The organism is Bradyrhizobium sp. GW821-FHT12B03 (assembly GCF_058807535.1).
Genome location: NZ_JBXAQU010000012.1, coordinates 69,223 through 124,116, shown reverse-complemented (window position 1 = coordinate 124,116; position 54,894 = coordinate 69,223). Strand labels below are relative to the sequence as shown.

The 54,894-nt window shown below is 64.8% G+C and carries 59 protein-coding genes (1 of these 59 only partly in view); 19 read left to right on the top strand and 40 right to left on the bottom strand.

Features of this window, described 5'->3' with window-relative positions; all coding sequences use genetic code 11:
* Positions 1-407 carry the 5' end (the start) of an outer membrane beta-barrel protein gene (locus AC1RUR_RS22935; protein ID WP_492848118.1) on the bottom strand. It extends 1,351 nt beyond the left edge of the window, so the window shows 407 of its 1,758 coding nt (coding positions 1-407); its start codon is at positions 405-407; its stop codon lies beyond the left edge, outside the window.
* 191 nt (positions 408-598) lie between these two features.
* Between AC1RUR_RS22935 and AC1RUR_RS22930 the strand changes: the two genes are divergently transcribed.
* A complete protein-coding gene (locus AC1RUR_RS22930) occupies positions 599-1,609 on the top strand; it encodes a KpsF/GutQ family sugar-phosphate isomerase (protein ID WP_492848117.1) in 1,011 nt (336 codons plus the stop codon).
* A gap of 114 nt (positions 1,610-1,723) precedes the next feature.
* Here AC1RUR_RS22930 and AC1RUR_RS22925 read toward each other — a convergent pair whose 3' ends face one another.
* Entirely contained in the window at positions 1,724-2,281 is a 558-nt protein-coding gene (locus AC1RUR_RS22925; protein WP_492848115.1) for a carboxymuconolactone decarboxylase family protein, read from the bottom strand.
* Positions 2,282-2,353: 72 nt separating this feature from the next.
* Here AC1RUR_RS22925 and AC1RUR_RS22920 point away from each other — a divergent pair, with 72 nt between their 5' ends.
* Positions 2,354-2,683 (top strand): winged helix-turn-helix transcriptional regulator, encoded by a 330-nt coding sequence (locus tag AC1RUR_RS22920; RefSeq protein ID WP_492848113.1) that lies wholly within the window; start codon positions 2,354-2,356, stop codon positions 2,681-2,683.
* A gap of 172 nt (positions 2,684-2,855) precedes the next feature.
* Here AC1RUR_RS22920 and AC1RUR_RS22915 read toward each other — a convergent pair whose 3' ends face one another.
* The 4 genes from AC1RUR_RS22915 to hemH form a co-directional block, all read right to left on the bottom strand.
* Positions 2,856-3,299, bottom strand: coding sequence for an NfeD family protein (locus AC1RUR_RS22915; RefSeq protein WP_492848111.1), 444 nt, complete (start codon positions 3,297-3,299; stop codon positions 2,856-2,858).
* A gap of 78 nt (positions 3,300-3,377) precedes the next feature.
* Positions 3,378-4,370, bottom strand: a complete 993-nt coding sequence (locus AC1RUR_RS22910) for an SPFH domain-containing protein (protein WP_492848109.1) — start codon at positions 4,368-4,370, stop codon at positions 3,378-3,380.
* Positions 4,371-4,599: 229 nt separating this feature from the next.
* Positions 4,600-5,577, bottom strand: a complete 978-nt coding sequence (locus tag AC1RUR_RS22905; protein WP_492848107.1) for an ABC transporter substrate-binding protein — start codon at positions 5,575-5,577, stop codon at positions 4,600-4,602.
* 11 nt (positions 5,578-5,588) lie between these two features.
* Positions 5,589-6,626, bottom strand: coding sequence for a ferrochelatase (hemH, locus tag AC1RUR_RS22900; RefSeq protein WP_492848105.1), 1,038 nt, complete (start codon positions 6,624-6,626; stop codon positions 5,589-5,591).
* A gap of 81 nt (positions 6,627-6,707) precedes the next feature.
* Here hemH and AC1RUR_RS22895 point away from each other — a divergent pair, with 81 nt between their 5' ends.
* Complete coding sequence (locus AC1RUR_RS22895; protein ID WP_492848103.1) at positions 6,708-7,106, top strand: MAPEG family protein; 399 nt, start codon at positions 6,708-6,710, stop codon at positions 7,104-7,106.
* Positions 7,107-7,148: 42 nt separating this feature from the next.
* Here AC1RUR_RS22895 and AC1RUR_RS22890 read toward each other — a convergent pair whose 3' ends face one another.
* From AC1RUR_RS22890 to AC1RUR_RS22880, 3 genes are read right to left on the bottom strand one after another with little or no spacing between them, the layout of a single operon-like run.
* The gene (locus tag AC1RUR_RS22890) at positions 7,149-8,252 is read right to left on the bottom strand and encodes a nickel/cobalt transporter (RefSeq protein ID WP_492848101.1); all 1,104 of its coding nucleotides are present in this window, start codon (positions 8,250-8,252) and stop codon (positions 7,149-7,151) included.
* Positions 8,243-8,881, bottom strand: coding sequence for a DUF1007 family protein (locus tag AC1RUR_RS22885; protein WP_492848099.1), 639 nt, complete (start codon positions 8,879-8,881; stop codon positions 8,243-8,245). Before AC1RUR_RS22885 ends, AC1RUR_RS22890 begins: the two co-directional genes overlap by 10 nt.
* The gene (locus tag AC1RUR_RS22880; RefSeq protein ID WP_492848097.1) at positions 8,881-10,962 is read right to left on the bottom strand and encodes a M3 family metallopeptidase; all 2,082 of its coding nucleotides are present in this window, start codon (positions 10,960-10,962) and stop codon (positions 8,881-8,883) included. The genes AC1RUR_RS22885 and AC1RUR_RS22880 overlap by 1 nt, the downstream gene beginning before the upstream one ends.
* A gap of 138 nt (positions 10,963-11,100) precedes the next feature.
* On the opposite strand from AC1RUR_RS22880, the gene AC1RUR_RS22875 reads away from it, so the two are divergent.
* The 5 genes from AC1RUR_RS22875 to AC1RUR_RS22855 all read left to right on the top strand — a co-directional run bounded on the left by AC1RUR_RS22875 (position 11,101) and on the right by AC1RUR_RS22855 (position 15,922).
* A complete protein-coding gene (locus tag AC1RUR_RS22875) occupies positions 11,101-11,352 on the top strand; it encodes a hypothetical protein (RefSeq protein WP_492848095.1) in 252 nt (83 codons plus the stop codon).
* Between the two features lie 660 nt (positions 11,353-12,012).
* Positions 12,013-13,155 carry a type III PLP-dependent enzyme gene (locus AC1RUR_RS22870; protein ID WP_492848093.1) on the top strand — a complete coding sequence of 381 codons (1,143 nt, stop codon included), beginning with the start codon at positions 12,013-12,015 and terminating at the stop codon, positions 13,153-13,155.
* 133 nt (positions 13,156-13,288) lie between these two features.
* Positions 13,289-13,876, top strand: a complete 588-nt coding sequence (locus AC1RUR_RS22865; RefSeq protein ID WP_492848091.1) for a GNAT family N-acetyltransferase — start codon at positions 13,289-13,291, stop codon at positions 13,874-13,876.
* Positions 13,877-14,024: 148 nt separating this feature from the next.
* A complete protein-coding gene (locus AC1RUR_RS22860; protein WP_492848089.1) occupies positions 14,025-14,414 on the top strand; it encodes a RidA family protein in 390 nt (129 codons plus the stop codon).
* A 65-nt stretch (positions 14,415-14,479) separates the two neighbouring features.
* Complete coding sequence (locus tag AC1RUR_RS22855) at positions 14,480-15,922, top strand: homospermidine synthase (protein WP_492848087.1); 1,443 nt, start codon at positions 14,480-14,482, stop codon at positions 15,920-15,922.
* Between the two features lie 116 nt (positions 15,923-16,038).
* Here AC1RUR_RS22855 and AC1RUR_RS22850 read toward each other — a convergent pair whose 3' ends face one another.
* From AC1RUR_RS22850 to AC1RUR_RS22800, 11 genes are all read right to left on the bottom strand, one after another.
* Positions 16,039-16,371, bottom strand: coding sequence for a hypothetical protein (locus AC1RUR_RS22850; RefSeq protein WP_492848085.1), 333 nt, complete (start codon positions 16,369-16,371; stop codon positions 16,039-16,041).
* Between the two features lie 101 nt (positions 16,372-16,472).
* Positions 16,473-17,189, bottom strand: a complete 717-nt coding sequence (locus AC1RUR_RS22845) for an MgtC/SapB family protein (protein ID WP_492848083.1) — start codon at positions 17,187-17,189, stop codon at positions 16,473-16,475.
* A 113-nt stretch (positions 17,190-17,302) separates the two neighbouring features.
* Entirely contained in the window at positions 17,303-18,322 is a 1,020-nt protein-coding gene (locus AC1RUR_RS22840; protein WP_492848081.1) for a WD40 repeat domain-containing protein, read from the bottom strand.
* A complete protein-coding gene (locus AC1RUR_RS22835; protein WP_492848079.1) occupies positions 18,322-19,365 on the bottom strand; it encodes a CobW family GTP-binding protein in 1,044 nt (347 codons plus the stop codon). The genes AC1RUR_RS22840 and AC1RUR_RS22835 overlap by 1 nt, the downstream gene beginning before the upstream one ends.
* Positions 19,366-19,420: 55 nt before the next feature.
* Positions 19,421-20,284 carry a metal ABC transporter solute-binding protein, Zn/Mn family gene (locus tag AC1RUR_RS22830; protein ID WP_492848077.1) on the bottom strand — a complete coding sequence of 288 codons (864 nt, stop codon included), beginning with the start codon at positions 20,282-20,284 and terminating at the stop codon, positions 19,421-19,423.
* A gap of 5 nt (positions 20,285-20,289) precedes the next feature.
* Complete coding sequence (locus tag AC1RUR_RS22825) at positions 20,290-21,159, bottom strand: metal ABC transporter permease (protein WP_492848075.1); 870 nt, start codon at positions 21,157-21,159, stop codon at positions 20,290-20,292.
* Positions 21,160-21,165: 6 nt separating this feature from the next.
* On the bottom strand, positions 21,166-21,921 hold the full coding sequence (locus AC1RUR_RS22820) for a metal ABC transporter ATP-binding protein (protein WP_492848073.1): 756 nt from the start codon (positions 21,919-21,921) through the stop codon (positions 21,166-21,168).
* A 2-nt stretch (positions 21,922-21,923) separates the two neighbouring features.
* Positions 21,924-22,160 carry a hypothetical protein gene (locus AC1RUR_RS22815; protein ID WP_492848071.1) on the bottom strand — a complete coding sequence of 79 codons (237 nt, stop codon included), beginning with the start codon at positions 22,158-22,160 and terminating at the stop codon, positions 21,924-21,926.
* Positions 22,161-22,203: 43 nt separating this feature from the next.
* Positions 22,204-22,704 (bottom strand): hypothetical protein, encoded by a 501-nt coding sequence (locus AC1RUR_RS22810; protein WP_441233684.1) that lies wholly within the window; start codon positions 22,702-22,704, stop codon positions 22,204-22,206.
* Positions 22,701-23,312, bottom strand: coding sequence for a permease (locus AC1RUR_RS22805; RefSeq protein WP_492848068.1), 612 nt, complete (start codon positions 23,310-23,312; stop codon positions 22,701-22,703). Before AC1RUR_RS22805 ends, AC1RUR_RS22810 begins: the two co-directional genes overlap by 4 nt.
* Before the next feature lie 173 nt (positions 23,313-23,485).
* Positions 23,486-24,082 (bottom strand): superoxide dismutase, encoded by a 597-nt coding sequence (locus tag AC1RUR_RS22800; RefSeq protein ID WP_211381291.1) that lies wholly within the window; start codon positions 24,080-24,082, stop codon positions 23,486-23,488.
* Between the two features lie 232 nt (positions 24,083-24,314).
* Between AC1RUR_RS22800 and AC1RUR_RS22795 the strand changes: the two genes are divergently transcribed.
* The 3 genes from AC1RUR_RS22795 to AC1RUR_RS22785 all read left to right on the top strand — a co-directional run bounded on the left by AC1RUR_RS22795 (position 24,315) and on the right by AC1RUR_RS22785 (position 26,837).
* The gene (locus AC1RUR_RS22795; protein ID WP_492848066.1) at positions 24,315-24,842 is read left to right on the top strand and encodes a GNAT family N-acetyltransferase; all 528 of its coding nucleotides are present in this window, start codon (positions 24,315-24,317) and stop codon (positions 24,840-24,842) included.
* 82 nt (positions 24,843-24,924) lie between these two features.
* The gene (locus tag AC1RUR_RS22790) at positions 24,925-26,310 is read left to right on the top strand and encodes an MATE family efflux transporter (protein WP_492848064.1); all 1,386 of its coding nucleotides are present in this window, start codon (positions 24,925-24,927) and stop codon (positions 26,308-26,310) included.
* Positions 26,311-26,402: 92 nt separating this feature from the next.
* A complete protein-coding gene (locus AC1RUR_RS22785; protein WP_492848062.1) occupies positions 26,403-26,837 on the top strand; it encodes a DUF2147 domain-containing protein in 435 nt (144 codons plus the stop codon).
* Between the two features lie 151 nt (positions 26,838-26,988).
* On the opposite strand, the gene AC1RUR_RS22780 is transcribed toward AC1RUR_RS22785, so the two are convergent.
* Positions 26,989-28,134 (bottom strand): DUF3095 domain-containing protein, encoded by a 1,146-nt coding sequence (locus tag AC1RUR_RS22780; protein WP_492848060.1) that lies wholly within the window; start codon positions 28,132-28,134, stop codon positions 26,989-26,991.
* 229 nt (positions 28,135-28,363) lie between these two features.
* Between AC1RUR_RS22780 and AC1RUR_RS22775 the strand changes: the two genes are divergently transcribed.
* Positions 28,364-28,750, top strand: a complete 387-nt coding sequence (locus AC1RUR_RS22775; RefSeq protein ID WP_492848275.1) for a hypothetical protein — start codon at positions 28,364-28,366, stop codon at positions 28,748-28,750.
* Between the two features lie 4 nt (positions 28,751-28,754).
* Here the strand turns inward: AC1RUR_RS22775 and AC1RUR_RS22770 are convergent, their stop codons facing one another.
* From AC1RUR_RS22770 to AC1RUR_RS22750, 5 genes are all read right to left on the bottom strand, one after another.
* Entirely contained in the window at positions 28,755-28,964 is a 210-nt protein-coding gene (locus AC1RUR_RS22770; RefSeq protein WP_492848058.1) for a hypothetical protein, read from the bottom strand.
* Positions 28,965-29,090: 126 nt separating this feature from the next.
* Positions 29,091-29,813, bottom strand: a complete 723-nt coding sequence (locus tag AC1RUR_RS22765; protein ID WP_492848056.1) for an SDR family NAD(P)-dependent oxidoreductase — start codon at positions 29,811-29,813, stop codon at positions 29,091-29,093.
* The gene (locus AC1RUR_RS22760) at positions 29,806-31,188 is read right to left on the bottom strand and encodes a class I adenylate-forming enzyme family protein (protein ID WP_492848054.1); all 1,383 of its coding nucleotides are present in this window, start codon (positions 31,186-31,188) and stop codon (positions 29,806-29,808) included. The genes AC1RUR_RS22765 and AC1RUR_RS22760 overlap by 8 nt, the downstream gene beginning before the upstream one ends.
* Positions 31,175-31,420 (bottom strand): acyl carrier protein, encoded by a 246-nt coding sequence (locus tag AC1RUR_RS22755; protein ID WP_008135396.1) that lies wholly within the window; start codon positions 31,418-31,420, stop codon positions 31,175-31,177. The genes AC1RUR_RS22760 and AC1RUR_RS22755 overlap by 14 nt, the downstream gene beginning before the upstream one ends.
* Positions 31,421-31,572: 152 nt before the next feature.
* Entirely contained in the window at positions 31,573-33,387 is a 1,815-nt protein-coding gene (locus AC1RUR_RS22750; protein ID WP_492848052.1) for a long-chain-acyl-CoA synthetase, read from the bottom strand.
* 232 nt (positions 33,388-33,619) lie between these two features.
* On the opposite strand from AC1RUR_RS22750, the gene AC1RUR_RS22745 reads away from it, so the two are divergent.
* Positions 33,620-34,600, top strand: a complete 981-nt coding sequence (locus AC1RUR_RS22745) for a Bug family tripartite tricarboxylate transporter substrate binding protein (RefSeq protein WP_492848273.1) — start codon at positions 33,620-33,622, stop codon at positions 34,598-34,600.
* A 58-nt stretch (positions 34,601-34,658) separates the two neighbouring features.
* Here the strand turns inward: AC1RUR_RS22745 and AC1RUR_RS22740 are convergent, their stop codons facing one another.
* The 5 genes from AC1RUR_RS22740 to AC1RUR_RS22720 all read right to left on the bottom strand — a co-directional run bounded on the left by AC1RUR_RS22740 (position 34,659) and on the right by AC1RUR_RS22720 (position 39,636).
* Positions 34,659-34,949, bottom strand: a complete 291-nt coding sequence (locus tag AC1RUR_RS22740; protein WP_492848050.1) for a DUF3551 domain-containing protein — start codon at positions 34,947-34,949, stop codon at positions 34,659-34,661.
* A 9-nt stretch (positions 34,950-34,958) separates the two neighbouring features.
* Positions 34,959-35,237, bottom strand: coding sequence for a DUF3551 domain-containing protein (locus AC1RUR_RS22735; RefSeq protein WP_492848048.1), 279 nt, complete (start codon positions 35,235-35,237; stop codon positions 34,959-34,961).
* Positions 35,238-35,412: 175 nt separating this feature from the next.
* Entirely contained in the window at positions 35,413-37,287 is a 1,875-nt protein-coding gene (gene htpG, locus AC1RUR_RS22730) for a molecular chaperone HtpG (protein WP_492848046.1), read from the bottom strand.
* A gap of 132 nt (positions 37,288-37,419) precedes the next feature.
* Positions 37,420-37,815, bottom strand: coding sequence for a hypothetical protein (locus tag AC1RUR_RS22725; RefSeq protein ID WP_492848044.1), 396 nt, complete (start codon positions 37,813-37,815; stop codon positions 37,420-37,422).
* A 324-nt stretch (positions 37,816-38,139) separates the two neighbouring features.
* On the bottom strand, positions 38,140-39,636 hold the full coding sequence (locus tag AC1RUR_RS22720; RefSeq protein WP_492848042.1) for a tetratricopeptide repeat-containing protein: 1,497 nt from the start codon (positions 39,634-39,636) through the stop codon (positions 38,140-38,142).
* Here AC1RUR_RS22720 and AC1RUR_RS22715 point away from each other — a divergent pair.
* Together AC1RUR_RS22715 and AC1RUR_RS22710 are read left to right on the top strand one after the other, a co-directional pair.
* The gene (locus AC1RUR_RS22715; RefSeq protein ID WP_492848040.1) at positions 39,613-39,843 is read left to right on the top strand and encodes a hypothetical protein; all 231 of its coding nucleotides are present in this window, start codon (positions 39,613-39,615) and stop codon (positions 39,841-39,843) included. The two genes, AC1RUR_RS22720 and AC1RUR_RS22715, sit on opposite strands and share 24 nt — an antisense overlap.
* A gap of 45 nt (positions 39,844-39,888) precedes the next feature.
* Positions 39,889-40,236, top strand: coding sequence for a hypothetical protein (locus AC1RUR_RS22710; RefSeq protein ID WP_492848038.1), 348 nt, complete (start codon positions 39,889-39,891; stop codon positions 40,234-40,236).
* Between the two features lie 53 nt (positions 40,237-40,289).
* On the opposite strand, the gene AC1RUR_RS22705 is transcribed toward AC1RUR_RS22710, so the two are convergent.
* A complete protein-coding gene (locus AC1RUR_RS22705) occupies positions 40,290-41,477 on the bottom strand; it encodes a patatin-like phospholipase family protein (protein WP_492848036.1) in 1,188 nt (395 codons plus the stop codon).
* A gap of 304 nt (positions 41,478-41,781) precedes the next feature.
* On the opposite strand from AC1RUR_RS22705, the gene AC1RUR_RS22700 reads away from it, so the two are divergent.
* Both AC1RUR_RS22700 and AC1RUR_RS22695 read left to right on the top strand, forming a co-directional pair.
* Positions 41,782-43,200 (top strand): TIR domain-containing protein, encoded by a 1,419-nt coding sequence (locus AC1RUR_RS22700; protein ID WP_492848034.1) that lies wholly within the window; start codon positions 41,782-41,784, stop codon positions 43,198-43,200.
* 37 nt (positions 43,201-43,237) lie between these two features.
* Positions 43,238-44,395: a DNA/RNA non-specific endonuclease gene (locus AC1RUR_RS22695; RefSeq protein WP_492848032.1), complete on the top strand. Its 1,158-nt coding sequence runs from the start codon at positions 43,238-43,240 to the stop codon at positions 44,393-44,395.
* Positions 44,396-44,444: 49 nt separating this feature from the next.
* Here AC1RUR_RS22695 and AC1RUR_RS22690 read toward each other — a convergent pair whose 3' ends face one another.
* A complete protein-coding gene (locus tag AC1RUR_RS22690; protein ID WP_492848030.1) occupies positions 44,445-45,059 on the bottom strand; it encodes a nuclear transport factor 2 family protein in 615 nt (204 codons plus the stop codon).
* 179 nt (positions 45,060-45,238) lie between these two features.
* Entirely contained in the window at positions 45,239-46,045 is an 807-nt protein-coding gene (locus AC1RUR_RS22685) for a response regulator (protein ID WP_492848028.1), read from the bottom strand.
* Between the two features lie 233 nt (positions 46,046-46,278).
* Here AC1RUR_RS22685 and AC1RUR_RS22680 point away from each other — a divergent pair, with 233 nt between their 5' ends.
* Both AC1RUR_RS22680 and AC1RUR_RS22675 read left to right on the top strand, forming a co-directional pair.
* Complete coding sequence (locus AC1RUR_RS22680; protein WP_492848026.1) at positions 46,279-46,512, top strand: NepR family anti-sigma factor; 234 nt, start codon at positions 46,279-46,281, stop codon at positions 46,510-46,512.
* The gene (locus AC1RUR_RS22675) at positions 46,512-47,060 is read left to right on the top strand and encodes a sigma-70 family RNA polymerase sigma factor (protein ID WP_011090521.1); all 549 of its coding nucleotides are present in this window, start codon (positions 46,512-46,514) and stop codon (positions 47,058-47,060) included. The genes AC1RUR_RS22680 and AC1RUR_RS22675 overlap by 1 nt, the downstream gene beginning before the upstream one ends.
* A 97-nt stretch (positions 47,061-47,157) precedes the next feature.
* Here AC1RUR_RS22675 and AC1RUR_RS22670 read toward each other — a convergent pair whose 3' ends face one another.
* From AC1RUR_RS22670 to AC1RUR_RS22645, 6 genes are all read right to left on the bottom strand, one after another.
* Entirely contained in the window at positions 47,158-47,856 is a 699-nt protein-coding gene (locus AC1RUR_RS22670; RefSeq protein WP_492848024.1) for a nitroreductase, read from the bottom strand.
* A gap of 140 nt (positions 47,857-47,996) precedes the next feature.
* Positions 47,997-49,241 (bottom strand): acyl-CoA dehydrogenase, encoded by a 1,245-nt coding sequence (locus AC1RUR_RS22665; RefSeq protein WP_492848022.1) that lies wholly within the window; start codon positions 49,239-49,241, stop codon positions 47,997-47,999.
* 136 nt (positions 49,242-49,377) lie between these two features.
* Positions 49,378-50,622, bottom strand: coding sequence for an acyl-CoA dehydrogenase (locus AC1RUR_RS22660; protein ID WP_492848020.1), 1,245 nt, complete (start codon positions 50,620-50,622; stop codon positions 49,378-49,380).
* 143 nt (positions 50,623-50,765) lie between these two features.
* Positions 50,766-51,893, bottom strand: a complete 1,128-nt coding sequence (locus tag AC1RUR_RS22655; protein WP_492848018.1) for an acyl-CoA dehydrogenase family protein — start codon at positions 51,891-51,893, stop codon at positions 50,766-50,768.
* Positions 51,894-52,006: 113 nt separating this feature from the next.
* Entirely contained in the window at positions 52,007-53,878 is a 1,872-nt protein-coding gene (locus AC1RUR_RS22650; RefSeq protein ID WP_492848016.1) for an AMP-binding protein, read from the bottom strand.
* 43 nt (positions 53,879-53,921) lie between these two features.
* A complete protein-coding gene (locus AC1RUR_RS22645; protein WP_492848014.1) occupies positions 53,922-54,728 on the bottom strand; it encodes an enoyl-CoA hydratase/isomerase family protein in 807 nt (268 codons plus the stop codon).
* Positions 54,729-54,894: the final 166 nt, after the last annotated feature.

Below are 54,894 nucleotides of genomic sequence, written 5' to 3'. Positions count from 1 at the left end.
TTCGGCTGGCCGGGATAGAGTTTTGGCTGCTGCCGCTTGCGGTTGAGCGAGTCGTAGCCCGAACCGCTGGCGCCGTTGGCGGCCGGCAGGCCGTAGGTCGGGACCTGAAAGGTTGGGGCTTGGCCGACGCGCGAGGTCGCCGGCGTCTGCTGGCGCCTGCGCGGGTCGGCATTGGGATCTGGCAGCGCCGGCAGCGCATCCGAAGGCGCCTGCGGTACGCCCGCGGTGCGGCGCGTCGGCAGCGTGTCGGGCGCGGCGAAGCCGCCGCGGTTGGGATTGAACAGGTCGGGCGTGAGGCTCTGGGCGGCCAAAGGGCTGCTTTGCAAGGCGGTCAGCGCCAGACACGGCAAAGCCGCGCGCAGGAAATGCGCGCGTTTGCTCCGGCCGGTGCCTGGAGACGACCCCACGATGGAATTACCCCAACGAAATCAAATACTTTCGCGATTGCCTCCGCCGGCTGGCGGAAACCATCGTTAATGGAGTTAAAACAATTATGGTTAATGACCCGTTGAGGGTCCGGGCGGCCGCGTCGCCTGATCTGCCGAGCCGTGCTAAGCAGGCGCCAACAGGCCATTGCCCCTCCTCCCTGGACCAAGACATGCCGAGTTCGAAACCGCTGATGACCCAATCATCCGGCCCTACCCCCTCAAGCGTCGAATCCGCGCTCCGCACGCTGGAGACCGAGAGCGGCGGCATCAACGCGCTCGCCGCCGCCCTGCGCGGCCCGCTGGGTGCGACCTTCGCCGCGGCGGTCGACCTGATCCGTCAGGCCAAAGGCCGCGTCATCGTCACCGGGCTTGGCAAGTCGGGCCATATGGGGCGCAAGATCGCAGCGACGCTGGCCTCAACCGGCACGCCCGCCTTCTTCGTACACACCGCTGAAGCCGCCCATGGCGACCTCGGCATGATCACCGCTGATGACGTCATCATGGCGCTGTCCTGGTCCGGCGAGCAGCCGGAGATGAAGACCCTCGTGAATTATTCGGCGCGCTTTGCGATTCCCATGATCGCGGTGACGTCGAATGCGGCCTCCTCGCTGGGCCAGGCCGCCGACCTCGTGATCGAGTTGCCGAAGGCGCGCGAGGCCTGCCCGCACAATCTGGCACCGACCACCTCGACCCTGATGCAGGCCGCGATCGGCGATGCGCTCGCGATCGCGCTGCTCGAAGGCCGCGGCTTCACCGCGCTCGAGTTCGCGCATTTCCACCCCGGCGGCAAGCTGGGCGCGATGCTGAAATTCGTCCGCGACTACATGCGCACCGGCGCGGAGATCCCGCTCAAACCGCTTGGCACCAAAATGTCGGACGCGGTGATGGAGATGTCGGCCAAGGGCTTGGGCTGCGTCTGCATCGTCGACGATGCCGGCGGGATCGCGGGCATCATCACCGACGGCGATTTGCGCCGTCACATGCAGCGGCCGGACTTGCTCGCGGTATCGGTCGACGACGTCATGACGAAGCAGCCGAAGACCGTTCCACCCTCGATGATGGCGACCGAGATGATCGAGGTGCTGAACACGCGGAAGATCACCACGCTTGTCGTGACCGAGGCGAACAAGGTGGTCGGCATCGTGCATTTACACGATCTGTTGCGGGCGGGCGTGGCTTAAGGCGCGCTCTCCGTGTGAACCGCAGCTCTCTCCTCCGTCATTGCGAGCGAAGCGAAGCAATCCAGAATCCCTCCGCGGAAGCACTCTGGATCGCTTCGCTCGCAATGACCGCAGTTAGAGCGGCGCCGGAAACCGCGCCGCCTTCTCCTCCGGCGGCAGCCGCAGCCCGTTCGCCAGATACGACACCGTGCGATAGAAGCCGCACAGCAGCATGATCTCCAGAATCTGCGCCTCGTCGTAATGCGCCGAGAGCGCGGCGAATTCCGCGTCGGTGAACGTCGCGCGGTGATGCAGCGCGTCGACGGCTGCGATCAACGCCTGTTCGGCTGGGGACCAGCAGGCTGACATTGCGTCGCCTTGCACGGTCGCGAGGACCTCCGCCTCGGTGAGTTTCGCCGGACCAGCAAATACCGCGACATGCACGCCCCATTCATATTCGCAATGGTTCAGCGCACAGGTGCGGTCGATGACGATCTCGCGTTGGCGCAGGGACAGCGGCCCGGGATCGAGCAGGCCGCCGGCGCGGAACTTGTCCCAGGCGCGGCTGTGGCCGGCCATCACCCGGAACAGCACCAGCGGCGGCGCGCCGCGCATGATGCGGTCGAATTGCGCCTGGATCTCCGGGGGATAAGGCGGCGCGAGCGGCGCAATGCGCGGTGTGGCCTGGGACATTGGCCGTCTCCATTGCTACAATTACCGTAGCAATACGCTACACTATCTGTAGCGATACGCAAGAGGGCGACGATGGCGAAACAGGCCGGCTCGACACCACGCAACGTCCGCGGCTCGCGCACCGGACGGCCGATCATGGCGCTGCTCGACCTGCTCGGCCGGCGCTGGACCTTGCGGATCCTGTGGGAGTTGCGCGACGCCCCCCTCACCTCCCGCGCATTGCGCACCGCCTGCGACGAGGCCTCGCCGACAGTGCTGCAAGCACGCCTGGACGATTTGCGCGAGGCGGGGTTCGTGGAGCTGGGCGAAGGTGGCGGCTATGGGCTGACGGCGCTCGGGCGGGAATTGTGCGAGACCTTCATGCCGCTACACCGGTTTGCGGAGAGGTGGAAGAGGTCGTAACGTCTCTTACCCTCCCCTGGAGGGGGAGGGTCGCTACACATGCAGCGAAGCGAAATGCGTAGCGGGGTGGGGTGACGGTCTCTCCACCGAAGCAGTGCCCGAGTGGAGAGATCACCCCACCCCGCTCGCGCTGCGCGCGATCGACCCTCCCCCTCCAGGGGAGGGTAAGAAATCACGCCGCCGCGACCGTCAGATTCGCGCCGTCCACCTGCACCACCTTGACGCGCGTCCCGGCCGGCGTATCCGGCCCGGCGACACGCCACACCGTGTCGCCGATGCGCATGGTGCCGTTGCCGTCGACGATCGGCTTCTCCAGTGTAAACTCGCGGCCCAGCATCGCTTCGGTGCGCTTGTTGAGGAAGGGGCTGGCGCTCGCATCCAGTTTCGGCCGGGCAAGGCGGCGCCACACCGGCACGGCGGCGGCGGCAAACACCGCGAACATCACGAGTTGAATCTGCCAGGACACCGCCACGGCGAAGGAGATCAGGCCGACCAGCAGCGCGGCGAGCCCGAGCCAGAACAGGAACACGCCCGGCGCCAGCACCTCCAGCGCCATCAGGACGAAGCCGAAGATCAGCCAGTTCCAGGTGCCGAGCGATACGAACATGTCGGTCATGACACGACCTCTTCGAAATGGCGCATGCCCTTATCGGAAAACCGGTGCCCACTTTTCCGGGGCATGCGCATGATCCGGTTACGGCACCGCCGGCGGCGTCGGGCCTGACGACGGCACCGAACCGCCACGGCGGGCGGCAGCGGCGGCCGACGCCGCGCTCTCGCCGAACGTTGCCTTGGCAATCTCGCCGATGCCGGCGAGCGAGCCCAGCATGCTCATCGCCTCGACCGGAAGCATGATGACCTTCTGGTTCGGCGAGTCGGCCAGCTGTCCGAACGCCTTGATATATTTGTCCGCGATGAAATAGTTCAGCGCGGCGACGTCGCCCTTGGCGATGGCTTCGCTGACCATCTGCGTCGCCTTGGCCTCGGCCTCGGCGGAGCGCTCGCGCGCCTCGGCGTCGCGGAACGCAGCTTCCTTGCGGCCTTCGGCCTGGAGGATCTGCCCCTGCTTGGCACCTTCGGCGCGCAGGATCTCGGACTGGCGCTGGCCTTCGGCGGCGAGGATGTCGGCGCGCTTGACGCGCTCGGCCTTCATCTGCCGGCCCATCGCCTCGACGAGATCGGCGGGCGGCACGATGTCCTTGATCTCGATCCGGTTGACCTTCAGGCCCCACGGCGAGACCGCGGCATCGACGACGCGCAGGAGGCGCTCGTTGATCTCGTCGCGATGCGACAGCACCTGGTCGAGATCCATCGCGCCCATCACCGAGCGGATGTTGGTCATGGTCAGGACGGTGATGGCCTGGGTCAGGTTGGAAACCTCGTAGCTCGCCTTGGCGGCGTCGAACACCTGGTAGAAGGCGACCCCGTCCACCGTCACGGTGGCGTTGTCCTTGGTGATCACCTCCTGCTCGGGAATGTCGATCACCTGCTCCATCATGTTGATCTTACGTCCGACGCGATCGAAATAGGGCACGATCAGGTTGAGCCCGGGGCTCAGCGTCTGGGTGTACTTGCCGAACCGCTCGATGGTCCAGTCAAAGCCCTGCGGCACCGTCTTCACACCGGCGACCAGCGTGACGATGACGAGCAAAACCAGAACAATCGCGAAAATGTCGAAACCGCTCATATCTCCTCCAAGGCGGGAAAAAGCCCTTTCCCGCGCTGTCATTGGTCGGGAACGCGACCTTACCGGTTCAGCGGTTACGATTCACGTCGGTATCAGCACGATTCTGCACAAGACGCGTCAGGAGGGAACGGTCACGATATGTATTTGCGAAAGGCTCTTGAAAGCGTGCAGGCGCAGACCTAGCGGCGAAAATTAACGAATCCGGCCATGTCGCCGGTCGCGAAAGACTTCATTCGATGACGTCGTTCGCTGTTGCGAGCAGGCTTGGCGGAAGCGTGATGCCAAGCGCCTTGGCCGTCTTGAGGTTGACCGCGAGCTCGAATTTGGTGGGGTTCTGCACGGGCAGGTCGGCAGGTCGTGCGCCCTTCAGAATGCGATCGATATAGCCGGCGGCGCGGCGGAGCTGCTCGGTGCTGTCGGTGCTGTAGGACATCAGGCCGCCCTCGTCGACGAAGGTGCGGCTCCAGAACACCGCGGGCATGTGCGCCTCGGCAATCGCCCCGAGCAGATGCGCGCGGTTGGCCATGGTGAAGAAGTCCGGCAGGATCAGCAGGCCGCCGTCTTTCCGCGTGGCCAGCGCCGCGATCGAGGCTGCGTCGTGGACCTGGGCCGGCTCGACCGTCACGTGAAGCGTCCGTGCGGCGTCCTCGATCGTGCGCAGCATGAGGGGCGCGAACGGCGCGGTGGCGGGATTGTAGACGACGACAACGCGGGACGGTTTCGGCGTCACTTGCGTCAGCATCTCCAGCCATTTGCCGGCCAGCGGACCGTCGTAATCGGTGAAGCCGGTGATATTGCCGCCGGGATGGGCGAGGTTTTCGACAAAGCCCTGGTTGACGGGATCGGTCACCACGGCGAACACGATCGGGATCGTCGCGGTGCGCCGGCGCAACTCTTCGACCGAGGGGGTGCCGACCGCGAGCAGGATGTCGGGCTTGAGCGCGATCAGCTCATCGGCGAGCCCTGAGATCCGCGCCCGGTCGCCGGCGCCGCTGCGCCAGTCGATCCTGAGGTTGCCGTGCTCCTTCCAGCCATGGACCGCAAGCGCCTCGACCAGGACGGCGCTGCGCGTCTGCCCGATCGCATCGTCGGCGGCCGTGACCGAGAGCACGCCGAGCCGGCGCGTTGCGTTTGGCTGCTGCGCCTGTCCAGAAGCCGGCAGAGCCGCGATCGTCCCAAGAAGCGCCAGAAGCTCGCGGCGGTTCATGGGAGACACCATCAGATCCAGCCCTGAAGCTCGCGCAGCACCAGGGTGCGGATCACGTCCATGCCGGGTTCACTGTCGTTGAGACAGGGGATCGCGGAAAACTGCTCGCCGCCATTGTGCTTGAAGATCTCGGCATTCTCCTGCGCAATCTCCTCCAGCGTCTCCAGGCAATCGGCCGAGAAGCCCGGCGTCACCACCGCGATACGGCGGACGCCCTCTTTCGCGAGCCGCTCCATCGTCTTGTCGGTGTAGGGCTGGAGCCACTCGTCATTGCCGAAGCGGGACTGGAACGTCAGCAGCAGCTTTGTCGCGTCCATGCCGAGCCGGCGGCGCAGCGCCTCGGTCGTGGCGATGCAATGCTCCTGATAGGGATCGCCCTTGTCGACATAGGATTTCGGCATGCCGTGGAAGGACGCCACGATCAGCTCCGGCTTGAACGGCAGGGTTGCCAGATGCGTCTCGATCGAGATGGCGAGCGCCTCGATATAGGCATCGTCCTCATAATAGGGCGGCGTCACCCGCAGCGTCGGCTGGTTGCGCAAGCGGGCGAGCACGCGGAACACCTCGTCGCAGACGGTCGCCGAGGTCGGGGCGGAATATTGCGGATAAAGCGGGACGGCGAGGATGCGGTCGCATCCCCCAGCGATCAGCGCGTCGATGCCCGCCTTGATCGAGGGATTGCCATAGCGCATCGCCCAGTCCACCACGACGTGGTCGCGATCCGACAGCGCGGCGGCGAGCTTGTCGGCCTGCGACCGCGTGATGGTCTTCAGCGGCGACTCGTTCCGCTCGTTGTTCCATATCTTCTGGTAGTCGAGCGCCTTGGTGCGGGGACGGCTGCGCAGGATGATGCCGTTCAGCACCAGCTGCCAGATCAGGCCCTGGTCCTCGATGACCCGGGCGTCCGAGAGGAATTCCTTGAGATAGACCCGCACGCCCGGCGCATCGGCCGTATCGGGCGTGCCGAGATTGACCAGGAGCACGCCGACGCGCGGCTGGCCGGACCGGACGGTCGGCTGCGTGGTCTCGATGGGGGCGACGGTCGTCATGACCAGTTGCGTCGCGCGTTGCACCGAACTTGTCAAGATGAGCCCGGTTTCGCTAGGGTCTCCCCAAGCGGGGAGGGGCTGATGACACTCGCGGAATGGTGCGTATTCGGCGCGCTGCTGCTCTATCTCTTGACGATCGCCTCGATCAAATGGATCCGGTTTCGCGGCTTCGACAATTCCCGGCCGCGCGATCCCGCCTTCTATGAAGACGCCATCGCGCAGCGCGCGCTCGGCGCTCACCAGAACGGCATCGAGACTTTTCCGTTCTTCGCCTTCGCCGTGCTGCTGGCCGAATTCAGGGACTCGCCGCAGCGGCTGATCGATGAGCTCGCGGTGCTGTTCCTGATCGTGCGGATCGCCTACGTGCTGACCTATCTCGGCAACCGCCCGACGCTGCGCTCGATCCTCTGGAGCATCGGCTTTGCGATCAATCTCGGGATCTTCTTCATGCCGATGCTGAAGCGATTTCTGCCGGTGTGAGGTCTTACCCTCCCTGGAGGGGGAGGGTAAGCGGGAGCTCACTCAAAAACACGTGGTCCGTTCGGCCGCGATATAGCCGAACAACAGGCCAGCGCCGAACAGCAGCACGAGGCCGGCGGCGCCGAATTCGATGCCGCGCATGAACAGCGCGCCGCCGCCGTCGCGACCTGCGCTCAGGCGGGCGGCGATGTCCTTGGCGGAGACGGCGACGACCGCAATGGTCGCGACCGTGATCGCGGTGCCCAATCCCATCAGGAAGGTCGCGGCAATGCCGGCCCAGAACAGGCCCTGGGCCAGCGCGAACACCAGCACCAGGATCGCACCCGAGCAGGGACGGATGCCGACGGTGAGGATCGCGGCGAATCCGCGCCGCCAGCCGCCGGGGCCGGCGAGCTCGCTCGGCGTCGGGCCGTGGGAATGGCCGCAATGCTCGTCATGGACGTGGTCGTGCCCGTGATCGTGATGGGCGTGGGCGTGATCATGATGATGGGCATCATGCTGATGGTGGTGGCCGTGATCATGATGGTCATGCGGCACGCCCGCGATCGCCGGCACCGGCTGAACCGCCTGGAGCGCGCGGATAAAGGCGCCGCCCTTGACCCAGACCAGGCGCAGGCCGAACAGCGCAATCAGCGCGTAGCTCGCGATCTCGATCACGCCTTCCGCCTTGCACATGGTCTTGGCCGTCGCATTCAGCACCCAGGCCGAGATGCCGACGATCAGGATTGCGACCAGCGACTGCATCAGCGCCGAGGCAAACGACAGTGCGATGCCGCGCCGCGCGGTTTCGCGGTTGGCGACGAGATAGGAGGCGATCACCGCCTTGCCGTGGCCCGGGCCGGCCGCGTGGAAGATGCCATACGCGAACGAGATGAAGAGCAGCGTCCACACCGCCGAACCGTCGGATTTGGCGGCGCGGATCGTCGCCGACATCTGCCGGTAGAATTCCGACTGTTTGGCCAGCAGCCAGCCGATGAGACCGCCGGCCTCTGGCTCGGCCGCCTGCGCGGGCTTCGGTGCGCCGAACGGGTTCTGCGCGAGGAGATCGTGCAGCGCGGCATCTGCCACACCCAGCACGACGATGACCGCGGCACAGGCGAGAAGCCCGCGGGCAAGCGGGGAATGAAGACGACCGATCAAGGGCAATCCACCGTGATCTTGTTGGCGAACATCATGCCGAAATTGGTGTTCTCGCCGCTCATGAAGGTCTGCTCGTTGAGCTTCTGCGCGGTCGCGGTGCCGTCGCTCGGACGATCGAGCTTCATCTGGCAGCCGGCGGGCGCACCGACCAGCTTGACCGGGTTGTCCTTGGCCATCTGGAAGTCGATGAAGAAGGAGCGGTCGAACACTTCGAGCACCAGCTGCTTGGGCTTGACCGGGTTCTTCAGCGGCAGCGTGAAGTGCAGGGTCAGCACCGTATCCTTGTAGTCGAGGAAGTAGTCGACCGGCTCCTGGAATCGCTCCTTCTTGCCGTCGGCTCGCGCGAAGGTGAAGTAGGCGTATTCCTTCAGCGACTCGACATTGGTCTGCGCCAGCGGCCCGAGCTCCTCGCGCGTATAGGCGCCCTTCGTCTTGCTCTCGAGCCCCTGCACCGCATAGGCCGAGAACATGTCGTCGAAGGTCCAGGCATGGCGCACGCCGGTAATGCTGCCGTCCGCGGCATAGAGCAGCTCGCTGGTCGCGGTGATCCAGACATGCGGATGGGCGTGCGCGGCGCCCGCCGCGAGCGACAGGCCCACGGCGAGCAGCAAGCCGAACAGAGCGCGCATGCCCATCAGGCCGCCTTGGGGGCGTCGAGCAGGCCGCGGCGGCGGAGCAGTGCGTCGGGCTCCGGCGGGCGGCCGCGGAAGGCCTCATAGGCGGCCTCCGGATCGACCGATCCGCCCGAGGCGTAGATGTCGTCGTGCAGGCGCTTGGCGACGGCCGGATCGAAGATGTTGCCGGCCTCCTCGAACGCGCCGAACGCGTCGGCGTCCATCACCTCCGACCACATGTAGCTGTAATAGCCGGCGGCATAATGGTCGCCGGTGAAGATGTGGCCGAACTGCGTCGGGCGGTGACGCAGCGCGATCTCCTCGGGCATGCCGATCTTCTCCAGCTCCTTCTTCTCGAAGGCGCGCACGTCGCTGGCCGCCGCGGCCGGCTGGGTGTGGAATTCGAGGTCGACCAGCGCCGAGGACACGAACTCGACCGTGGCAAAGCCCTGGTTGAATTTTCGCGCGGCCAGGAAGCGCTGGAGCAAATCGTCCGGCAGCGGCTCGCCGGTCTGGTGGTGGCGGGCGAATTGCTGGAGCACCTCGGGCCGCTCCTGCCAGTGCTCGTAGAGCTGCGACGGCAGCTCGACGAAGTCGGTGAACACGGATGTGCCCGACAGCGACGGATAGGTCACGTTGGACAGCATGCCGTGCAGGCCGTGGCCGAACTCGTGGAACAGGGTGCGGGCATCGTCAGGCGACAGCAGCGAAGGCTCGCCGCCAGCCCCCTTGGAGAAGTTGCAGATGTTGAGAACGAGCGGCGCGACGTCGCCGTCGAGCTTCTGCTGGTCGCGCAGCGAGGTCATCCAGGCGCCGGAGCGCTTCGACGGCCGGGCGAAGTAGTCGCCATAGAACAGCGCCTTGTGCTTGCCGTCGGCCCCCTTCACCTCCCAGACCCGGACGTCCGGGTGCCAGACCGGCACGTCCTTGCGCTCCTCGAAGGTGATGCCGAACAGGCGCGTGGCGCAGTCGAAGGCGGCGGCGATCATGTGGTCGAGCGCGAGGTAGGGCTTGATCGCGGTGTCGTCGAAATTGGCCCGCTGAAGGCGCAGCTTTTCGGCGTAGAAGCGCCAGTCCCAGGGCGCCAGCTTGAAATTGCCGCCCTCTTGCGTGATCAGCGTCTGCATCTCGTCGCGGTCGGCCAGCGCCCGGGCCCGTGCCGGCTTCCAGACCCGCTCCAGAAGGCTCCGCACCGCCTCCGGCGTCTTGGCCATGGAGTCCTCGAGCCGGTAGGCGGCGTAGGTCGGATAGCCCAGCAGGTTCGCGCTCTCCTCGCGCAGCTTCAGGATCTCGACGATGGTCGTATTGTTGTCGTTGGCGTTGCCGTTGTCGCCGCGCGCGATGAACGCCTTGTAGACCTTCTCGCGGAGGTCACGCCGCGCCGAGCTCTTGAGGAACGATTCGACCGAGGAGCGCGACAGCGTGATGATGGCCTTGCCGGCCATGCCGCGCTCTTCCGCCGCAGCCTTGGCGGCAGCGACGAAGCTCTCCGGCAGGCCCTGACGGTCGGCCTCCCCCAGCTCCATGAACCATTCCTGCTCGTCGCCGAGCAGATGATGGCTGAAGCCGGTGCCGAGCTGGGCGAGCCTCTCGTTGATCTCGGCCATCCGCGTCTTGGCTTCCTCCGAGAGGCCGGCGCCGGCGCGGTGGAAGCGGGTATAGGTGCGCTCCAGGAGGCGGAGCTGCTCGGGCGCAAGATCGAGCGCGGCCCGGCTCTCGTGCAGCTGGGCGATGCGACCAAACAGCACGGCGTTCATCATGATCGGATTCCAGTGCCGCGCCATCCGAAGCGAGACATCCTTGTCGATCTCCAGGATGGCCGGATTGGAATGCGCCGAGACGAGGTCGTAGAACACCGCCGCGACCTTGCTCAGCAGCTTGCCGGAGCGCTCCAGCGCCGTGATGGTGTTGGCGAAGTCGGGCGCGGCCGGGTCGTTGGTGATCGCCGCGATCTCGGCGGAATGGTCGGCGAAGGCCTGCTCGAAGGCCGGGAGGAAGTGCTCCGGCTTGATCTCGTCGAAGGGCGGGGTCGCGAACGGCGTCACCCAGGCCTTCAGCAGCGGGTTGGTCTCGGAGTCCGTAGTTTGGCGGGGGTCTGACATCGCAAGTCCCGGTTTTCGAGCTGATTTGTTGCGGCCAGCTATAGCATGCGATGGGGCTTTTTTGGGCCATTTGGCCTTGCTCCCGCCCGCCTTTTCGGAGAGATTGCGGCCCTCGAAGACCAGGGATCACTGAGCCCCATGAACGCGCCTTCCTCCTCCCGCCAGATCGTCTGGCCCAGCGTCATCACCGTCATCAGCGCCGCCATCCTGATCGGCGCCGAGGTGTTCGGCGCGGCCTTTGCCGGCGGCTGGGCGCTCGCGATCCTGTTCGGACTCGGCGATCAGGGCGCGCACATCCTTCAGGCCGTGCTGTTCGCACTCGGCGTGCTGGTGATGACCGCGTTCATCCGCGCTGCGCAGCGCGTCGAGCCGTTCACCAGGCGCGGCTGACGCTTCGCGCGCGCGAGCAACGCGCGCACGACACAGAAAACTTAACGCGCGTTCATCTTCCGCGTCGCGGGCACCACACTGCGCAAGCAGATGTTAGGCAAATCTGTTCTCAGCCTAAAAAAATTCTTGCGAAGCAGAGTCAAAACGCTTATGTGCGCTCTTGCCCAATTTCGCACGTGCCTGTGGTCGTGTGTCAGTCGGTAGGTATCCGGACAAGAGGCCGGACAGCCGCCAAGGGGTGAAGAAGCCGAGGGGCTCTTCGGAAGCGCGGAAGTCGAGAAGACGAAGCGAACCCGAAGCGTCCAGCATCTCTCTCAAAGAGATGCCTTGTCGAAGGCGACTTCGCTCTTTGCAACCGTGACTGGCAGCCGGAGGCGAACCGGCGCACCCCGCTCTCAACGGGGGACGCGACTTAAAGCAACGACGGATCGGGCTTTTTTGGTCTCTACCGGCAGTCCAACGCCGGCGCGGGCTACTGAAAAGGCTTGTCCTTCATTGCCAGGTGTGCGGGCGGGAAATTCCCAACCAATCCACGGCAGCACAGTCTGGTTTGAGTCTTTTGGCTTCGTTGCGCCTCCATCGCGCAATCCGGCCAGAGCGCTCTTATCCGACGTCATTTTTTGAACGGATCCCCGTCGCTGGGCCGTTTGGGAGAGTGCTATGACCGAACGTATTCAGGAATTCCTGCGCAACCGCCGCAGCGAGGGCCGGGACACCGAGCCTTGCCTCGTCGTCGACCTCGAGGTCGTGCGCGACAATTACCAGACCTTTGCCAAGGCGCTGCCCGACAGCCGCGTGTTCTACGCCGTCAAGGCGAACCCGGCACCGGAAGTGCTGGCCCTGCTCGCCTCCATGGGCTCCTGCTTCGACACCGCGACCGTCGCCGAGATCGAGATGGCGCTGGCCGCCGGCGCGACGCCCGACCGCATCTCCTTCGGCAACACGATCAAGAAGGAGCGCGACATCGCGCGCGCCTTCGCGCTCGGCATCCGGCTGTTCGCGGTCGATTGCACCGCCGAGGTCGAGAAGATCGCCCGTGCCGCTCCCGGCGCGAAGGTGTTCTGCCGCATTCTCTACGACTGCGCCGGCGCCGAATGGCCGCTGTCGCGCAAGTTCGGCTGCGACCCGGAGATGGCCGTCGACGTGCTCGACGTCGCCAAGCGCCTGGGCCTGGAGCCGTGCGGCATCTCCTTCCATGTCGGCTCGCAGCAGCGCAAGGTGAAGGCGTGGGACCGTGCGCTGGCGATGGCCTCGCAGGTGTTCCGCGACTGCGCCGAGCGCGGCATCAACCTGTCCATGGTCAACATGGGCGGCGGCTTTCCGACCAAGTACCTGAAGGACGTGCCGCCGGTGGTGACCTACGGCCGGTCGATCTTCCGCGCTCTGCGCAAGCACTTCGGCAACCAGATCCCGGAGACCATCATCGAGCCGGGCCGCGGTATGGTGGGCAACGCCGGCATCATCGAATCCGAGGTCGTGCTCATCTCGAAGAAGAGCGACGAGGACGAGGTGCGCTGGGTCTATCTCGACATCGGCAAGTTCGGCGGTCTCGCCGAGACCATGGACGAGTCGATCCGCTACGCCATCCGCACCGCCCATGACGGCGCGGACATGACGCCGTGCGTGCTCGCAGGTCCGACCTGCGACAGCGCCGACGTGCTGTACGAGAAGAGCCCGTATCCGCTCCCGGTCACGCTCGAGATCGGCGACAAGGTGCTGATCGAAGGCACCGGGGCCTATACGTCGACCTACTCGTCGGTGGCGTTCAACGGCATCCCGCCGCTGAAGACCTACCACATCTAAGCAGCCTCACTTGTCCGAGGCCTGACGAACCCGGGAGCCGGCTTGCCGGCTCCTCCCTGACATCTCGATTTCTGACGACGCCTTGGACCGGCGTGCCTTTGGCACGCAGGTCTCAAGCGAGGACTGACGCGCCATGACTGCTTTTCGGAAGCCACAAGTCGCCCTCACTTCGAAAGCCGCTCCGTTCGCGATCCGTGCGGAGCGTGCGATCGACGTCGCCGCCCGTGAAGTGCTGCTGGATGCCTCCTTTGGCGAGAACCGCCATGACCGCACCTGCCAGCGCCTGCGCGACGGACGTGCACCTGCCGCAGGCCTTGCCCTGTCGGCTGTGCGCGAGGGGACACTCGTGGGAACCGTGCGGCTGTGGCACGTCAGCGCCGGAGGCAGGCCCGCTCTGGTCCTCGGACCGCTGGCGGTGGACCCTGCCTGCCGCGAGCTCGGGATCGGCGCCGCGCTGATGCAGCAAGCGCTGGCCGCCGCCCGGGCGCGCGGGCATGAAGCCGTGATCCTGCTTGGCGATGCGCCTTACTACGCCCGCTTCGGCTTCTCGGCGGAGAAGACCGGCGCACTGATGTTGCCGGGCCCGTTCGAGCGCGACCGCCTGCTGGCGATCGAATTCCAGGCCGGTGCGCTGGATGGCGTCGAGGGGATGATCGTCCCGACCGGCGCGGTCCTGACCAAACGGAGGGTAGTTCGTCCCCTCCAGGCGCACGCGGCCTAAGACATCGCCGTAACGGCGACGACCTCAGCCGCGTTGAGCGGCAACGCCCGGACGCGCCTGCGCCAAGCTCCATCCCTTTGGGGTTGCGCAGGCCCAGGAAACGCCCTTTAACCCCCGCCAAACACCCCTTTCAGTCGAGGTCCAAACCATGCCCCGTCGCCTGATCTCCACCGGCTCTCCCCTCGAGAAGACCGTCGGCTACAGCCGCGCCGTCATCGACGGCGATTTCGCCTTTGTCGCGGGAACCACCGGCTACGACTACACCACGATGACAATGCCGGCCGATGTCACGAGCCAGTCACGCAACTGCTTCAAGACCATCGAAGCCGCCCTGAAGGAGGGCGGATTCGAGATGGCCGATATCGTCCGTGCGACCTATTACGTCACCGACGCCAGCTTCATCGATGCCCATTTCGCGGTCTGCGGCGAGGTGCTCGGCGATATCAGGCCGGCTGCGACCTTGCTGGTCGTCAGCGCTCTCGCGAAGCCCGAGATGAAAGTCGAGATCGAAGTCACCGCCAAGCGCCGCAGCATCTGAAAAGCGCCGCAACGCCTGATCCACCCCACCCTTTGCCCGCCAGCACGTTCCGGAGAAACCATCCCATGAGCCACCCCTCGCAGATCTACGCGAAGATCACTGGTCCCATCGTCATGGTCGGCTTCGGCTCCATCGGCAAAGGCACGCTGCCGCTGATCGAGCGGCATCTCGACTACGACAAGTCGCGCGTCACCGTGATCGATCCCAAGGACGAGGGCCGCAAGGCCCATTGCAAGAAGCACAATGTCCGCTTCATCCAGAAGGCTGTGACCAGGGACAATTACCGGGAGTTGCTGACCCCGCTGCTCACGGAGGGCGGCGGCCAGGGCTTTTGCGTCAATCTCTCGGTCGATACCGGCTCGACCGACATCATGGAGCTCTGCAACGAGCTCGGCGCGCTCTATATCGACACTGTCAACGAGCCCTGGCTCGGCTTCTATTTCGATGCGTCGAAGGGCCCGGAAGCGCGCTCCAACTACGCGCTGCGCGAAGTGACGCTGGCCGCCAAGAAGGCGCGGCCTAAGGGCTCGACGACGGCCGTCTCCTGCTGCGGCGCCAATCCCGGTATGGTCTCCTTCTTCGTTAAGCAGGCGCTGCTCAATGTCGCCGCCGATCTCAAGCTCAATGCGCCCAAGCCCAAGACCAAGGCCGAATGGGCGGATTTGATGCGGCAGGCCGGTATCAAGGGCATCCACATCGCCGAACGCGACACCCAGCGCTCCAAGACGCCGAAAGAGCCTGACGTCTTCGTCAACACCTGGTCGGTGGAAGGTTTCCTGTCGGAAGGCGTGCAGCCGTCCGAGCTCGGCTGGGGCACCCACGAAAAATGGATGCCCGAGAATGCGCGCACCCACGAAGCCGGCTGCGGCGCTGCCATCTATCTGATGCAGCCCGGCGCCAACACGCGCGTGCGCACCTGGTGCCCGACCCGCGGCGCGCAATATGGTTTCCTCGTCACCCACAACGAGTCGATCTCGATCGCCGATTACTTCACGGTGCGTGACGCATCGGGCACGGCGGTCTATCGGCCGACCTGCCACTATGCCTATCATCCGGCCGACGACGCCGTGCTGTCGCTGCATGAAATGTTCGGCCGCGCCGCGAAGATGCAGGAGAAGCACCACATCCTCGACGAGAACGAGATCGTCGACGGCATCGACGAGCTCGGCGTGCTGCTGTTCGGCCATGACAACAATGCCTATTGGTACGGCTCGCAGCTCTCCATCGAAGAAACCCGCGCCCTCGCGCCCTATCAGAACGCCACCGGCCTGCAGGTGACCTCCGCCGTGCTCGGCGGCATGGTGTGGGCACTGGAAAACCCGAACGAAGGCATCGTCGAAGCCGACGAGATGGATTTCGACCGCCTCTTGGAAATCCAGCTGCCCTATCTCGGCCCGGTGAAGGGTTTTTATACCGACTGGACCCCTTTGACGGATCGTCCGGGACTGTTTCCGGAAGACATCGACACCAGCGATCCCTGGCAGTTCCGGAATATTCTGGTGCGGTGACGACTCAGCCGTCATGCCCGGGGCTTGTGCCGGGCATCCACGACCTTTCTTTCTGCAGCTCCAAGAACGTGGATGGCCGGGACAAGCCCGGCCATGACGCGGCAACGACGAGTGGGCTACTTCTCCCTGATCGGCGGCGCGATCTTCTCGGCGGGCGCCTGCGGCAGCACCGGCTTGGTGGCCGCGCCCTGCGTCTGCGGATCGGGGCGCGCCGGCTCGGGAGCCGGCGTGGTCGGCCGGTCGCCGCCCGGTTTTGATTCAGCCGGAGTCTTGCTCTGATCGTCGGACGGCGTGCCCTGGAGCGGTCCCGTGGCCTGCGCCAGCTCCATCCGGCTCTGTGCCCGGATCTGCGCCACCGACAGGCCTGACACCACGACGCCGGCAGCGAACAGCGAGCAGGCAATCATCAGGTCGAATTTCAGTCTGCGCTTGTCATTTTGGCCGGGCATGTCGATCACCGCCTTTGTCCGGGGGATCAACGAAGTTGCGCGACCGCGGTTCCGTGCCAGACAAGGCCGGAACCACACGCTCGCGCGCCAAAACGCCGCGCTCAGTCCGAGGTGCTGACTTCCCAGGTGGCGTGGCGCACGCCCGGCAGGTGCTGGAGATCGGTCGCCACCGCATTCAACTCGTTCGGATCGACCGCGGTCGAAACCAGCTTTGCGACGATCTCCAGAATGTCCTCGCCGATCTCGACCACTTCGATATCGGCCACCGGATACTTCGCGGCCTCCAGCTTTTCGACGAGCCGGTCGCGCATGTCGGGCAAGGCGTCAACCGCCACCGCGAGCTTGAAGTAGTAGGTCGCCTCCGAGGTCTTCTCGTTCAGCGGGATGCGGTTGATGGCATTGACCAGCGGCCGCAGCATGGTGTTGCCGGCGATGACGAACACGGTCAGCGCTGCCGCCTGTGCGACCATGTCGGCGCCGGCGCAGGAGCCGACCGCGGCGGAGGCCCACAGCGTCGCCGCGGTGTTGAGCCCGCGCACGTCCATGCCCTGCTTCATGATGACGCCGGCGCCCAAGAAGCCGATGCCGGAGACGACGTAGGAGATCACCCGGACCGCGCCGTCCGCACCGGTCAGATGCATGGCGAGATCGACGAAGGCGGCAGCGCCGACCGCGACCAGCACGTTGGTGCGCAGGCCCGCGGTGCGCTGGCGATACTGCCGCTCGGCGCCGATCAGCGTGCCCAGCACGAAGGCCGTGAACAGGCTGACCAGCGTGTCGGCGAAATCAGCAAGCTGGAAAGTCGTCAGAAACCGCATGGATGTAAGCTGCCGTAGGGTGGGCAAAGCGAAGCGTGCCCACGGCTCTCGTCAACGCAGAAGGATCGTGGGCACGGCGCAAGAGCCCACCCTACGGCCGGAACCATGACAGTTTAAAGCTCCAGCAGGCCGCCGTCCCCATTCTCGTCGGCGAACGCCAGCAGCGTGCCCTTGGCGTTCCAGGCGATCGCGGCCACGGGCGGGGTGCCGTTGCGGCGGACCAGGATCTCGGCGCCGTCTTCCAGACGCACCATCAGCACGGTGCCGTCGCTGTAGCCGGCGGCGAGGATGTCGTTCTTCGGATGGCAGGCGACCACCGATACGCGCGCCTGCAGCGGCGCCAGCATCGCGGGCTCCTTGCCCATCGGGCCGTCCTTGCTGCCGAACGGCCAGACGATGACGGTGTCGGCGCCCGAGGTCGCCAGCCCCTTGCCGCCCGCGCTCCACGACATCGAGCGAACGCGGCCGGGATAGCCGGTCATGCGCATGTGCCTGTTGTCGGCGAGACGCCAGCCGTGCAGCGCCGCCTCGTGCATCGTAGTGACCAGGAACTTGTTGTCGGGGCTGAAGGTGACGCCGAGATGCGAGCCGGCCCAGGGCAGGAATTCGGCCGATCCTTCCATGTTGGGAAACCACAGCGTCGCGCCGTTGTAATGGGCGATCGCGAGCCGCAGGCCCTTCGGCGCGAACGCAAGCCCGCCGACGGTCGAGGGCACCTCGAGCGATTTCTCCTCGGTCTTGCCGCTCTTGACGGTCGCCGTCTTGCCGGCTGACCACGCGTAGGCGCCATCGGCGTGCACCGCCACGGCGTCGATCCAGCGCCGCTTCGGATCGGTGGCGAGCAGCGTCACCTCCCCCTTGGCATCGAGCGAGACGACCTTGCCGTCGTCGCCGCCCATGACGAGACGCTTGCCGTCGGAGGCGTACGAGAGAATGCCGCCGCTGTGCACGGCGACGGTACTGATCTCGCCTTGGGCATCCACGAACGCGACATTCTCCTCGCCGCCGACGAAGGCGACGCGATCCCTGAGGAAATGCACCGAGGTCACGCCCATGCCGAGCGCAACAGGCTTGACGCGGTCGGTGACGGAGACGATCGAGGCGGAATCGGGGGCCGGCGTAAACTCTTTCATCACGAGACGATGCAGCTCTCAAAACCCTCGCGAATGGCCTTTTCCGGCAATTCGCGGCCGATGAAGACGAGGCGGCTTTGGCGCGGCTCGCCATCCTTCCATTTCCGCTGGTGGTTGCCCTCCAGCATCATGTGGACGCCCTGGAAGACGTAACGGTCGTCGTCGTCGTGGAAGGCGAGGATGCCCTTGGAGCGCAGGATCTTGCCGCCCTCGACCTGCACCAGGTTCTGGAGCCAGGGCATGAACATGTTCGGATCGAGCGGCTTGTCGGTCTTGAGCGAGAGCGACTGCATGTCCTCGTCGTGATAATGCTTCAGGCCGTGGCCGTGATCATGGTGGTGATGGTCGTGGCCATGATGGTGATGATCATGGTCGTGGTCATGATCGTCGGCCTGCAGGAAGTCAGGCTCGATGTCGAGGATGCGGTCGAGGTCGAACGCACCGCGATCGAGTACGTCGGCCAGCGCCACCGAGCAGCGCTCGGTGCGATGCAGCTTCGCATAGGGGTTGATGGCGCGGATGCGGGCCTCGACCTCGGCAAGCTCCGCCTTGGAAACGAGGTCGGTCTTGTTCAGCACGATGACGTCGGCAAAGGCGATCTGGTTCTTGGCCTCGGGGGCGTCCTTCAGCCGGTCGGACAGCCATTTGGCGTCGGCAACCGTGACCACCGCATCGAGCCGGGCGTTCTTCTGCACGTCCTCGTCGACAAAGAAGGTCTGGGCGACCGGCGCCGGATCGGCAAGGCCGGTGGTCTCGACGATGATGGCGTCGAACTTGCCCTTGCGCTTCATCAAGCCGTCCATGATGCGCACGAGGTCGCCGCGCACGGTGCAGCAGATGCAGCCATTGTTCATTTCGAACACTTCCTCATCCGCGCCGATGATGAGGTCGTTGTCGATGCCGATCTCGCCGAATTCGTTGACGATGACGGCGTATTTCTTGCCGTGGTTTTCCGACAGGATGCGGTTCAAAAGCGTGGTCTTGCCGGCACCGAGATAGCCGGTCAGGACGGTCACGGGAATTTTCTGGGACGCTTCAGACATAACTACTCCGAACGTAGGGCTTTTCCGCGCGACGCGAGGCGGGGTGGCCCCTGCCCTAATGGTCAAGCGCGCTGGTCAGGGCCTTTATATTGTGCCTGACCATGTCAATGTAAGTGGGTGCAGGCCCCTTTTCACCCGTCAAACCGTCCGAAATCAGGGTCCCGCCGACCTTTGCGCCGGTCTCGGCCGCGATCCGCCGGATCAGCCGGTCGTCGCTGATATTCTCCAGGAAAACGGCCGGGATCTTTTGGGCCTTGATCTGGCTGATGATGGCGGCGATGTCCCGCGCGCTGGGCTCGGTTTCGGTGGAGACGCCGAGCGGCGCGATGAACCGGATACCGTATTCGGCGGCGAAATAGCCGAAGGCGTCATGGGTGGAGATCACCTTGCGCCGCTCGGACGGAATCTTGGCCACGGCCTCGCGGACCTCGCGGTCGAGCGTTTCGAGCTTTTCCAGATAGGCCTTGGCCTGGGCGCGGAACGACTCCGCATCGTCAGGATCGGCCGCGGCCAGCGCGTTGGCGATATCAGTCACGTAGACTTTGGCGTTGGGGACGGACTGCCAGGCATGGGGGTCAGCGCCCGAACCGAGCTTGAGCGGGACGATGCCAGCGCTGGCGGTGACGACCGTTGCCTTGCTGCCGGAGGATTGCACGAGGCGCGGCAGCCAGCCCTCGAGGCCAAGCCCATTGACGATGACGAGCTTTGCATCCGCGATCCGCTTCGCATCGCTTGGGGCCGGCGCGTAGACATGGACGTCGCTGTCGGCACCGACCAGCGTCGTGACGTTGACCCGGTCACCGCCGACATTGCGGACGAAATCGCCGAGGATCGAGAAGCTGGCGACGACGTTGAGCCGTTCCGCGGCGTGCAGCGGCGAGGCGATCAGCAGCAGGGCAAAGAGGAGAAGAAAGCGCATCGCCATCACGCTTCCAGATGCCGGCCGGGAAACAGCTGTCGGACGATACCGCCGACGCGGCCGAACAGGACAGAGACGATGTAGAGCACGCTCGCCACGAGAATGATCGCAGGCCCCGACGGCACACGGGTCTGGAACGACAGCACGAGGCCGGCATAGCCCGAGACCGCGGCAACCACGACCGCGATACAAATCATCACCGTGAGATCGCGCGACCAGAACCGTGCAATGCCGGCGGGCAGGATCATCAGCCCGACCGCGAGCAGCGTGCCGAGCGCCTGAAAGCCGTTGACGAGGTTGATCACGACCAGCGCGAGGAAAGCGAGATGCGCAGGTCCTCCGGACCGGCTGACGGTGCGCAGGAACAGCGGATCGACGCTCTCGATTACCAGCGGGCGGTAGATCACGGCGAGCACCAGCAGCGTGACCGTGGCGTTGAAGGCGACCACCAGCAGCGTCTGGTCGTCCATCGCGAGGATGTTGCCGAACAAGACATGGAGCAGATCGATATTGGTGCCCTTGATCGAGACGATGGTCACCCCCAGCGCCAGCGAGGCCAGATAGAAGGTCGCGAGCGAGGCGTCCTCCTTCTGTCCGGTCGAGCGCGCGACCACGCCGGCGAGGATCGCGACCGCAAAGCCCGCGATCAGGCCGCCGGCCGTCATCGCGAAAAGATTGAGGCCGGAGAGCAGGAAGCCGACGGCCGCGCCGGGCAGGATCGCATGCGCCATGGCATCGCCGACCAGGCTCATCCGCCGCAACATCAGGAACACGCCGATCGGCGCGCCGGCCAGCGACAGCGCGATCACAGCGGCAAGCGCCCGCCGCATGAACTCGAATTCGGTGAACGGACCGATCAGCGCGTCATGGAGCATTGGACGTCACGCGGCCCGCGAGCGGGCATCGTCGGCCGCGCACGTCGCCGCGCTGTCGTCGAACGCCTCGCACATCCGCATCGCGACGACAAGGTTCTCCGGCGTCAGCACCTCCGCCGTCGGTCCCCAGGCCACGGGGCCGCGCGCCAGCACCAGCGTCTCGCTGAAATGATTTCGCACCATCTCCATGTCGTGCAGCGCGGCCAGCACGGTGCGGCCCTCGCCATGCCAGTGCTTCACCAGCGCGAGCAGGTCGGTCGTGGTCTTGCTGTCGATGGCGTTGAAGGGCTCGTCGAGCACGATGAGGCGCGCGTCCTGGAGCAGCACGCGCGCGAACAGCACACGCTGCATCTGCCCGCCGGAGAGCGTGCCGATCGGCCGGTTCTCGAAGCCGTTGAGGCCGACGGAAGCGATCGCATGCAGGATCTTGTCGCGCGCGGCCTTGCCGATGCCGCCGAACAGGCCGGTCGCGCGCCACAGACCGGTCGCGACGAAATCGAACACCGAGATCGGAAAGCTGCGGTCGATCTCCGCGCTCTGCGGCAGATAGGCGATGTCGCGGCTGTCGAGCCCGCCGAGATGGATGCTGCCGTCGAGCGGCCGGAGGATGCCGACGATGCCGCGCAGCAGGGTCGACTTGCCGGCGCCGTTCGGGCCGATCACGGCGACCAGCGCACCGGAGGCGACCTCGCCGTTGAGATGGTGCACGGCCGGATGCCGGTCATAGCCGAGCGTGACGTTGTGGAAGTGCACGGCCGCCATCGTCACCTCATCGCCAGGAAGACGATGCCCCAGAGCACGGCGCAGACGGCAACGGCGGCCGAGAGGCGGCCCGCCATGGTCATGTGCAGGATCGACCAGGTCGCGGCTTGGGCCGGATGCGGCGAGGATGCGTCATGGACATGGGCGTGGCTGTGGTCGTGCCCGTGCGAATGCCCATGGGTATGGGAATGGCCGTGGGCGTGATCGTGATGGTGGACGTGGGACGCGGTGGGAACCATTCTTGGATGTTATATTATAACATAACGCCTGTCCACGCCAGGCTCAGGGCTTGCCGATCACCATCGCGATGGCGGCCGCCACGAACGGGAACGGCACCGAGACCGCGCAGCGGAACCAGACGAAGCGGGCCGGCATGAACGGGATTTCCCACAGGATCACCCGCTGGAAGGCAAACAGGGCCCAGGCGACGACATAGGCGACCACCTGCGGCACCCCGCCCCCGGACTTCAGCGCCACGGTACCGATGGAGAAGCCGATCACGGGTCCGCCGGGCGTGGCGGCGCCGGCGACCACGGCGGTCGCAACGCCGAGCCAGCCGCTGTCCGGCCCGAGCCAGCCGGTGATCACCTCCTGCGGGATGATGGCGGCGATATAGCCGGAGCCGATCACACCCAGCGCAATCCGCGGCACGATGTTGATGAAGTCCATCGAGCCTTCGCGCAGCGAAGCCCTGAACACCGGAGGGCCACGGCGAAAGGCGATCAGGCCGACGCCGAACACCGAGCCCCACAGCAGGATGTCGATGAGGAGCGCGGCGCTCAATTCGCCTCCTCGTCGCTATCGCGCTTCGGGTAGAGCCGGACATAGACGAAGCGCCCGAGCGCGCCGGCAAGCACCGGCAGCGGCAGCGAGATCACGATCCGCCACAGCGTGAAGTCGGTGCCCATGATCGGGATTTCCCAGGCGACCGCCCGGCCATAGCCGATCAGGGTCCAGCTCACGACCATGGCGATGGTGGCGCCGAAATCGGCGCCGACCGCCAGCAGCGCGCTTGCCACCGGATAAGCGGTGAAGGGGCCACCGGGCAGGATCGCGCCGAAGGCGGTGCCGATCAGGAGGCCCTTCAGGCCGGATTGCGGCCCGAGTGAGCGCGAGACTCTTTCGTGCGGCAGGATCTCGGAGATGAAGGCGCCGAGCAGGCAGCCGGCCAGCACGCGCGGCAGGATGCCGCCGAACAGCGAGAGGTCGTGGGTGAGAATGTCGAGCACGCCGTCGGTGCCGTCACGCCGCCAGACCAGGCCTGCGCTGACCGCCACCAGGGCCGCGATGATGATCGTCGACCAGCCGATCGGCTTGCGGACACGCCCCGGCCGCGGCTCGGACTCGGCGTCCGCGGCAGGCGCCGGGTCTTTCGGGGAAGGGTCTGACAACGGGCTCGGGTCGGCTCGATGGTGATGCCCATTCTGATTAAGGGCGCCGCCCATGCGATGCAAACGGTACGATCACAGACCGGTGCGCGCATGGCGCAGGACTGCTTCAATCAATTCCGCACAGCAAAAAGGCGGCCGCGCATGCGGCCGCCTTTTGTTTTCGGAGTAAAGCCTCAGGCCTTGTCGAACAGGGACTCGACGTATTCCCAGTTCACGAGGTTCTCGACGAACGCCTTGAGATAGTCCGGGCGGCGGTTGCGATAGTCGATGTAGTAGGAGTGCTCCCAGACGTCGCAGCCGAGAATCGGGGTGGCGCCGTGCACCAGCGGATTCTCGCCATTCGGGGTCTTGGCGATCTCGAGCTTGCCGTTCTTGACCTGGAGCCAGCACCAGCCGGAGCCGAACTGGCCGACGCCGGCCGCCTGGAAGTCGGTCTTGAACTTCTCGAAGCCGCCGAGGTCCTCGTTGATCTTCTTCTCGAGCTTGCCCGGCAGCTTGGTGCCGCCGCCATTGGGCTTCATCCAGCTCCAGAAGTGAATGTGGTTGTAGTGCTGGCCGGCGTTGTTGAACACGGCGGGATTCTTGCCGAACGAGCCCTTGACGATCTCCTCAAGGGACTTGCCTTCCCATTCGGTGCCCTTGAGCGCGTTGTTGCCGTTGGTGACGTAGGCCTGATGATGCTTGTCGTGGTGGAATTCCAGCGTCTCCTTCGACATGAACTGGCCGAGGGCGTCATAGGCGTAAGGGAGTGGGGGCAGCGTGAATGTCATGGGTTCTTGTCCGCAACTGGTGGGGAACGTTCTAACGGTCACCCCTTATAGAAGGTTCCGCGGCCGTTAAATACCGCGAATTTGCGAAAATGCGTGATGCGATCGATTGGCCGGATTGCATAAAATCGACGCATCGAATGGGGCGCGTCGCTAGGCCGTAAAATATCATTGCCTTTGAGGCGCTTATGGCAGAACGAACGCACCACGGCGCGGAGATGCGGAAGAGAGAGCGATGAGCATCGAGATCGATATTTTGAACGGCGACGCCTCGTGGCGGATCGCCGAGCCATTGCATCAGGCGGTCTGGGGACCGCAACAGGTCGCGGACAAGCCCTGGGCTCACGTCAAATGGGATAACGCCCACCTTCGCGTGCTGATCGAGACGCCCGAGGACGGCCTCGTTTGCCATGTCGGCGTCTATTTCCGCACAGTCACCTGGAACGGCCAGAAGGTCCATATCGGCGGCATCGGCGGGGTCTGCACGCGCGAGGACCGGCGTGGCCGCGGCTATGCGACCGTGGCGATCGACGCGGCCGTCCACACCATGCGCGCCAACGAGGCCGTGCGCTTCGCGCTGCTGTTCTGCGAGCCGCACAATTTTGGATTCTACGAGAGGCGGAGCTGGCTGCCTTTCAAGGGCGAGGTCCATTGCGAGCAACCGGAGGGGCGAATCCGCTTCGACTACATGGCGCCCTATGTCTTCAACATCGTCCGCGCCCCGACGCTGGGCACCATCGACCTATGCGGCCTGCCGTGGTGAGCCCTGCGTGACCGGAGGGCTGGTGCCGGAGAGCCACACCCTGTAATATGTCAATCATCATTTAATATTCGACCCGGTGAACATGACGATCGACGCCCCGCTAGACGCCGCCGCGCCGCGTGCCCCGGTCGCCTCCCCCATCGCCAGCCTGTTGACGGCGCCGATCCTGCCGACTCTGCTGCGGCTTGCGATTCCCAACATGATCGCGATGGTCGGCAGCACGCTGGTTGCGATTGCCGAGACCTCCTATATCGGCCGGCTCGGCACCATCCCGCTGGCGGCGATCGCGCTGGTGTTTCCGTTCGCGATGCTGACGCAGATGATGAGCGCGGGTGCGATGGGCGGCGGCGTCTCATCCGCGATCAGCCGCGCGCTCGGCGCCGGGGACCGCAACCGCGCCGCGACGCTGGCGCTGCATGCCGCCATCATCGGCCTCTGTGGCGGGCTGTTCTTCACGGTGATGATGCTGGCCTTCGGCCGCTCGTTCTTCACGCTGCTCGGCGGGCGCGAGCGCGTGCTCGAAGAGGCCAGCGGCTATTCGCAAATGCTGTTCTCCGGCGCCATTGCGATCTGGCTCGTCAACACGCTGGCCTCGGTGATCCGCGGCACCGGCGACATGCGGCTGCCCTCGATGATTCTGATCGGGGCAAGCACGCTCCAGATCGTACTCGGCGGCACGCTGGGGCTCGGCCTGTTCGGCGTGAAGCAATTCGGCATGCCGGGCGTCGCCGCCGGCCAGTTGATCGCATTCACCTGCGCCGCGGTCTTCTTCCTCTGGTATCTGCTGTCCGGCCGCAGCCGGCTGTCGCTCAACGTCCGCGCCTTCCATTTCGAGCCGGCGATGTTCTTCGACATCCTCAAAGTCGGCGCGTTGGCCTGCCTGTCTCCGCTCCAGACCGTGCTCACCATTCTGATCTTCACAAAGATCCTGGCAACGTTCGGCACCGAGATGCTGGCCGGTTACGGCATCGGCTCGCGGCTGGAATTTCTGCTGATCCCGATCACCTTCGCCTTCGGCATCGCCTCGGTGCCGATGGTCGGCATGGCGATGGGCGCCGGACAGGTGAAGCGCGCGCGACGTGTCGCCTGGAGCGCGGCCGCGGCGTCCGGCCTCACTGTCGGTACGATCGGTCTCGTCATCGCGCTCGATCCCGCATTGTGGGTGTCGCTCTTCACGGCCGATCCCGGCGTCACCGCCGCCGCGCACAGCTATTTCCATTGGGCCGGCCCTGCCTTCGTGTTCTTCGGCATGGGTGTGTCGCTATATTTCTCCTCGCAGGGCGCCGCGCGCGTCGGCGGCCCCGTGCTCGCCTCCACCGCGCGGCTTCTGATCGTCGCGATCGGAGGCATCGGCCTCATGATGGCACAGGCGCCGGCCTGGACCTTGTTCGCGCTGGTCGGCGGCGCCATGATCGTGTTCGGATTGTCGACCGCAGCCTCGGTCGCCTTCGCGCGCTGGGGCAAATGAGCGCAGGCAAATACGCGCAGGAATGTGATTTCATTCAGCGTTGCACTATCCAGCTAGGCTGCTATGGAGGCGCTCCATTTCGGGGCCTCTCCATGACTACCAGATTCGCTGCTCTCATCGTTCTCCTGGCTGCGCTGCTTGGCGCGACTGCCGTCCACGCGCAGAGCGCCGACGGGACCTGGCTGACCCAGGCCGGTGATGCCCGCGTCAAGATCAGCAAGTGCGGCGGCGGCATCTGCGGCCACATCGTCTGGCTGCGCGAGCCCATGGACACCGCGACCGGCCAGCCCGCCACCGACAGCAAGAACCCGAATCCCGCGCTCGCAAAGCGCCCGATGATCGGCTTGCCGTTGTTCAGCGGCATGCAGCCTGTGGGGCCGAACAAATGGTCGGGCCAGATCTACAACGCCGACGACGGCAGCACCTATGCGAGCAGCGTCGCGGTGACAGGCGCAGATTCGCTGCGGGTCGAAGGCTGTGTCGGCGCACTCTGCGGCGGCGAGACCTGGACCCGCGCGGGACGGTAATCCTCTCTCGTGTCCCGGACGCGCTACGGCACGCAGTGACGCTGCGCAGCGCCGGGACCCGGAAAGCAGCACAGTACGACACGGCGACATGGGCCCCGGCTCAGCAGCGCATCATTACATGCTGCGCTGCGTCCGGGGCACGAGAGTGGTGTTACCCCATCATCGCCTTCAGCGCCGTCGCCGCCGAGGCATAGCCGCCCCGTGCGCCATCGATGAAGTGCACGTGGTCGCTGCGCAGCGCCGAGGGCGTGAAGCAGGTCATCATCGCGGCGTCCTGCTGGTAAAGGCCATAGCGCACGATGCCGTCGCGCGCGGCGGCGGCGAGACGGTCGCTCAGCGACCGCTCGAGCTGCGGGGTGCAGTCAAGGATCATGCGCAGGCCGTCGTCATATTTGCGGAAGTCCGAGTTCTCGACCACCTGGCGCCTGTAGACGTTCGGCACGAAGCCGCCGACATTGAGGTCGAAACGCATGATCAGATAGACGAACAGCGTATAGGCCAGCACGCTGGCGCGACGGGCAAGCAGCGGGCCGCCACGTTTGGTCCGGGCCTCGAATTCCAGCCCCTGCGGCGGCCATTTCAGCGGCGGCCCCTGCGGCGGCACCGGGCGGCCACCATCGGGGCTGCGCTCGACGAGATGGATGATGTCCTCGATCACCTTGCGGAACGCCGAAGGATCGGCGCCGCGCGCCGGCATCACCAGCACCGACAGGATCAGGCCGCGCGCAGCCGGCATCACCTCGAAGCGGCACGACAGGCCGGAGAGGTCCGGCTGCGTGCCGGCGGGTGCCTCCGTGACCGCGAACTCGCCGCGCTTCATCGCGGCGTCGGCGAAGGCGAGCCCGCCGCCGGAGAACATCGCATAGGACAGGTTCGCCGACGGACCGAAGCGCGCGACGCGCACGTCGAGGCCATGCGCGCGGATGGCGCTGACCGGTACCAGTGCGACACGCATCTTCAGGTCGAGATCCTCGCTTACCCAGGTCGCGGTCGCGGCCAGCGCCTCGCGGGCGGGTTCGAGATCGGATGGCGCGACCGCAAAGCTCGCGCCGTCGCCGCCGAACACGAAGGGGAATTCGCGTCCCTCCAATGCGTTCGTCACCGCCGCGATCACGGCGGCGCCGGCCATGTTGACCGCCTTGTAGCGCTGCGCCGCAATCGCCTTGGTGGAATCGACGATGTCCGCGACACCGATGCTCCAGTCGTCCGGCAGCGGCGCATAGAGTGCGGGGTCCATCAGGCTGGTGAAGCCCCGAAAGACGGGAATGCCGCCATAGAAAGAGTCGCCTGATGTCATCGGGTGATGCCGGATGGTTGGGACGCGTCCAAGAGACAGTCCAAGAAACATACGTGGCAGGATCGATCCGGGTTCGCCCGCCGGCGCCCCGAAGTCCGATCATTGGCCGAAATGGAGGCGGACAACAAGATCGCACCGCGCCGCAGTGCCGCGGCTCGTCATTGATCAGCATCAAACATCCGGCCGCAAATGACGTTTACGGTTGAGCCATCTGAAATGGTTACGCGGGATAATCGAGGTGTCTGATTTTGGCAGCAAGGACTCCACCTCGCCAGTACGCCGACGTACGGGGCTGGACGCGATCAGCGCGGTGAAAATGCCGGAGATGCTGACCGCCACCGTCGATGCCTGGGCCGAGGCCCACCAAATGTCGCGCTCGGATGCGATCTGCAAGCTGGTTGAGTTCGGCCTGAAGATCGCGCCTCCCGCAGCAGCGCCAGGGTCCACGGTCGCCTCGGACGCGACCAGGCTCGAGGAGCTCGCGGTGCACGAGATCGAGGGGTTGCTCGATCCTGCATTGCCGGAGGACGAACGCGAACGCCGCATCCGCCGCCTCACCGAAGGGCCGCCGGAATTCTCACACGAACGGATTGACCTGCCGAAGCCGCGGACGTGAGCGACTAGTGCAGCTTCTCGTCCTGACGCTTGCGCAACGCGGATGCGGGAACGTCGTGACAGCCGACGAGACGCACGAATTGCTGCGGATACATCTCGTGGCCATGATCGCCGGAATTCTGATGCGACATCGGCGGACAGCGGACGTCGTCCGGCTTCGCACGGGATTGCTGGTTTCGGCGCTGACTTGAAGCGGTCATGTTTGAAGTCGCCATGAACTGCTCCCTTTCGATTAGGGCAGATCGATTGACGTAACCCAATCGATTACGGGGCATCTTACGACCAAATCCGGCTGAATGTCATTGCGCCGAATCAACGCAATTGTGGCGGCGGAGTTCCGCTTAAGCCGTATTCCCCGCATCGACCGTGAAGACGGTGCCGGTCACGTTGCGGCCGCCCTCGCCCAACAGATATTCCGCCATGCGCGCGACGTCGTCGGTCTCGGGCAGGCGGCGCAGCGCGCTGCGGCCCGCGATGCGTTTGCGCGCTTCGTCGGAGAGATTGTGGGTCAGCTCCGTGTCGATGAAACCCGGCGCGATCGCATTCACGGTGATGCCGAGCTTGCCGACCTCGCGCGCGAGCGAGCGGGTGAAGCCGGTCGCCGCGGCCTTGGTGGCGCCATAGACCGACAGGCCGTTGTAGCCGGTCGTCGCGATGATCGAGGAGATGTTGATGATGCGGCCGGCGCCATCGGCCATCATCTGCCGTGCGACATATTTGGTGAGGATGATCGGCGACAGCACGTTGAGCTGCACCAGCGCCTCGATCTCGGAATTGTGCATGGTCGCGAGCAGGCCTTCGGTGCCGAGACCGGCATTGTTGACGAGGCCGTAGATCGGGCCGAATTCGTCGCGCACGAGCTTTGCGAAAGCGGGAATCGCGTCGATCACCGCAAGATCGCATGCGCGGAAATGCAGACGCCCCTCGGACTCCGCGATCGCCGCCTTGAGCTCGTCGCTCACGCGCCGCGCTGCGGCGATCACGTTGTAGCCGGCGCCAGCCAGACGCTTGCCGATCGCAAGGCCGATGCCGCGGCTGCCGCCGGTGACGAGGACATTATGCATCGGTGCGCGCCAGTTTGCCGGCCGGGGTGACGTTCAGTGCCTCGACGAAGCGGATCACCGCCGGCACCTTGTGGGACGCGAGCTGGGCGCGACACTGATCCAGGATCTGGTCGCGGATCTGCTTCGCCCGCGTCTGGTCGGTGCCGTCGGCGAGGATCACGTCGGCCACGACGATCCCGCCGGTGATCGGGCTCTTTCGCGACTTGGCCCGCGACATCCGCACGTCGGCATGGCGATTGATGACCGCCTCGATCTCTTCAGGGTGGACCTTCAGCCCGCCGATATTGATGATGCCGCCGCGGCGGCCGACGAAATAATAGCGGTCGCCGCGCAACTCGACGATGTCGCCGCTGTCGACGAACCCGTCATCATCGGCGAGCGCCGCGGCGTTGCGGCCGATATAGGCATGCGCGGTGCGCGTGGAGCGGATGCGGAGCGAGCCGTCCACAACCTTCATCTCGACCCCGTTGCGGTTGCCGAGATAGTCGGCCGGAAAGCCTTCGAGCCCGTCGTTGACAGCGAAGCCGACACCGGCCTCGGTCGATGCATAGGCATGGCCGACGGAGGAATTCGGGAACGCCGCCTTCAGGCCGTCGAGCACCGCCTGGTCGGCGATCTCGCCGGAGAGACGGACGTAAGCGGGCGCGAATTGCGCGGCCGAGCCGCTCATCAGAAGCTTGCGCCAGTGCGAAGGCGTGCCGGAGATGTGGGAGACCGCACGCGCATTCAGCCGCGCGACGTGATCGGCGAGCGCCTCATGCGGATCCGACAGCACCATCGAACCGCCGGAAAGGATCGCGCGGAGGAAAATCTGGAGGCCGCCATAGCGGCGAATATCGTAGAAAGTCGCCCAGACTGGCGCCGGTCCGCGCGCGGGACCTTCGGCGACGATCGCGCCGGTGAGCGCTTCCAGCGTATGGCCGGCGATCTTGGGCACGCCCGAGGTGCCCGAGGTCAGCATCAGCCATTCGGTGGCGCGCTCGGTCTGCGCAGGCACGGTGGTCTGAAGCGGCAATTGTGCGGTAACGACCAGCGGCACGCCGGTCTCAGCCCAGCGATCGGGCTCGTCGGTGACGACGGCATCGATCCCGGCATCCGCAATCAGCGCGTCCAAATAAGTCGGATTGAGATCGGGCGGACACAGCAGCATGCGACGGGCGACGCCGTCGAGCTCGATCATGGCCAGCCCGGACCGCAGCTGGTCGGACAATCTGAGCAGCACGGCGCGGCCGGACAGCTCGCGCAGGCGGCCACCCAAAACCGTGTGCGACAGGACGTCGGTCAGCGACACGACGTCGTGCGCATCCGACAGCGTGCGGCCTTTCAGCTCCGCGCCGAGATGGTCGCGTAGCGCAAAAATCTCACGCGGGGACATTTTCGTAGGCCCGCACGAAATCGCCCACCGTGGCGGGGAACGCTGCGTCCTCGGAAATGGTGAAGGGATCGACACCGGTCTCGTCCTCGAGCCGGGCGACAAGGATCGCGAAGGCGAGCGAGTCGAAACCCGTCTCGTGCAGGGACAGATCGTCCGAGAGCGCGGGAAGCGTGACGTGCTGTTCCCTAGCGATCTGCTGGATCGCTTCAATGACCTTGGACCTTACCGACATGGCTGGCTTGCCTCTTGCTTTGTTACTCGACCGAATGTCTTGCGACGGCTCTTGATGACCGCCTCCCCATGGCCCTCTGTTTACCCGACAGAAGTAAATGGCTTCTTGGACAATTCAGATAAAATTGGACCTATCTCGCGATTTTGGTTCGGCTACAGCCGGATCGTACCGTCCACGATCTGCGCATATGCGCCGGAATCGAGCGCAACATAGCCGCCGGATTTCGGCTCCAGCATGAACAGCGGATCGCTGATCGCACCGGGATCGAAGCCCTCGCGCGCGCGATCGCCCTTCTTCTGCTTGAACGTCTCGGTCGCATCGAGCTCGCGCGAGATGCGGATGAAGACCGGGCGGGCGTAAGCCGGCAGGCGCCGTGCGAGATGCGCGGGCAATGCCGCGACGTCAAAACCCTCGTTCACGACGATCGCACTCATGCCGGCGCGGCCATCGGTGCCGGGGATGCTGACGCCGTAGGTGGTGGCGTCGACGACGCCGGTAAAATCGCGCACGGCGTCGTTGACCTCCGAGGTCGCGACGTTCTCGCCCTTCCAGCGAAAGGTGTCGCCGATGCGGTCGACGAAATGAAAGAAGCCCTTGTCGTCGAGCCGCATCAGGTCGCCGGTGCGGAACCAGGCGTCGCCCTTGGCGAAGACATCGCGCAGGATCTTCTTCTCGGTCTCGCCGGCATCGGTGTAGCCCTCGAAGCGGCCGCCGCCCTGGTCGGCCGTGCCGATGCGGCCGATGGCTTCGCCCGCCTCGCCACGGGCGCAGGCAATGCACAGGCCCGCTTCGTTGCGCAGCGGCGCACCGCTATCGGGATCGAGCTTGACGAGGCTCGCAGGGAAACGATGCGCGAGCAGCGGCGGGATTCGGCCGATCGCACCCACCTGACCCTCGACGTTGAACAGGGAGAAATTGCCTTCGGTCGCCGCATAGAATTCGAGGATGCGGGGAATGGCGAAGCGGGTCTGAAAATCTTCCCAGATGTCGCCGCGCAGGCCGTTGCCGCAGACGAGCCGCAGGCGATGGCGGTTCTCGTATTCCGACGGCGGCGCCTTGAGCAGATAGCGGCAGAGCTCGCCGATATACTGGAACAGCGTGCAGTCGTGCCGCACGATGTCGGGCCAGAAATTCGACGCCGAGAATTTTTCGGCGATGACCACCGAGCCGCCGGCGGCCAGCATGCTGCACGGCGCGACGATGCCGCCGACCGAGTGGAACAGCGGCAGGCAATCGTAGAGCCGGTCCTGTGGGCCAGCGCCGGTGAGGCCGGCGAACCAGAAGCCCCAGTTGAGGATGCGGCGATGGCTGATGCTGGCGGCCTTGGGCAGGCCTGTCGTACCGGACGTATAGATCAGCAGCGCGCGATCATCGATGGTGACGTCGCCGTGCTCTTCGGGCGAAAGCGGGCCGTCGTGGAGGGCGGCAAGCGCGACGTCGATGGCGCGTTCGCTGCGGGCATCGCCATGGATCCAGATCGTGGCATCCGTCTTCAGATGCGGCTTCGCGCCTTCCAGCGTTTCCACCAGATCGTGCGCGACGATGATGTGCAGGGGCCTGGCGACATCGAGGCAATGCGCGAGCGATTGCCCGACAAGCTTCGTGTTGACCAACGCGACCACCCCGCCGACGCGGCTGATGCCGAGCCACGCGGCGAGATAGTCGATGCCGTTCGGCATGACCAGGCCGACAGTGTCGCCCTTGGCGACGCCGACCGAGCGCGCCCACCGCGCATAGCGATTGATGCGTTTCGACAAACCTTCGTAGTCCAGCGTTGCGTCATCTGTAACAAGCGCGACGCGATCGGGCTGGCGCTGCGCCCAATCGTCGACGACGTCGGCGAACAGGCGGCCCGGCAGCGTCTCGATCCGCGCGGTGAGCTCGATGGCTTTCAGCCAGATCTTTGACGCCGAAGGCGCGCGCGCGGCCTTCGGTTGCTCGATGACGCCGGTGGTCATGCCGTTCATGCTTTCGGAACGTGTCTGCAGGTTCCGGCAGCTTAATCCGCGCGTCCTGCCCAGGTGTTAAGAGACAAGGTAAAAGCCGGTTAGTGCACGATTAACTCTAGTCATCCTTTACCAAGCCGACGGGATCGGCGTGCGCGGCAGCGCAATTCTTGCGATAGCAAGTCGACGACGCCGAGCGGGCTTGCTGCCCCTCCCCCTGTGCGAGGAGCCGGCGAGAGTGGGGATGAAGACGATGATCACCAAGCGCCATTTCCTTCAGACCGCCGCCTGTGCCGCCTCCGCGCTGGCCGCGCCGCGTGCGTTTGCCATCGGCAATCCCTCCTATCCGTCGCGCAGCGTGAAATGGGTGGTGCCCTATGCTCCGGGCGGCGCCACCGACGTGCTGTCGCGGTTGCTCTGCCAGCGCCTGTCCGACCGGCTCGGGCAGACTTTCATCGTCGAGAACAAACCGGGCGCCGGCAGCAATATCGGGACACAGGCCGTGATTGCGTCCGCACCCGACGGCTACACGCTGCTGCTGACCTCGACCGCGAACGCGATCAACGCTTCGTTCGATCCGGCACTGCCGTATGATTTCGCCAAGGGCATCGCGCCGGTCGCGGGCGTGGCGCGGATTCCGCTGGTGCTGGTCGTCAACAACGACCTGCCGGTGAAGACCGTCGCCGACTTCATCTCCTATGCCAGGGCCAATCCCGGCAAGATGTCGATCGCCTCCTCCGGCATCGGCACCTCGCTGCACCTGTCCGGCGAGTTGTTCAAGGCGCTGGCCGGCGTGCAGTTCACCCACGTGCCCTATCGCGGCTCGGCACCGGGCCTGACCGACGTGATGAGCGGCCAGATCCAGGGCATGTTCGACAACGTCACCTCGTCCTTCGAGCTGGTGCGCGCCGGCAAGCTGCGCGCGCTCGGCGTCACCACGCGCGAGCGCTCGGAGATATTTCCGGACGTGCCGCCGATCGCCGACACACTGCCCGGCTACGAGACCAGTTCGTTCTACGGCGTCGGCGCCCCGCACGACACGCCGCCCGAGATCGTCGATCTCCTCAATCGCGAGATCGACACCGCGCTCTCCGACGGCGCGATCAAGGCCCGCATCGCCGAGCTCGGCGCGATCCCGCTGCACGGCAATGCCGGCGCGTTCGGCGGCATGCTGACGGCAGAGACCGAGCGCTGGCGCAAGGTGGTCGAGTTGTCGGGGATCAGGAAGGAATAGCCATGCGAGCACTCCGGTCGCGAAGCGCGCCGACACTCGTAGCGGCAATCATCCGGCGCTAGCCACTTCTCCTGTGGCGCTGAGGCGGCGGCGGAGTGACCGGGTAATACGGATTGAGATCGCAGGTCGCGGAGCGGCCGGAAGCGGTGGCGCGGCACTGCGGCAGCGAGGTGAAGGAGCAGTCGTACCACTCCCCGCCACCGCCGTTCGCGCCGGAATAGACGTGCATGCAGATCGGATAGCGAGGATCGAAGGTCTGGGCATGCGACGGCAGCGCCGCGAACAATGCGCCGGCGGTCACGACAAGGCCGAGGCAGCGGTGCGAAGTGAATATCTGCAGAAACCGCATCTCAGACCGTTAATTCTGTTTCTTGTGACGCTTGCGCGGGGGCGGCGGCTGGTCGAAGGCGTAATAGGGATTGAGGTCGCAGCTCGCGGAGCGGCCCGACGCCGTCGCGCGGCACTGCGGCAACGACGTGAAGGAGCAGTCGAAATAGTCTCCGCCGCCACCACCGAAGCCGCCGGGCATGTAGACGTGCATGCACACCGGATAGCGCGGATCATAGGTCTGGGCGCTGGCATCTGCCGCGACGAACAGCGAGGCAATCGCGGTGAGGGTCATGATCGGCAAACGCATGGACTTAATCCTCGAATCGATGGCGTCGGCGAATCTGATGCCGACGGCCTCCTATGGCATAACACCACGCCGGAGGCGACTGTTCCCAGGGACAGATGACGGCAAGGTGAGGTGAGCTGTCGCAACGCACGCGTCATGGCCGGACTTGACGGCCATGACGCCCAAAGAAGCCGCGTTAGCCCAGTCCCTGCAGCACCAGCCGGTTCAGCCGCGCTGCAAACGCCGCCGGATCTTCCGGCAACTCGCCGTCCAGGATCTGCGCCTGCTCGAGCAGCAGCAGGCTGAGATCATCGACCACCTTGGAGCCGGCCTGGGCCTTGGTGATGGCTCCCACCATCGGATGGCGCAGATTGATCTCGAGCACCGGCTTGGTGCGCATGCCGCGGTTCTGTTGCGCCAGGATGCGCTCGAGCTCGCGGCTGGGGCCCTGGCTGTCGGCAACGAGGCAGGAGGCCGAGCTGGTGAGGCGCGTGGACGCCTTGACGTCGCTGACGCGCTCGCCGAGCGCAGCCTTGATCACCGCGATGGTCGCCGCCTCGTCCGCCTCCGGCTCGTCCTTCTTCGCCTCGTCCTTGTCGTCGACGCGCGGGATCAGATCGAGATTGAGGTCGCCCTGGCTCAGCGACTTCAGCGGCTTGCCCTCGAACTCCGTCGGCATCGAAGTCCAGAAGGCATCGACGGGATCGGACAGCAGCAGCACCTCGATGCCGCGCGCGGTCGCGGCCTCGAGCCGCGGGTTGGACTTCAGCCGTTCGATGCTGTCGCCGACGAGATAATAGAACTCGGTCTGGTTCGGCTTGAAATCGGCGACGATCTGCTTCAGCGAACGCTTCTCGCCCGACGTCGTGGTGAAGCGCGACAGTGCGAGCAGCTTTTCGCGACGCTCGAAATCCTCGTAGATGCCTTCCTTCAGCACCGCGCCGAAGGCGTCCCAGATCTTGGCAAAGTTCTCGGCGTCCTTCTCGGCGAGGCTTTCGAGCTCGGACACGACGCGGGTGGCCACGGCCTTGCGGATCTGGGCCAGCTGCGGATTGTTCTGCAGCATCTCGCGCGAGATGTTGAGCGGAAGATCCTCGCTGTCGACCACGCCGCGGATGAAGCGCAAATAACCCGGCAAGAGGTCGGCATCGTCGGTGATGAAGACCCGGCGGACGTAGAGCTTCACCCGGCCCTTGCGATTCGGCTCGAACAGGTCGAACGGCTTGGTCGAGGGCGCAAACAGCAGCACGGCGTAGGAGTAACGGCCCTCCGCGCGATAATGCAGCGTCATCGCGGGATCGTCGAAGGCGGAGCCGATCTGCTGATAGGCCTTCTTGTAGTCTTCTGCCGAAAGCTCGGATTTCGAGCGCTGCCACAGCGCGCTCGCCGAATTGATCTGGCGCGGGTCGCCCTCTTCCGGCACGAGCTCGATGGGAAACAGGATGTTGTCGGAATAGGCACTGATGATGCGCTCGATCTCGTAGGTCTCGAGATATTTCTTCGCGTCGTCCTTCAGGTGCAGGACGATCTCGGTGCCGCGCGCCACGCGGCCCGCCTCCTCGTCGCTGGCGCGCGCGATCTCGAAGCCGGAACCGCCGGACGACGTCCAGCTCCAAACGTCGCTCTCCCCGGCGCGGCGGCTGACGACAACGATCTTGTCGGCGACCATGAAGGCGGAATAGAAGCCGACACCGAACTGGCCGATCAGGCCGAGACCGTCCTTGGCCTCCTTCAGCTTCGACACGAAGGCCTTGGTGCCGGAGCGGGCGATGGTGCCGAGATGGTCGATCAGCTCCTGCCGCTCCATGCCGATGCCGTTATCGGCGATCACGAGCGTTCCGGCCGTCTTGTTCGGGATGATGCGGATCTTGAGGGCGTCGCCCTCGCCCAGCAGCGCGGGACTGGCGATCGCCTCGTAGCGCAACTTGTCGCAGGCGTCCGAGGCGTTGGAGACGAGCTCGCGCAGGAAGATATCGGTCTCCGAATAGACGGAGTGCACCATGAGGTGCAGAAGCTCGGAAACCTCGGCCTGGAAGGGCTGCGTATGCACAGCCGTATCTGACGTCGTCATGCGTTTACCCGGTCAATCAAAGGGGAAAACCGGGATATAACGCGATGAGAGAGCGGATCAAGAGGACGTGAGCAGCCGTCCCTGCCTGCGGCAGAGGCAGCCTGTCCCTTGCTGGCCCTTGGACCGGAGCGATCAGGTCACGCAGCGGCCCGGCTGGAGCAGCTTGGCGACCTCGGTCAGGGAGCTGACCATGGGCTCGCAGGCGATCGTCGGCTTGTTACGGCCCTGCTTCTGATTCTGGACCGGCGCCGGCGGCTTGGCATTGCCGGTCTCGATCACCGCGGGAACCCGCAGCAGCACCGACGTATCGGTCAGGTCGTTCAGCCGCATCGACACGGTGCGGGTGGGAACCCCCGGCTTGATGTCGGCGAGCCGGTCGGCCTTGCCGGTGCGATTGACGTTGTGGCCCGGCTTGTCCGAAGCCGCCTGCCAGCGGTCGGCCAGATCGTGGCCGGAGGCCAGTTGCGCCGCGCCGAGCGCGAATGTGATGGCAACGGCGCCCAAAAATGCTTTGTGAATCTGTGACATGGCTGTCGGTCCCTCGCCCCATGGCGATCGCGGGAACAACGCGGACCAAGGATCGGGAGTTCTCGGCCATCACGATCACTTAACCGTGTGCGAAAAGGTCGCGAAAAATATTTCTGGAGTCGGGGAACGACTCCCGGGCCCGGGAGTCATCTCAACAGCCGGCTATTCCCCCCTGCCCCATAAGCCGGCGACGTAGGGCGCGACTGTGGTGATGCCAGTCGCGCCTTACTTTTGTCTGGGGGTTACCGAGCTTTTGCCTGGGGGTTACCGAGGCCATCCGCCTGATATCCTCGACCGGTATGGAACTCGTTGCCTGGCTCTAACTTACGAACCGCCGGCCTTGAGCAGTTGCCGCGCGTCGAGTTCCACCGTCTTGAACCCCCAGTCCGCCGCGACCTCCACGAGGTGCACCGTGCCCCCGGGACCATCAGGGTCCCGGTCGCGGTTGTAGAGCGCAATCAGCGTGAGGTTACGCGCCTGCGTGGCAAGCGCGTTGAACATCATCCAAAGATTATTCCGCTGCCAGATATCGTAATCCTTCTTGCCCGAGAGCCAGCGCGGCAGATCCTTGGACTCGGCAAGCACACGCGGCGTCACGCGCTGGCAAAGTTGCTGGTATCGCATCACCCAATCCACGCCTCCGCGATTGACCGACTCGGCCTGGAACTGAGCCTCCGGCAATGCCAGCAGGAGCTGCGTCGGGATGTTGAGCGCGTTGCAGACCTCGTGAAACAGAATGTCGCTGCCGCAAGCACCACCTGCGATGCCGAACGCAACGCCACCATCCGCGCTCATTTCCTCCTTGACCGCCGTTTCGATCATCTTGCGCGCCGCAGCCACAGCCTCCGGCGTGTTGGGGAAGCGCGCATTGTCCTTGTCCCGGCCGGGCGCATCCAGCATGTGGCCCGTGAACAGGATGACCCGCACCGGCAGCGCCGCGGGCTTGTCCGGGGCAGCCTGGTTCATCTCCCTCAGCGCGGCTTCGACGTTTGCGGACAGCACCCCGAGCTCACGAAACAGCACCAGATTACGTCGCGCCGCGTCTATTTCGAACGGGCCCGCATTGGCCAGGCTCTTTCGATAGGCCGTCCCGACTTGCGGCGGCCTGTCGGCGGTGAGGAACGACAGGTCCGCGCGGCTGATTTCCTTCCAGATGTCGAACTTCTCGCCTTCCCGTATCACCTTGTCGTCGTTTCCGACCACGAGCTGCAATGCCGCGGCGAGACGACCAGCGCGGCGTTCGCGCGTCTTGAGATCGGCGACCGCCGCGTCCCCATCATCGAAACTTTCAGCCCAGATGTCGGGGAATGCCTTCGCGAGATTGATCTGGATCGTCAGCATCGCAAGCGCATTGATCCCGGAATAGAAGCTGCCCAGGTCTTCGGCGAAGCCATCGAGATAGTGCTGGATGGAGGACGCAAGATGTGGCGAGCGGAGCGCGGTGTGGCGCTGCGCGTCCGGATCCGCGGCATCCGCCGCGGCTTTCCAGTCGTCGATCCAACGCGTCTTGGCGTTGCTGCCCAGCAGCGAATGTCCTTCGGCACGGTGAGACCGCCGCTCCGCCGACTCCTTGGGCGTTTCGTCGCGATCATTCGGCGGCATCGTGCGGGCGAGCACCCGGTTGATGGCTTGTTCCGAAAGTGTAATGCGGTCGAGCTTCGCATCGGGGCCGAGAGCCGTTGCCGCCAGCTTCTGATAGATCGTGCCCAGGCGGTAGTTGGCCTGAAAATCGTTGCTGTCCAGGCGCCGAAGCAGCTCGAAGGTCTCCTTGGCACCGGCAAAGGCCTTGATCCGGAATTGCGCGTCGCCGACGATCCGCAATCCCGCACTGCCCCACTCGAAGCCGCGAACCTCCTGGGCGAGCAGACGCAGGTCGCCGGCGCGCCCCGCCTTTTGCGCGATCCCGACCTCTTCCTGGAAATCGAACGGGACGACCATGAGCGCAGCGCGGTCGTGTGGCGTCAAACGAGGCAGCAACTGAAAGACCGGACTGTCCTTCTTGGTGTCGGCAAGCGTCGACTTGAGTGACTCGAGAAAGCCGGGAAACGCAGCGGCAGGGTCCGCCGGGTCATATTGACCATATCGGTCGGTCTGAAGATCGAAGGGATATTTGTCCTTCGTCCCCTCGGCGCGGATCAGCAGGGTGTGCCGATCGCGCAAGCCATGCCGGATCCCGAGCTCGTAGAAGACATTGGCGTTGTGGATGGAGACGTCGGCGATCACGAGATCGGAGAGCACCAGCAGGCGGAACATATCCTCGCGGATATTGCCCTGTCGCGTGATCTCGAGGGTGGTGCGGCCCTCGATCCCGGCCTGCTTGAGCGCCGGCGCGATCAGCTTCTCTTCCACCCGGTCGAAATCGATGCCGTCCTGCGTGCCGAAGGGACGAACGATGAAAGCGCGCGTGACATCCATGACTGAAATCCTCCGACCGGCATCAAAAGACTTGCGAGCGGGCACCTGCCGCCGCTGGATCACCCCACATCGAAGCAGGACGGGAAGTGTTCCGGCTTGAGCTGCTCCTTCGCGGCAAGCCGTCCGATGTCGGCAAGGTCCTTGATATTGTTGGGGTCGTCCATCGCCGCAATCTTCGCGACAGCTTCCGGCGCCAGGTCGAGCTTGACCGTGGTTTTCAGCCAGCCGGGCTCCAGCAGCACGTTATAGCGCGCATAGGTGGCGAGTTGCGGGCCGCTCTGGCTGTCCAGCTTCATGTCCCCCACAGCGCGGTCAATCGCCCACGGTGTCAGGCAGTTCGTCAGCCACTGCAGCATTGCCTGATTGACGCGTCCGCAATCATCCATGAGGGATTGCAGCGATCGCAGACCCTGCTCGGCCGCAGCCATACCCGTGATCTGTTTCGCCGTGTAGGTCTTCTTGAACACGCCTGTGCCGACCGAGATCAGCAACAGCTTGTCTCTGCCGGTCGGCCAGTGGAAACCATGGCCGTCGAGCGCCGCCAGCATCAGGAGTTGCAGGGACGGGTCGTTGAAAGGGCTCACGCCGCCGTCGACGAACGCGCCGGCGACGACGTTTCCATCCCGCGAGGAGATGTCGATCTCCTGGGGCTCGAAATAGGTCGGTGCTGCCGTGCTCGCCCGGACCACCTTGGTCAAATGCAACTTGCCGTCCTGCCCGGCATATCGAGCGGCGGGATGATTGTGCAGCGGCCACGGACTGCCCGTGTCGAGCCGCTTCGTCATGATCATCAAGCCGGTGCGGATACGGTCGCTGTCGAGCGTCGTATCTGCCCCGAGCTGCGCGTCGAGCGCTTCCTGGAGCGGTCCGGATTTGAACTTCGGCGCCAACAACCCGAGTCTCCAGAACTCGGCCCGGAAAACATCCGTCCCGATCCCGGTATAGAGCTTCTTGAGCTCCTTGACCGTCAATCCACAAGCCAGGCCGGCCGCGATGATCGACCCGGTCGATGTCCCGCCGATGAGATCGAAATAATCGCAGAGCAGGAAGTTCGGGTTGTTGAATCGCTTCCTGAGCTCGCTCTCCATGACTTCGAGATATTCGAGGGTGAGAATGCCGCGGATTCCGCCGCCATCGAGGGCCAGTATCCGCTTTGGTCCGTTCGTCCCGTCCAGATGTTGTTGCTTGGTCTTGGGCATCAAACTCTCCCAGATGGTAAGTGCTACCGGCGATGCCGGCTGCAGCAATGCGACAGCTCAAAATGTTTTCATATGCGACGGCTCCGGCATGGCCGCGGCATCAAATCGGGCCGGGGCTTCGAAATCCGTAGCGTCGTGACAACCATCTTGCATGATGTACACCCTAAAGTATAGTGCTGACGATTGCCGGCCGAGAAGGCCAGACCTCCTTCGCCATCGTCCATTAGACGTGGCTCCGGGACCAAGGCATCTGCTCGGTTTCCCCAGGTGAGGCGTCCAATCGCGGCGGTGGCGGTGCACACGCAACCCAGCCGCGTGGTCGATCCGAGCCGAGACGATTGAGTTTCTTGACATGCCTTTTTCGGTTTTCATCAGTCATCGGACTGAAGACAGGTTTCTCGCGCGTCTCTTGAAGGCGCGGCTCGAATATCTGAGCAGCCTCGACGCCCTCGATCCGATCGAGTGCATGGTCTGCGAGGATATTCCCGGGGGCTCCGAATGGCGCAAATGGATGATCGACAACACGGCAAAGGCCGACTGCCTGATCTTCGTCCATACCAACGCCGAGCATAACTGGACATGGTGCGCGTCCGAAATCTCTCAGTTCGACGGGTACAAGCGCGCCCTCAAGGTCACGTCGAAGGTCCTGTGGTTCTCCGTCGACAGCTCCCCTTCATTTCCGATGCTGGCGGAAAACGAGTTTTATGGAATTGACGAAGACGAGGTACGGCGATTTTTCGAGGATTTGTTCGTAAGACCGACCTTCGGCAACACGCCGATAAGGCCGAGATTGAACGCCAATCACTCCCGCGAGTTTACGGCGGCGGTGAAGGACCTTCACGCGCAGTTCATGCAGATCACCCGGCCCGAGGAGCTGTTCCGCCTGCGGCTCCGGATCGTGCTCAGCGAAGAGGTTTCGTTTCGGCGAAGAGTGAGCGAACTTGCAACTCTTCCTCCCTCGCAACGAGCACGCGAGTTTCTCAAGGGGGCCCAATTGGAGGCGGATGCCGCGTCCATCACGCTGCTGTCGGGACCTGATACGCCGGTGCTCGACTGGGAAAGCCTGTCCCGCATGCAGAACAGGTACAACAGCGGCGGGTGGCTGGAGGAATTGACCAATTATGTCGCAAACTCTTTCGCAGACGTGGCTATCGCCCATCGGCGAAGCCGCGAACAGGTATTGAGTCCGATATTCCGAGACCTGAAACTGTTTCAGCCCGTTATTGCCCGGCTGGAATATCTCGATAATGCGCCATTTTCGATCGTGATCATTTTCGTCCCCATGCCGCCGTTCAGCGAAGATCCGCGATTGATGGTCGCCCAGAACATACCGAAGGACGTCGTCTTTCTATCGATTCTGCTGAGATTGGCGAGACGATTCCGATGGTCGTTTCTCGAGCCGCTGTACAATGCCGTCGAGGGCATGGCCGACGACTTCTCCGCCGAGCAATGGGATGACCTTCTGACACGCTACAACGAATGCACGGACAATCTCGAATCGATCTTGCGGCAGGCCAACATGCGGGAGCTCGAAACCGTTGGCGACGTGAAGACCGCCACCAATATTTCCGATGACCTTCTCCTGAAGGAGATGTTCAAGGACTGGCAAACCTTCCAGCAGAGACTGGCGGTGGGGATACAGAAGAGATCGCCGGGCGATGTGCGGGAGACGCTGGAGCCTTGGTTGAGGCGAAACAAGGAATTCATGAAGCAGCTTCTTGTCGAAACTCAAAAAAGGGTCGAGCAGTTGCGTCCGGTAGCTGCCGGCTGAGCCGCAAGGGCTTTCACGCACGACAGGACCAGGCGGCATGGCCGACATTTTCTTGAGCTATACCCATGTCGACCGGCCCCGCGCCCGTCCGATCGTCGACCTCCTCGAAGAGCAGGGCTGGACCGTCTGGTGGGACCGCGGCATCGAGCCGGGCATGCCGTGGCGGCCCGAGCTCGACGTGGAGCTGGCGAATTGCCGCGCCGTCGTCGTGCTGTGGTCGCAGACATCAACCGCCAGCGAATGGGTATGTCACGAGGCACGCGCCGGCCTGAAGAAAGGCGCGCTGGTCCCCATTCTCCTCGACGAAGACCAATTTCCGTCCGAATTCGCCGCCGTGCAAGCGACCGACCTTTCACGCTGGAAGGGCGAGACGGACCGCGCCGAGGTGGAAGCCCTGCTGCGCCGGCTGGCACGGCTCGTCCCGCCCTCACGTATCGATACGGTTCGTCCGGGCTTCGATCCGGACTTTCTCGGCAAGAAGCACCCGATCTCCCTGCCGGGAGTGAATGGTGCGGTGGCTGTGTTGCGCTATCTGCACTTCACGGTCGTGATGAATCCGGCGCGCCGCCTCGCGCATTATGTGGCCTATAATTGCGACGGGAGCCAATTCGTCGACGAGCCGCGCGGCGCGGACAAGTGGTCGCCCGACCCGCTGCTTCCCCCATCGTTGCAGATGAATTTACCGTTGCTCCGACAGAGCCCTTACGACCGTGGCCACCTGATGGCCCGATCGACGGGCTGCTGGGGCGAGCCGCGCGCTGCCTCGATCTCGGCACGACAGGCGTTCTACTGGCCCAATGTCGTGCCCCAGCATCAGCGGCTCAATCGGGATTGGTGGCACGCGCTGGAACAGTGGGAGCGTGCAACTGCGCAATCGAAGGGACGGCTGACAGGCTTCAGCGGGTCGGTCTTCTCCGAGGACGATGAGGCCTTCCGCGGCGACGTCGAGTTCGAGCACGGCCTGATCGCACGCGACACTTTTCGCGTGCCGCGGGCCTATTGGAAGGTCGCGGTGGTGGCCGCTCCACGCGGCCGCCTTGCCGTCGCGGCTTACCTGATGGACCAGGCGGTGATGGTGGCGCAAGACATCGGCCGCAGGATCGACATCTCCGATTACCGCATTACGCTCGCAGATCTGGAAAAGGTCGCGCAATTGCGTTTCGCAGCGTCCCTGCACAAGGCGGCCGCGTTGTGAGCTCGCCGGCGAACGAACGCCCGTTGGCTGCACGTACGACAGCGCCCGCCTATCGCTCCAGGCGTTGCATGACCTTTCCCGCCAGCCAGTCCCGCCCTTCGCCATAGAGCTTCTCGACCTCGGCGCCGATGAGGCCCGGCATGTCGCGCTTGACCTTGTAACCAATCAGCTCCTGCATGTAGGCAAGGTGGCGGTAGCCTTCGGGCAGTGCGGCGAGCGCCTTTTGATCGAGTTGAAGCGTCGCGGCGGGGTCGACCGGATCGATCCGGTCCTTCTCGTAGATCGGCTGGCGGCGGACGATGCCCCATTGGCCCTGTCGTTTCTCCAGGAAATCGTAGAAGCGCCCGGTGCAGACGACGTCGCACAGCACGTCGTGCACGGATGCCCGCTGCGAGATCGTCATCTTGGTCTGGGCGATGGCGCGCTCGCCGGACAGATCGATGCTGGTGCCGCCGAGGAAATGCAGGATGCGAACGCCCCTGGCAAAGCCCTCCTGGCTGACGCGGATGAAGTCCCGCGCCGGTCCCTGAAACCAGGTGGCGGACATCCAGCCCTCCTCATGCCAGACGGTCGCAAAGCGCTCCCAGTCGCCGGCGTCGCGCCACACCGCCCAGTTCTCGACGAGGTCGCGGATGGCGAGGCGATCGAGCAGTGCTTGGTCCATGGCACATCTCCGGTTACGGGCCGCGGTTGCGGGTCCGCCGCAGAGGTATGAGCGGCGAAATCGACGGCCGTCAAGCGCGGGAAGGCGCCCGAAGAAATTGCGACAAGAAAAATCCGGCGTACCTTGCGGTGCGCCGGATCAGATCATCGTCAACCAAGGTCAGGCCGCAGCGCGCCTCTTTACGCCGCAGGCGCCTTCGGCGTGCGGTTGCGCGAGTTGCGCTGGAAGAACAGCGCCTGGCTCGCCACCGCCGATACCATCGCCGGCTGGAACGGCTTCGAGATCAGAAACGCCGGCTCTGGCCGCTCGCCGGTGAGGAAGCGCTCCGGATAGGCGGTGATGAACACCACCGGCACCTCGAAGGTCCGCAGCAGCTCGTTGACGGCATCGAGCCCCGACGAGCCGTCGGCGAGTTGGATGTCGGCGAGGATCAGGCCGGGCCGCCTGTTCTTGGCCAGCGCCACCGCGTCGGCATGGGTGCGCGCGACGCCGACGACGTTGTGACCGAGATTCTTCACCAGGCTCTCGAGGTCCATGGCGATGAAGGTCTCGTCCTCGATGATCAGGACGTCGGTGGCGATCTCCGCCGCCATCTCACGGCCTGCGGCATCCGCGAGCCGCCGCGTCTCGCCAACATCGGTGCCGAGCACGAAAGCAACTTCCTCTTCCGAAAATCCCTCGAGCGAGAGCAGCAGGAAGGCTTGCCGCGGCAGCGGCGTGATGTTCGACAGGCGCCGCTCGGGCGGCATCGGCAATGTCGTCACCTCGGCATCGTCGTTGACGGAGACGGAATTCCAGATCTGGGTGAACAGCCGGAACAGACCGGCGCGCGGCCCATGACTCTCATCGAGCACGGCGGGATCACCGAGCATGGCCTCCAACATGGCTGCGACATAGGCGTCACCGGAGGCCTGGCTGCCCGTCAGGGCGCGTGCATACCGGCGCAACAACGGCAAGTGTTCAGCAACAAGCTGTGAACGGGACATCCCCACTCCATTCTTCTTCGGGCCGACCTCAAAAGACACCTCGGATAACGGGTATCAGCGGGGGAGGCCCGGGTTCCCCTGCTGGGGCTGACTACGCCTCAGGACAAGAAAAGTTCCGCAAGGGCGGGAACTTTTTCTCGAACCTGGAATTGAGCCTATCCAGGGAACGGCTCCCGGTTGAGAAAACTTCTCGATTTTACAGTCACTTAACTCGGGGAAACGTGGAACAGGTCATGAAAGATCTCAAGTCTCAAGCCAGCAAAAGCACGACCCCCGGCAAGGGAGGGCTCACTCCGGAGATCCAATCCCGGATCGGGCATCAGCTCCGCGCCATGTACGACGACGTCGTACGGCAGGGGGTTCCGGATCGGTTCGCGGATCTGATCAAGAAGCTTGATGCGCCGGGAGCGACACCCCAAGTGGAAAATGAGGGCGGATCCAACGACAACAACAATGGGAGGGATTAATGCCTCTCACGGACTCCCTGCGTAACGACATCCTCGCGGCCGTGCCAAGTCTGCGCGCGTTCGCGATCTCGCTCAGCGGCAACGCCGACCGTGCCGACGATCTGGTGCAGGAGACGTTGCTCCGCGCGCTCGCCAACATCGACTCGTTCCAGCCCGGCTCCAACTTGCCGGCCTGGCTGTTCACGATCCTGCGCAACCTGTTCCGCTCCGACTATCGCAAGCGGCGGCGCGAGGTCGAGGATGCCGAGGGCAATTATGCGAAGACGCTGAAGACACAGCCCTCGCAGAACGCGCATCTCGAGTTCGAGGAGTTTCGCACTGCGCTCGAGAAGCTTCCGCAGGACCAGCGCGAAGCGCTGATCCTGGTCGGTGCCTCCGGCTTCTCCTATGAGGACGCAGCCTCGATCTGCGGCTGTGCGGTCGGCACGATCAAGAGCCGCGTCAACCGCGCGCGCTCGAAGCTCGCCGCGCTGCTCTATGTCGACGGCGCCGAGGACTTTGGGCCGGACGAGACCGTGCGCGCCGTGATCGGCGGCAGCGGCGGATAGCAGTCGGCGTCAATCGGACCGAGACGACAAGCGCGAAGGCGGCCGTTTCCGCGGCCGTCTTCATGCGCGGCTGAGAATCGGTTAGCGCGCCGCTCGATCACTCGTCCACGAACGTCACGGTGTCAGCGACGCTCGCCCGCGAGGTGCGGTAGCTGTTGACCTTGTGCGCGTGGTCGGCATAGCCGAACGAAATGCCGCAGACGACGCGGCGGTCGTCGGGCAAATTGAAGTGGCGGCGGATCAGGCCGGAGTGGCGCGCCAGCGCCGCCTGCGGAATGGTGCCGAGCCCGAGCGCCTGGGCGGCCAGCATGAAATTGCCGACATAGGCGCCGCAATCGATCGCACCGTAGATGCCGAGCGGCTCGTTGGTATGGATGATCGCCACGTGCGGTGCGCCGAAGAAATTGTAGTTCTCCAGCGCCTGCTTGGCGTAGCCGCTTCTGTCGCCGCGGGGAATCCCGAGCGTGTTGTAGAGCTGAAAGCCGCTTTCGCGGCGGCGGTCGAGATAGACGCCGACATATTCGCGCGGCGGGGTGAAATCGTAATCGTCGCCGAGGCCGCTGGAGGCCTCCTTGTAGATCAACTGGCGGAAGCGCTCCTTGGCCTCGCCACTGGCGATGATGACCTGCCAGGGCTGGCTGTTGCACCAGGACGCGGTGCGCTGCGCGGTGGTCAGCACGTGCTCGATGGTGGCACGGTCGACCTGTTTGGGCAGGAAGGCGCGAACGGAGTAGCGCTCGTTGAGCAGCTCTTCGAGCACGCCGATGCGGTCGTCTTGTTTCACTTGTGCGTCCATGGATCAGCTCGCGCTTTTCTCTTCGTAGGGTGAGCAAAGGCGCATCGCGCCGTGCCCACCGACAGACTTACCCCGGCGCATCTGCATATGGTGGGCACGCTTCGCTTTGCCCACCCTACGAGATACAGCGAGAGGCCACATCACCGTCCCTTGGTCGGGATCTTGTTATACGGCACGTCCTTGTCGACGCGGATGTCGCCGGGCAATCCCAGCACGCGCTCCGCGATGATGTTGCGCAGGATCTCGTCGGTGCCGCCGGCGATGCGCATCGAGGGTGAGGACAGCAGCATCTGCTGGAACTGGCCCTGCACCGTCTCCTCGTCGCTGCCTGTGAGAACGCCGGCTGCGCCCTGCAGGTCCATGGCGTAGGTCGCGATGTCCTGGAGCATCATGCCCGACACCAGCTTGCCGATCGAGTTCTCCGGGCCCGGCTGCTCGCCCTTCGACAGCGACGAGATCGCGCGGTAGCTGGTGTATTTCAACCCGCTCGACTTCACCGCCCAGCTCGCAAGCTTCGAGCGCACGGCGGGATCGTCGATCGCCAGCCCATCCTCCAGCATCAAACTGGAGCAGAACTCGAACATTTCAGGCACGCCGGTCGCAAGCCGCGAGCCGATCGACATGCGTTCGTTCATCAGCGTAGTCAGCGAGACGCTCCAGCCTTCGCCGACGGCGCCGAGCCGCTGGCCGTCCGGAATGACGACGTCGGTGAAATAGACCTCGTTGAACTCCTGCATGCCGTTGGCCTGTTTGATCGGGCGCACCTCGACGCCGGGGCTCTTCATGTCCAGGAAGAACATGGTGAGACCCTTGTGCTTGGGCACACCAGGATCGGTGCGCGCGATCAGAAGGCCGAAGTCGGAATAATGCGCGCCGGAGGTCCAGATCTTCTGGCCGTTGACGACCCAATTGTCGCCCTTCTTCTCCGCACGCGTGCGCAGGCCCGCAACGTCGGAGCCGGCGGACGGCTCGGAGAACAGCTGGCACCAGATCTCCTCGCCGGAGGCCAGCTTCGGCAGATGGCGGCGCTTGGCGTCCTCGCTGCCCCACGCCATCACGGTCGGGCCGCACATGCCCTCGCCGATCTGGAACGGCTGCGTCAGCTTGCCGTAGACGCCTTCCTCCTGCTGCCAGATCACGCGCTCGATCGGCGTCGCGCCGCGGCCACCATAGTCCTTGGGCCAGTGCAGGCAGGCCCAATTGCCCTCGAACTTCTTCTTCTGCCAGGCCTTGCCGACATCGACGATGTCGTGGTGAGCAAGGCGAATGCGGCCGAGCGAGGATTTCGACAGTTCGGCATGCAATTCCTTCGGCGCGTTGGCCTCGACCCATTTGCGCGCGGTCTCGCGGAATGCGGCTTCCTGCGGGGTGTCGTCGAAATTCATCTTCGAACTCTCCTCTCTCGTGCCCCGGACGCGGCGCAGCGCGAAGCGGTGCGCTGCAGAGCAGGGGCCCATTGCGGCTTTCTGGGTCCCGGCTCTGCGGAGCAGTCCTTCGTACCGCACCGCGTCCGGGACACAGCTAACCTCTTCCCTTGGTCGGGATCTTGTTGAACGGCACGTCCTTGTCGACCCTGATATCGCCGGGCAGGCCCAGCACCCGCTCGGCGATGATGTTGCGCATGATCTCGTCGGTGCCGCCCTCGACGCGCGTACCCGGCGCACGCAGCAGCATCGCCTGGAAACGGCCGGCGAGTTCGGCATCCTCGCCGCTGATCACGCCGCTCGCGCCCTGCAAATCCAGCGCGTAGGTCGCGACGTCCTGGATCATCGAGCCCGCCACCAGCTTGCCGATGGAATTCTCCGGCCCCGGCCGCTCGCCCTTCGACAGCGCCGAGATCGCGCGCATGCTGGTGTAGCGCAAGCCACTCGCCTTCACCGCCCAGTTGGCGAGCTTCGAGCGCACCGCGCGATCCTCGATCGCGGGACCGTCGTCGAGCATCAGGCTGGAGCAGTATTCGAACAGCTCCGGGAAGCCGGTCGAGACGGCCGCGCCGATCGCGCTGCGCTCGTTCATCAACGTGGTCAGCGAGACGTTCCAGCCGTCGCCGACCTCACCGAGGCGTTGATGGTCAGGGATACGCACGTTGGTGAAATAGACCTCGTTGAAGTCGGAAGCGCCGCTCGCCTGCTTGATCGGCCGCACCTCGACGCCCGGGCTCTTCATGTCCAGGAAGAACATGGTGAGGCCCTTGTGCTTCGGCACGGTCGGATCGGTGCGCGTCAGGAGGATGCCATAGTCGGAATAATGCGCGCCCGAGGTCCAGATCTTCTGGCCGTTGATGACCCACTCATCGCCGTCCTTCTCCGCCCGCGTCCGCAGGCCCGCGACGTCGGAGCCACCGGCCGGCTCGGAGAACAGCTGGCACCAGACCTTTTCGCCCGACGCAAGCGGCGGCAGATAGGCACGCTTATGCTCTTCCCGCGCGAACGCCATCATGGTCGGCCCGCACATGCCGTGGCCGATGATGAACATGCGCGACAGCTGGCCGAACGGCCCTTCCTCCTGCTGCCAGATCACGCGCTCGATCGGCGAGGAACCGCGGCCGCCATACTCCTTCGGCCAGTGCAGGCAGGCCCAGCCGGCATCGGCCTTCTTCTTCTGCCACGCCTTTGCGACTTCGAGGATGTTGGCGTTCTTGAGCACGGTGCGGCCGAGCGAAGATTTGCGCAGCTCGTCCTCGTACTGCCTTGGCGCGTTGGCGCCGATCCAGGCGCGCGCGATGGCGCGGAATTCGGCTTCCTGCGGGGTGTCGTCGAAATTCATGACGCATCTCTTCTTCGTAGGGTGGATTAGCCGAAGGCGTAATCCACCTCTTTGATTTCCTCATCGACAGAAGCGGTGGGTTACGCCAAGCGGTTTGCGCTTCGCGCAATCCGCAGGGCTAACCCACCCTACGAATCTCGCGCTTACGCCGCGTTCTTCTTCCGCATGCGGTCGATCAACTGGTCTTCCCAATAGGACAGGCTGCCGAGGCCGAGCGCCGCGGCATTGGCGCGGCGGTAGTACATGTGGCAGTCGAACTCCCAGGTGAAACCCATGCCGCCATGCACCTGGATGTTGTTCTTGGCGCAGTGCTGGAACGCCTGCGTCGCGCTGATGCGCGCGGCGGCAGCCGCTTCCGGCAGTTCGGATGCGTTGGTCGAGAGCGCCCAGGCGCCATAATAGCTGTTGGAGCGCGCCAGCGTCGCCGAGACATACATGTCGGCAAGCATGTGCTTGACCGCCTGGAACGAGCCGATCTGGCGGCCGAAGGCGATGCGGTCGAGCGCGTAGTCGCGGCCCATCTCCAGCGCGCGATCGGCGCCGCCGACCTGCTCGAAAGCGCAGAGCACAGCGGCGCGGTCGAGCACCTGGGTGAGGATGCTCCAGCCTTCGCCGGCAGCTCCCAGCGGCTCGGCCTTGCAGTCCCTGAAGGTGATCTCGGCCTGGCCACGGGTCGGATCAAGGTTGGTCAGGCTCTTCACCTCGACGCCGCCGCCCTTGAGATCGACCAGGAACAGCGAGATGTCGCTGTCACGCCCGCCCGATCCCGTGCGCGCGGCAACGACCGCGAAATCGGCGATCGCGCCATCGGCCACTGGCTTCTTGACGCCGTTGAGCACGCCGTTCGCAGCCGTGAGCCTGACGTTCTTCGGCGACGGATTGCCCTTGCCCTCGAACAGCGCCAGCGTGCCGATGGCTTCGCCCGAGGCGATCGCCGGCAGCCATCTCTTCTTCTGCGCGTCGCTGCCGGCGATCAGCAGCGCTTCGGCGGCAAGATAGACGGTCGAGGAGAACGGCACCGGCGCGTTCGCCCGGCCCATCTCTTCGGCGATCACGCAGAGCTCGAGATGGCCGGCGCCCGCGCCGCCGAACTCCTCCGGGATCGCAACGCCGAGGAAGCCCATCTCGGCAAGGCCCTTCCACAGTTCCTTGTCGTAGGGCGCCTTGCCGTCGAGCACGAAGCGCACCGCCTTCGGCGAGCATTTTTCGGTGAGGAATTTGCGCGCCTGATCGCGGAGCTGCTTCTGGTCGTCGGAGAAATCGAAGTTCATGGCGGGCTGCCCCTGTTATTGCTGTTCTGTAGGATGGGTGGAGTGAAGCGATACCCATCAATTGTCTGACTTGAAGCGATGGGTTTCGCTGCGCTCGACCCATCCGACGATGTTCATTTCAGCACGATCACGTCCTGGTCCGGCGTATCCGCGTAAAGCCGCTCCACCAGCGCGGCGCGGCGCTCCAGGCCGGCGCGCTGGTTGATGTAGCCCTTGTCGGTCAGCTCGTTGCCGTCGATCGAGGGCGGCTCGACCATCAGCATGGCGCGGGCGATGATGCGGCTGCTGGCGCCTTCGCACTCCCTGTTGTGCGCTTCCAGCCCGCGCCTGAAGCAGGCGATCACCTCGGGGTGTTTTACGGCATCCTCGAAACTCAGATCGGAATTGCCGACGAGCTGCCGGCACGCGTGCAGATTGGGCCAGGCGAGCAGGCCGATGAAGGCACGATCCTGTCCTGCGACCAGCGCGTCATGCACGACAGGCGTCGCGGCCGCGATCGCATCGGTGCGGAGCGAGCCGACGTGAACGAAGGTCCCGGTGGTCAGCTTGAAGTCCTCGACGACGCGCCCGGCAAAGATGATGCCCTTCACCGGATCTGCATCGTCGACGAAGACGCCGGCATCGCCGATGCAGTAGAAACCTTCCTCGTCGAACATCTTCCTCGTCAGATCCGGCTGGCCGAAATAGCCGGGCGTGACGTTGACGCCGCGCAGACGCAATTCGTATTTCGAGCCGCACGGCACCATCTTCAATTCGACACCAGGGAACGGCAGGCCGATCAGGCCGACGCGCTCGGTGTCCCAATAGGTGCCGGTCGAGGTCGGCGCGGTCTCGGTCGACCCCCAGCCGGTGTAGAACACGATGCGCTCGCCGGTGGTCTTCACCGCGAGGGCCTGCATGCGGTCGTAGAGATCATCCGGCAGCCGCGCGCCGCCATAGGCCATGATCGACAGGTTCTTGAAGAAGGAGCGGCAGAGCGCATCGTCCTTCTCCATGGCCGCAGCGAGCGCGGCGTAGCCCGCCGGCACGTTGGCGTAATAGGTCGGCGATATCTCGCGCAAATTGCGCAGCGTCTCCTCGAACTGGCCCGGCATCGGCCGGCCGTCGTCGATATAGAGCGTGCCGCCGTCGACCAGGATGGGATGGAATGCGGCATTGCCGCCCATGGTGTGGTTCCACGGCATCCAGTCCAGCATGGTCGAGATCGGGCCGCCCGGATCGCGCGGCCGCACCTGCATCATCATCGCGGCATTGGCGCACATCATGGCTTGGGTGTTGATGACGGCCTTTGGCATGCCGGTCGAGCCGGACGTGAAAAGCAGCTTGCCGACAGTGTCCGGCGTGATTTTCGCGATCGATGCTTCGACATCCTTGGTCACCGGCGTTACCGCAAGCTCGGCGAAGCCAACGCTGTTGATGCCATCGCATGGGCGCACGACGTGAACCACGGTGACGCCCGTGAGATCGAGCGCTTTGAGTGCCTTCTCGAAGGTCGGCCCATCCTGCACCATCACCACGGCCGGCTTGATCAGGTCGAAGAGGTACTTCAGCTTGACGTGATCGTGGCTCATCAACGAGTAGGCCGGCGACACGGGAGCCGCCGGAACGCGTGCCTGCATCGCAGCCTGCGTCATCAGCGCGTGCTCGATCGAATTGCCGGAGAGGATCGCGACCGGCCGGCCATCGAGCCCAAGATTCAGCAGCGCCTGCGTCAGCGCATCCACGGTGCGCTTGGCTTCGCCATAGGAGACTTTTCGCCATTCGCGGTTCGGGCCGCCGCGCTGGGCGAGCCAGATGCGCTCGGGTGCTCCCTTCGCCCATTTCGCCAGCGAGGCCGGGATGTGCTTCTCGTAAGGTTGCAGCGGAATGCGCGACTTCAGCACCACCGTGCCGTCGCCGCGGCGCTCGACGTGGATGTCGCGCTTGAGCCACTCGACCTTGCGAAAGGCGGGCTTCGTCATCACCGCCGCCGCGCTGCCACTCATTTTGCGTCTCCCGGAATTACTGTCCTTTGCGGATCTTCGTCGTTCACCGCCTGATATAGACAGGCTTTCGCTTCTCAAGGAAGGCCCTGATGCCTTCCGAAAATTCCTCGGAGCGACTGCACAGGACCTGGTTGCGGTCTTCCATCGCGATCGCTGCTTCCAGCGATCCGGCATCGACGCTCATGTTGAGACATTCTTTCGAGAGGCGAAGCCCGACGGGCGAGGCCGTGATCATCGCATCGACGTAAGGCTCGGCCGCGTCGTCGAGCTTGTCTTCATCGACGACTTCCGAGACGAGCCCGACCGCGAGCGCCCGCTCTGCGCCGATGAAGCGCCCCGTGAGGATCAGCTCGGAGGCAACGGAGACGCCGACGAGCCGCGGCAGAAAGTAGCTGGTACCGATGTCGCAGCCGCCAAGGCCGAGCTTGATGAAGGCGCAGTTCATCCGCGCCGACTTCGCGGCGATACGGATGTCGGAGGCGAGCGCCAGCGCAAAGCCGCCGCCGGCCGCCGCGCCTTGCACCAGCGCCAGGATCGGCTGCGGACAGCGCCGCATCAGCATCACGATGTCGGCGATGCGCCGCTGCGAGTCCAGCGATTCGGTGACGCCGGGCGGCTCCTGCTGTCCGGCCCGGCGAGCCATCGCGGCCTTGAGATCGAGGCCCGCGCAAAAATTCTTGCCGGTGCCCTTCAGCACCACCACGCGCGTGTCGCGATTGCGTTGCAGTCCCTGGAAATAGACGTTGAGTGCATCGATCAGCGCGGGATCAAGCGCGTTGAGGCTGTCGGGACGATTGAGCGTCACCCGATCGACGCCGTCGTTATGCTCGATCAGCAGCGGTTGGGACATGGGGCCTCGCACTTTCTTGCTACACGGAGACCGTCTCCCACCCTCCCCTGGAGGGGGAGGGTCGGCTCACATTACGCGAAGCGAAATGTGAGACGGGGTGGGGTGACAGTCTCTCCACGTTGAGACACTGCCCGTGTGGAGAGATCCCCCCCCCCCCCCCGCGGGG

Coding starts and splice junctions, on each gene's coding strand:
- AC1RUR_RS22665 (WP_492848022.1), bottom strand. CDS start 49,241: ATGAATTTCGACGACACCCCGCAGGAAGCCGCATTCCGCGAGACCGCG.
- AC1RUR_RS22895 (WP_492848103.1), top strand. CDS start 6,708: ATGACACTCGCGGAATGGTGCGTATTCGGCGCGCTGCTGCTCTATCTC.
- AC1RUR_RS22885 (WP_492848099.1), bottom strand. CDS start 8,881: ATGGGCATGCGCGCTCTGTTCGGCTTGCTGCTCGCCGTGGGCCTGTCG.
- AC1RUR_RS22925 (WP_492848115.1), bottom strand. CDS start 2,281: ATGTCCCAGGCCACACCGCGCATTGCGCCGCTCGCGCCGCCTTATCCC.
- AC1RUR_RS22780 (WP_492848060.1), bottom strand. CDS start 28,134: ATGACATCAGGCGACTCTTTCTATGGCGGCATTCCCGTCTTTCGGGGC.
- AC1RUR_RS22755 (WP_008135396.1), bottom strand. CDS start 31,420: ATGTCGGTAAGGTCCAAGGTCATTGAAGCGATCCAGCAGATCGCTAGG.
- AC1RUR_RS22740 (WP_492848050.1), bottom strand. CDS start 34,949: ATGCGGTTTCTGCAGATATTCACTTCGCACCGCTGCCTCGGCCTTGTC.
- AC1RUR_RS22920 (WP_492848113.1), top strand. CDS start 2,354: ATGGCGAAACAGGCCGGCTCGACACCACGCAACGTCCGCGGCTCGCGC.
- AC1RUR_RS22870 (WP_492848093.1), top strand. CDS start 12,013: ATGACCGAACGTATTCAGGAATTCCTGCGCAACCGCCGCAGCGAGGGC.
- AC1RUR_RS22830 (WP_492848077.1), bottom strand. CDS start 20,284: ATGCGCTTTCTTCTCCTCTTTGCCCTGCTGCTGATCGCCTCGCCGCTG.
- AC1RUR_RS22735 (WP_492848048.1), bottom strand. CDS start 35,237: ATGCGTTTGCCGATCATGACCCTCACCGCGATTGCCTCGCTGTTCGTC.
- AC1RUR_RS22760 (WP_492848054.1), bottom strand. CDS start 31,188: ATGTCCCCGCGTGAGATTTTTGCGCTACGCGACCATCTCGGCGCGGAG.
- AC1RUR_RS22790 (WP_492848064.1), top strand. CDS start 24,925: ATGACGATCGACGCCCCGCTAGACGCCGCCGCGCCGCGTGCCCCGGTC.
- AC1RUR_RS22680 (WP_492848026.1), top strand. CDS start 46,279: ATGAAAGATCTCAAGTCTCAAGCCAGCAAAAGCACGACCCCCGGCAAG.
- AC1RUR_RS22750 (WP_492848052.1), bottom strand. CDS start 33,387: ATGAACGGCATGACCACCGGCGTCATCGAGCAACCGAAGGCCGCGCGC.
- AC1RUR_RS22815 (WP_492848071.1), bottom strand. CDS start 22,160: ATGGTTCCCACCGCGTCCCACGTCCACCATCACGATCACGCCCACGGC.
- AC1RUR_RS22795 (WP_492848066.1), top strand. CDS start 24,315: ATGAGCATCGAGATCGATATTTTGAACGGCGACGCCTCGTGGCGGATC.
- AC1RUR_RS22745 (WP_492848273.1), top strand. CDS start 33,620: ATGATCACCAAGCGCCATTTCCTTCAGACCGCCGCCTGTGCCGCCTCC.
- AC1RUR_RS22700 (WP_492848034.1), top strand. CDS start 41,782: ATGCCTTTTTCGGTTTTCATCAGTCATCGGACTGAAGACAGGTTTCTC.
- AC1RUR_RS22675 (WP_011090521.1), top strand. CDS start 46,512: ATGCCTCTCACGGACTCCCTGCGTAACGACATCCTCGCGGCCGTGCCA.
- AC1RUR_RS22645 (WP_492848014.1), bottom strand. CDS start 54,728: ATGTCCCAACCGCTGCTGATCGAGCATAACGACGGCGTCGATCGGGTG.
- AC1RUR_RS22840 (WP_492848081.1), bottom strand. CDS start 18,322: ATGAAAGAGTTTACGCCGGCCCCCGATTCCGCCTCGATCGTCTCCGTC.
- htpG (WP_492848046.1), bottom strand. CDS start 37,287: ATGACGACGTCAGATACGGCTGTGCATACGCAGCCCTTCCAGGCCGAG.
- AC1RUR_RS22800 (WP_211381291.1), bottom strand. CDS start 24,082: ATGACATTCACGCTGCCCCCACTCCCTTACGCCTATGACGCCCTCGGC.
- AC1RUR_RS22905 (WP_492848107.1), bottom strand. CDS start 5,577: ATGAACCGCCGCGAGCTTCTGGCGCTTCTTGGGACGATCGCGGCTCTG.
- AC1RUR_RS22820 (WP_492848073.1), bottom strand. CDS start 21,921: ATGGCGGCCGTGCACTTCCACAACGTCACGCTCGGCTATGACCGGCAT.
- AC1RUR_RS22910 (WP_492848109.1), bottom strand. CDS start 4,370: ATGAGCGGTTTCGACATTTTCGCGATTGTTCTGGTTTTGCTCGTCATC.
- AC1RUR_RS22825 (WP_492848075.1), bottom strand. CDS start 21,159: ATGCTCCATGACGCGCTGATCGGTCCGTTCACCGAATTCGAGTTCATG.
- AC1RUR_RS22860 (WP_492848089.1), top strand. CDS start 14,025: ATGCCCCGTCGCCTGATCTCCACCGGCTCTCCCCTCGAGAAGACCGTC.
- AC1RUR_RS22850 (WP_492848085.1), bottom strand. CDS start 16,371: ATGCCCGGCCAAAATGACAAGCGCAGACTGAAATTCGACCTGATGATT.
- hemH (WP_492848105.1), bottom strand. CDS start 6,626: ATGACGACCGTCGCCCCCATCGAGACCACGCAGCCGACCGTCCGGTCC.
- AC1RUR_RS22655 (WP_492848018.1), bottom strand. CDS start 51,893: ATGAACTTCGATTTCTCCGACGACCAGAAGCAGCTCCGCGATCAGGCG.
- AC1RUR_RS22845 (WP_492848083.1), bottom strand. CDS start 17,189: ATGCGGTTTCTGACGACTTTCCAGCTTGCTGATTTCGCCGACACGCTG.
- AC1RUR_RS22875 (WP_492848095.1), top strand. CDS start 11,101: ATGAACGCGCCTTCCTCCTCCCGCCAGATCGTCTGGCCCAGCGTCATC.
- AC1RUR_RS22670 (WP_492848024.1), bottom strand. CDS start 47,856: ATGGACGCACAAGTGAAACAAGACGACCGCATCGGCGTGCTCGAAGAG.
- AC1RUR_RS22690 (WP_492848030.1), bottom strand. CDS start 45,059: ATGGACCAAGCACTGCTCGATCGCCTCGCCATCCGCGACCTCGTCGAG.
- AC1RUR_RS22770 (WP_492848058.1), bottom strand. CDS start 28,964: ATGGCGACTTCAAACATGACCGCTTCAAGTCAGCGCCGAAACCAGCAA.
- AC1RUR_RS22660 (WP_492848020.1), bottom strand. CDS start 50,622: ATGAATTTCGACGACACCCCGCAGGAAGCCGAATTCCGCGCCATCGCG.
- AC1RUR_RS22650 (WP_492848016.1), bottom strand. CDS start 53,878: ATGAGTGGCAGCGCGGCGGCGGTGATGACGAAGCCCGCCTTTCGCAAG.
- AC1RUR_RS22765 (WP_492848056.1), bottom strand. CDS start 29,813: ATGCATAATGTCCTCGTCACCGGCGGCAGCCGCGGCATCGGCCTTGCG.
- AC1RUR_RS22725 (WP_492848044.1), bottom strand. CDS start 37,815: ATGTCACAGATTCACAAAGCATTTTTGGGCGCCGTTGCCATCACATTC.
- AC1RUR_RS22855 (WP_492848087.1), top strand. CDS start 14,480: ATGAGCCACCCCTCGCAGATCTACGCGAAGATCACTGGTCCCATCGTC.
- AC1RUR_RS22835 (WP_492848079.1), bottom strand. CDS start 19,365: ATGTCTGAAGCGTCCCAGAAAATTCCCGTGACCGTCCTGACCGGCTAT.
- AC1RUR_RS22695 (WP_492848032.1), top strand. CDS start 43,238: ATGGCCGACATTTTCTTGAGCTATACCCATGTCGACCGGCCCCGCGCC.
- AC1RUR_RS22930 (WP_492848117.1), top strand. CDS start 599: ATGCCGAGTTCGAAACCGCTGATGACCCAATCATCCGGCCCTACCCCC.
- AC1RUR_RS22880 (WP_492848097.1), bottom strand. CDS start 10,962: ATGTCAGACCCCCGCCAAACTACGGACTCCGAGACCAACCCGCTGCTG.
- AC1RUR_RS22865 (WP_492848091.1), top strand. CDS start 13,289: ATGACTGCTTTTCGGAAGCCACAAGTCGCCCTCACTTCGAAAGCCGCT.
- AC1RUR_RS22915 (WP_492848111.1), bottom strand. CDS start 3,299: ATGACCGACATGTTCGTATCGCTCGGCACCTGGAACTGGCTGATCTTC.
- AC1RUR_RS22685 (WP_492848028.1), bottom strand. CDS start 46,045: ATGTCCCGTTCACAGCTTGTTGCTGAACACTTGCCGTTGTTGCGCCGG.
- AC1RUR_RS22785 (WP_492848062.1), top strand. CDS start 26,403: ATGACTACCAGATTCGCTGCTCTCATCGTTCTCCTGGCTGCGCTGCTT.